Source organism: Alteriqipengyuania sp. (assembly GCF_964222115.1).
In the GTDB taxonomy this organism is placed as follows: Bacteria; Pseudomonadota; Alphaproteobacteria; order Sphingomonadales; family Sphingomonadaceae; genus Alteriqipengyuania.
The window spans coordinates 1-54,425 of the sequence record NZ_CAXQBM010000082.1 but is presented as its reverse complement, the minus strand read 5'-3'; the positions used below and the strand labels follow the sequence as shown (position 1 = coordinate 54,425).

Here is a 54,425-nt window from a genome sequence, read left to right as displayed (position 1 = left end):
GCGCTACCTTGTAGCGACAATCGCTTTTGCCATCGTTTTGCCGCGCGCGACGCGGGGGATCAATGCGACCGAACTGGTCGCCGGTATTATCGTCGCGTCAACGGCGTGCATCGCATATGGCGCGCAGGCCTACGCTCTTCAAACGACGGACACTGCGCGCGTAGCGTTTCTTTCGGCGCTCTACGTGCCCCTTGTTCCGGTGCTCCAGCTATTGATCTTTCGCCAGCGCGCACCAGCCGGCATTTGGATCGGGGTCATTCTCGCCTGTCTTGGCGTGGCAATCATGTCGGGGCTTTCCGTAGCGGATATCACGCTCGGCTACGGGGACACGCTTTCGATCATCGGCGCGGTCGCAATCGCGTTCGAGGTTGTCATACTCGGATATTACGTGCGCCAGGCCGATCCCTTGAGGATCGCGTTCGTGATGATGGTGACCACCACGTTCTTATGCACGGTCTTTGCCGTCGCTACAGGTGAACCTATGCCGATCCCATCATCCACTCTTCTGTGGGTGGTCGTGGGATATGGCATTGCTACTGCCTACATTCAGTTCGCGATGAGCTGGGCCCAGGCCCGGGTCGAATCTTCGCGTGCAGCGATCATCTATGCACTCGAACCAGTCTTTGGTGGACTGTTTGGCTATGTAGCCGGCGAGATCTTCGGTCTCTCCGACGTCGTCGGTGCGATCGTGATTCTTGCCGGGGTGATCATCGCTTCACTGCCGCGACTGGTGGACAGGGTTCTCTTGCGCAGGTCTGCGTCCGCACGCTTCACATAAACGCTCAAGACTTAGCCATCGGCCACTCGATGCGGATCCCAATGGTTCTGTCAAATACGGATGGCTACAAGGAGAAAAACGGTGAAATCCAATCTGCTATTCACGGCAGCTGCGCTCGCCATGAGCTTGAGTGCTTGTGCCACCGTTCCTAACGATACCGGCGCGAGCCAGGTCGCCATGGTAGAAACCATCAGCGGAACCTTGACCTATCGTGAGCGCGTCGCCCTTCCGCCGAGCGCGCAGATGGAAATTGTCGTGTCCGACATCACGCTCGGCCGCAACGAGGAGCTGATCCTATCCCGGAAAGTGATCACGATCGGTCAAGCCTCGCCGCCTATCCCATTTTCGATTGATGTGTCGAAGCTGAATCTGAGCGATGGTCCGCTCTACGGCCTGCGAGCGTTCATCCGCGAGCCCGATGGGACCATCATGTTTCGCACCAGCGAACCCTTCCTGCTCAATCTTCGCAGTAACACCGTCGATATCGGGGACATTAGGTTGTCGATGACCTCACCAGACGATCCGGGCCTCGCCGGTATTCCTGGACTGCAGGACGGCGCATGGCGCGTTACCCAGATCGCCGGCGATGTCGTGCCGCGGGACTCGGCGCCAACGATGACCTTTGCGACCGATGGTCGCTTGTATGGTTCCACCAGCTGCAACCGGTTCAACAGTTCGTATAGCCTCGATGGCACCTCGCTTGAGGTTGGGACTGTCGCTGCGACCAAACGCGCCTGTGAAGCCGGATTGATGCAGCAGGAGCGCCGGTTCCTCGATGCCATTTCCCTGATCGAGAACGCATCGCTCGAAGATGGCGGCTTTCTCGTCCTTTCCGGCAAGGGCCAGCGCATTGTCGCAGTCCGAAACTAAGGAAACCCATGTTTAGAAAACTACTCGCATCCGCAGCGATCGCTTCCACCTTCGTAGCAGCAACCGCACAAGCGGCGGAGATATCGACCCATGTTTTGGACATCTCGCAGCGCGCTGGTTATGTGAGTCTGCTCCAAACCGGCGGGGAATAACGGTCTGACATGCGCGGCATGCGACTACCGCAGATGCTATTTTTGGTTTGGGTTAAATTCATCGACCCATCTCTTGAATTACCCAATCCCTGAGCACATTAGCATCAGATGGCACAAGTCGATCATGGCCTTGCAGTGACGGTCCCGGCCGCGAGCAGCACCGCACGTATGCATCCCTAGAGCGCAACGCGCGCTCTAGGATGTTCGCCCCTTTGCCGGTTGTGGCATCGACTAATTCCATGCCCCGGGCGACGTTGAAGCCGGGGGACACTCGCATTCGCGAGTCCGGAGCCGATCGTGTTTTTCTCTCGTTTTACTGTGCTCGCCCTTTGCTTGGCTGGCCTTCTTTTCACTCTTGCGTGGCCTAGCGAGGCATGGGCCCTGCCAGGGTTGGCGGTCTTTTCGCTCTTGTGCCTCTTGGGGCTCATTGACCTTGCGCAAACCAAACATGCCGTGCGCCGGAACTACCCCATCATCGGGCGCCTTCGATGGGCTTTTGAAAAAATAAGGCCGGAAATTCGTCAGTATCTGATTGAGGGCGACGACGATCAGACGCCCTTTTCGAGAGCGCAACGCTCCCTCGTCTACGCCCGCGCGAAGGACGAAGTAAGCGACCGTCCTTTCGGAACTCTCGCTGATGTCTACAAGAACGGCTACGAGTTCATCTCGCATTCGACCAAGCCAAAGCCCTTAGCCGATCCCGACAGCTTCAGAGTGCCGATCGGGGGAAGCGACGCGCGTGATCCTTACATGGCGTCGATCTTCAATATCTCGGCCATGAGCTTTGGCTCCCTAAGCGCGAACGCAATTCGGGCGCTAAACAAAGGCGCAAAGCTAGGAAATTTCGCTCACGACACTGGCGAAGGCGGGATCAGTCCCTACCACCGCGAAAATGGCGGTGACCTCATTTGGGAAATTGGCAGCGGCTATTTCGGTTGTCGAAACGAACAAGGTCGTTTTGACCCTGCCCGCTTCGCCGATCAGGCTGAGGATCCCCAAGTCAAGATGATCGAGTTGAAGCTGAGCCAAGGCGCCAAGCCCGGGCATGGGGGCATTCTTCCCGGTAAAAAGGTCAGCCCGGAAATCGCCGCCACCCGTGGGATTCCCGTCGGGGTCGATTGCATCTCCCCTGCCGAACATTCGGCATTCTCATCGCCCATCGAAATGATGCATTTTCTTCATCAGCTCCGGACGCTTTCGAAGGGAAAGCCGGTCGGTTTCAAGCTCTGCGTCGGACATCCATGGGAATTCATGGGGATGGTCAAGGCGATGCGCGACACCGAGATCTTTCCTGATTTCATTGTCGTCGACGGCGCTGAAGGCGGAACCGGGGCGGCACCGGTTGAGTTCACTGACAACATCGGCATGCCGATGCGGGAAAGCCTCCTTTTCGTCCACAACACGCTCGTTGGCGCAGGCATACGTGACCAGATCAAGATCGGTGCAGCCGGCAAGATCGTAAGCGCCTTTGACATCGCCGCGGTCCTTGGTTTAGGCGCGGACTGGACCAATGCCGGGCGCGGCTTCATGTTTGCGCTCGGATGCATCCAGTCCCTCTCATGCCATACCAACCGTTGCCCCGTCGGCGTGGCAACACAAGACCCATTGCGACAACGCGCCCTGGTTGTGCCTGATAAGGCCGAGCGGGTTCACCGCTTCCATCGCAACACGTTGCGTGCGCTCGCGGAAATGACCGCCGCCGCAGGTCTCTCGCATCCATCCGAATTGGGACCGCATCATCTCGTCAGACGTGTCTCGCTGACCGAAATCAGGCTTTTCTCGCAGCTCCACATTTTTCTCGAAGAGGGTGAGTTGCTGACAGGATCGCACGACCGGGATTTCTACAGCGCTGCCTGGAAACTCGCGCGGTCCGATCGGTTCGAGCTAGCGGCGTGAAAGAAATGCTGCATGTCCTGACAGCTGTTTTGGCAGTCTTTCTGCTCGCGTGGGGAGGAGCAGCCGATCGCGACGGGACAGCGCCAAGATTGGCCGCGTGGACGAACTCGCAGACTACCGGTTCTTACGACATCGCTCAGAAGCGTGGTGCCGCGCTCTCAGCAGATATCGAGCCCGGCGCGTCGGCCGATGGCCCCGGCGAGCCGGTCGTTTTGCCAGATTTGGCTCGGCGTGATCACGCGATCAATCGGAGAGCTGAGGTCTGGCCAGCAAGCCATAGGGTCTCCGATGGACCTGCGAGATGGTCCCTGCCACCAGCGACTGGCCCTCCTTCCCCCTAACACGTTGGCTCTTTCGCCGGACCGTAGTCCGCAACCCACTGTCAGGAAATTCCATGAATATCGAACTCGAGCGCGGCGCGGTCCGCGACGAAAAGCGTGCGAGCGCCAAGGCGCTATTAGCCCGATACCCCGATCTCCCAAATGATCAACGCGATGATCTACTGCGATAGTTCCGCAAGGATGCGAGCGCCCTCGATGTCGCATTGATCTCGATGGATGACGAGATCTCACATCAATATAAAATATTAAAGCGTAACGAACTCGACCGTTTCACAATGCGCGACTCCATTTTCATGTTGGCGTTCTGGGCAACGATTTTCGCCATCATTGGTGGGATCGCATTTCTGGGCAAGTAAGCTGTCGATGACCCCGGAACGAGACCTTTGACGCTCCGGGGGTCATGGCACATTGCGAAGCCTCACGAAGCTAAAGCACTTGCGCGCACCAGCGAAACATTTCGTTCTATGCTCGGTTAGAATGGGAGAGCCCCTTTATCCCAGAAGTAGGAACGCATCATGGCCAAATATGCTGTCGGAGATCATGTGAGCTGGAATTCTGAAGCAGGCAGAGTCAGCGGGACAATCTCCAAAGTTCATGAGACAGATTTCGACTACAAGGGGCACACCCGCCGTGCTTCCAAAGATGAGCCACAATATGAAATCGAAAGCGACAAGACCGATCACGTAGCAGCCCACAAAGAGAGTGCGCTGACCAAGCTGAAACGCTGATGTCGTCCCTCTTCACAATCGGTCATTCCAATCGGGATGCAGAAACCGTCGTTGCCATGTTGAAAGCAGCCGAGGTGGGCATGCTGACCGACGTGCGAGCTTTTCCCCGCTCGCGGTCCAATCCCGCCTTCAACATCGACAACTTCCCGGCTCTGCTGAACGAGCATGACATTGCTTATCGACACTTCGAGAAGCTCGGCGGCAGACGGAAACGCCAAGAAGGAGTGGAACCAGGCTTGAACGGATACTGGCGCGTTCAGAGCTTTCATAATTACGCCGACTACGCGCTGAGCAATGAATTTAAGTCAGCACTAGCGGATGTCGAAAGCCTCGCGGATAATTATCGCGTTGCACTCATGTGTTCTGAGGCTGTTTGGTGGCGATGTCATCGCCGAATTATTGCAGATCACCTCATGGCGCGTGGTCACGAAGTGATTCACATTATGGCGCCCGAACGCCGGGACGAGGCCGAGCTGACGGAGGGAGCCATCATTCGCCGATCGGATGAAGTTGTTTATCCGAGCTCGGCATACAGCGAGCAGCAGAACGAACCCATCCCATTATGCCGCTACGAAAGGCTCGCGATTCGCGAGAATGAACGTCGCGCGGATCACGTGACCCGCTCGAGTAAGTCACCTGATGATTCGATCTCGTAAAGATCGCTGTCGATCAGACGGACGGGTCGACCATCGTCGGTTCTCCAGCGGATTGCGCCGATTTAGTGACGCTCGCCTCGGCTAGATGCCGACACAGCCATATAACGAAATTCGACGACTTCCACCGGTGTGCCTGCGCTGTCGCGGCAGGGCACCTTGGAAATCACTTCTTCAAAAGTATCAGGCTCAGCAGACAAGGAACCCTTTGGGCACGCATTTGGTGGCCCGGATCGTCCGGTCACTGAAGCGAGGCATCCGGGAGCGCGCCGATGTCGTCCATCGTCATATCGGACGAAAGATCTGTGTCATTGCCCCGGGTCGTCACGGTCAGGCCATCGATCGGTGTCGTGACATAACGATCAGGATTGCTGTTTTCGACTTCGATGAGAAGCTCGGTGGCGTTGCCATCGGCATCCTTCGTTACAGCTTCTACGTCGCCCAGTTCGGTGCCGTCGGAGGCTAAGATGTCAGCATCAAGCAACTGGCGTTCGGTCAGACCGAGTGCCACTGGGGCATCCCCGGACGCTCTCGCGCTCTGCTCGGCCTGTGTTTCGATACGGTCCTCAACCTGGTCATCCTGGTCGTTGCAGGCTGACAGGACGAGAGCCGGTGCGAGAAGGAGCGGGACAAACTTGTTCATGTCGATCTCCAATATTGGCAATCTACCCGACAAACGTATGCGGCTGCTTCTCTGTTCCATCAGGTAGTGGCAATCAGTGCGAGCATTGAGGCTTCATCAGGTCTCGCTGCTATGCGGACATTAATCCGTTCCATTTCCACGAATGGAGCTGCAGCGGCCTCTGAAATACAATACACAACACCGTCAAAGGGATTGGCTGATTGGTCGAGGCAGCGCCTCACAACGCAACCAGCGCGTGGCGAATGGATCAGAATTCCCCCGATTCTGTTCAGAGCGGGAAGAGATGCGAGAATTTGCGCAATCGCGATCTCACGCGTCTCGTAGACGGCTATCCGCATTGCGAGATACCCTCTTCGATGCAGGTTGCCAACCAGATCCCCAGCCGCTCGGCGTGCTGAGAGATGCAGAAGCCGGCTCCCGGGCGGAAGAGACTCTACGATCAGGCGCTCCAAGTCGGAAACATTGCCAGCTGCGGAAACGACCTGCGTAAAGCCTGCTTCGACTGCACTCTGAGCCGTTCTATCACCCACAGCGAACACCGGAATGCCGAGCGATTCTTGACTCAGAAAATGGTGGCGCACTCCGTTCATTGAAGTGAACACGATCGCACCGGGTTGGTCGACCAGAGCCTTTGCAGGCAGGCCCTGGACGTTCAGAACAGGCACCACCACCGCATTGTATCCGGCCATTCGCAAGGCGTTGGCCGTTCCTTCGTTATCCGGCGAAGTGCGTGATACCCAAAGCGACGAACGGATCGCCGAATCCCTTAGGCCTGTCGGAGACTGGTCACTCCCTTCCATATCATCGTTCGATGCCGCTAGCTTTCGAAGGCATGATGGTCCCAGCGAGAGGATTGCTACCCCGACCAGCAAGGAGAATGCCTCCTAAAATCAGCGCCAACCCGATCGCATGGAAGGATTGCAGATGTTCGCCGAGGAAAGCGATCGCAAGACCGGCCCCCATAACTGGCATAACGTTCATATACATCCCTGTTCCTGCCGACCCGATAAGCTCAACACCCCTGTTGAAAAAGAGGTAAGCTAGAACAGAAGGGAAAATCGAAACATAGCCGATAGCCAGTAAGCTTTCCTGCCGCAAAACGACATGTCGCCCCGAATTCATCTCTACCGCGTAGAACGGAGCGATCACGACAATACCAACGATGAGCGTCACTGCGAACAGGCTAAGGGGATGGATCATAGGTCTATGCCGCAGCGTCACAGCGTAGACCGCCCACAGGCACACTGCGAGACCGATGATGAGGTCGCCTTCGTTGAAGCTCAAAGTGCCGAGCATTTTGATATTGCCGCTCGCGATGATCCAAAGCACGCCAGTCAAAGCAATCGCAGCGCCAGCTATCTGGCGCAGGGCCATCCTGTCTCCCATCAAGATCGCACCGAGAAACAGGATAACGGCCGGCTGACCCGATTGCAGCAGCATCGCGTTGAGCGCGGTGGTTTCCTGCAATCCGGTGTAAAGCAGCGTATTAAAGGCGCCGATCCCGAGTATGCCGAGCACCAGCAATATCTTCCAGTTCGCCCGTATGACAGGCACATCGCGCCGCAGGTGGCGCCATGCGAATGGCAGGATAATGGCCAAGGCAATCGTCCATCTCCAGAATGCCAGGGCGACGGGAGGAACCAGCTCGCGAGCGGCGCGCGCAACAATCGCATTGCCGGCCCAGAACAGCGCCGTGAACGTAAGAAGCACGTAAGCGCGCGCCCAAAGGCCTACAAAGAAGCGAAACCTGTCTTGCATTACCGACCCCGTCGGAACGCTGCCGCAGGGAGTCAGGCAGCGTGTTCCTCCATCAGTCGCTCAAGACCACGCGAAACGCAGCCGGAGGGATCATTTGCGATGGTGACCGGAACGCCACATTCTGCGGTAATGGCATCAGCGAGGAAACGCGCACAAATCCCGCCGCCTGTGGCGACGACGCGCTCGCTCAACAGGTCAGCAGCAAGATCTGGAGAAATCTCACCCACCACCAGTCGGGCGGCGTCGGCAAACCGTCCGAAGTGTCGTTTCAACACCGGATAAAATTCCGAAACCGGCAGCGCCAAAATTCCTGGAAGCCCGTTGTGAAGCGATCGCCCCTTAATTTCGACTATCTGATCCTCTGAGCAATCTGCTGTCAGGTGCTTCTTCAAATCCTCGGCTGTAATGCGGCCAATGAGGAAATGGTGCTGCAGATGCAGATGCTCGATGATCGCTTCATCAAGGCTCAGACCACCCAGACGGACGGAACGGGAGCGACATTGACCGTCAATAGAAAAGACGGCGATCTCAGTCGTTCCGGCACCACATTCTACGATCATGGAAGCACGGGCTTCGCGAACGGGCAGTCCTGCTCCGACGGCTGCTGCAAATGGCTCACGAACCAGTTCAATGCGTCCAAAACCCGCGTCGTCGGCGGCGGCAAGCAACGCACTCGCTTCCGCTTTAGTGGCATCCGCCGGAATACCGATCATCGCCTGGGGACGCCTCTTGGGTTTTTTGTCGAAAACCGAAGATAGTCCATGCGCAAGCAACGCGGTGGCTGCCTCCAGATCCTGAAGAACACCACGCGCAAGAGGGCGCCGAACTACATGGGTTCCGGGAGCGCGATCAACCATCGCCAGAACGTCCCGGCCTACTGCGATCAGTTTCATCTGACCGGACACGTTCTCATAATAACAGAGGGATGGCTCGTCGAAAACGACGCCCTCGTCTCGGAGGATGATTCGCATGTTGGCAGTGCCGAGATCGATGGCCAGGTCGGGTCCGCGCCTGGATCCAAAGGAAGGAAAATTTATCATTCCCCTTCGATAAGCCTTCCGGTCCAGAAAGTCTCGGAATAGTCGATGAAGCGATTGATCTGATGCTGTTTGACTAAGCGACAGTTCGGGCCCACATGTGGGCGATGGTCCTCTCGCACCGCAATAACCGACATTTCGCGCACGCAGGCCAGCTGCCCGCACGGGCGCACGCCTCGTCTCGACGGCCGTGATCCGGTCCGGGACGAGGCTCCCGGACGATCTAGAGCCCTGCCGCGATGCCTTTGCGGCTTTCAAGCGAGTTATGAAAAATGACCACCTCCACGCTCGGCGATAAGCCGATCATTCACGTTATCGATACCGAAGCCGACGCACTATATGAGCTGGCAATGTCGATCGAGGAACGCAGTCCCGATGTAGCTGGAAAGCTCTGTGAGGAACTCGACCGGGCCAATGTCATGGGCGCCGACGATTTGCCTTCGGACGTTGTTACCATGCAGTCGGAAGTCGAATTCGTCGACGAGCGATCGGGCGACCGACGCAAGGTTCAGCTGGTTTGGCCGCGCGATGCGAACATGGACCAGAACCGACTCTCGGTATTGACGCTCGTGGGTGCCGGTCTGATCGGGATGCAAGCCGGTTCTGCGATCAACTGGCCCGATCGGTCGGGTAAGGAGCGCTCTCTTCGGATCGTCAAAGTGCGACAGCCGACTCGGACAGACCGGGCAGCCTAGCTTCACGCCTGCTCATTTTGCACTCTCGTAAGGGAGCCGCGAGAACCACCGCGTGCCGATCCTTGTGGTCGTTCATCGAACATGCCTCTGGAGCTCCGGATGACGCGCAGGTATGTCGTGGCGCGATATATCAAGGACGATGTATGGCAGACGAGATTGAGGACGAGGATTACAGAACGCTGGCAGAGTTCCGGTTCGAGCTGCGCCGCTTCCAGAGCTTCTCGGAACAGGCCGCCCGATCCGCCGGGTTGACGCCGCAGCAGCACCAGGCGCTGCTGGCCGTTCGTGCTGCGGGCGACACAGGGATGCTGGTCGGCGATCTTGCCGAACGACTCTTACTTAGACCCCATAGCGCGTCCGAACTCGTCCGGCGTCTGGTTGAGCATGGTCTGGCCACGCGCGAACATATCGATGCCGACCGGCGACAGGTGCGGATCGCACTGACCGAGAACGCACGTAGCGTTCTTGCTTCGCTTTCCTATAGCCACCGCACTGAACTGCGTCGGATGCGTCCGCTTCTCAAACGCATGCTGGAAGCACTGTGACGGTGGGCATGTTTGCCGAGCGCCGCGGCCTCGCGGCGTTTCTCCTGGGTTGTGCAGGGGTAACGGCTGGCGTCGTTCTTCATCTGCCGATGTTTATTGCCAGCGCGCCCATGCAATACCGACTGGCGGGCATGCCAATGGATAACGGAATGGTGTTCGGCATGGCAGCGATCGTAGCCGGCGTCCTGATAGCGGGATACGGATTACTGCCAGCGCGAACAGAAATTGCGCAAGATGCTCATGCGGTCACCGTCGCCGCAGCCGATGATGCCCCGCTCGGTCAGGCACACTGGCGCCTGATGACCGTGCTCGTCATTGCGCTGATCATCGATGTGATGAAGCCTGCCACACTCGGCTTCACGATCGATGGCATGATCGACGAATACAAAGTTACGCCCGCTTACGCTGCACTCGTGCCGTTTTCGGCGATTGCCGGGACTGTGGCGGGGTCTATTCTGTGGGGCGCGATCGCCGATATCTACGGGCGCAAAGCCTCGATCCTGCTCTCCGCGGTGATGTTCGTCGGCACCTCGATCTGCGGCGCGATGCCATCGCTCGAGTGGAACATTTTTATGTGCTTTCTGATGGGCCTGGCGGCAGGAGGAATGCTGCCTGTCACGTATGCTCTGCTCGCTGAAACGATGCCTGTGCGCCATCGCGGGTGGGCCTTAGTGCTAGTCGGTGGACTAGGTGCGGTCGGCGGGTATGTCGCGGCGAGTGGTGCCTCAGCACTGCTGCAGCCGATCTTCGGGTGGCGCATCCTCTGGCTGCTCAATCTGCCGACTGGGTTGCTCCTCGTTTGCCTCTGCGCTTTGTTTCCCGAGTCGCCAGCCTACCTTCTTGCTCGTGGTCGCAGAATCGAAGCACAGCGGATCATGCGCGCCTTTGGTGCGCATGCCGAGCTGAAGTCCGAGGCAATAGAAGAAGCGACGACTGCGGCGACGAATTCCAAACCGATGATCGGAACCGTCGTTGCACTCAGCCTTACGGCGCTCGCGTGGGGGCTGATCAATTTCGGGGTCATACTGTGGCTGCCAACCGATCTGGTCGCGCGTGGTTATAGCGTCCAGATCGCCAGTGCGTTTCTCGCTCAGTCAGCGCTCATTGCACTGCCAACGGTATTCGTCGCGGCCGCGCTCTACAGTCGCTGGAGCACAAAGGGCACGGTGCTGATCATGATAGCTTTGACACTGCTTGGGCTATTGGGTGTTTTGTGGCTGGCATGGGTCGGTGGAAGTCCGGTGCTTCCTGTCGCCCTGCTGATCCTCGGATCGAACGGCGTGATCGCGACGTTGCTCCCCTATGCGGCAGAGAGCTTTCCGGTCCGCGTCCGTGGACGGGCTACCGGCTGGGTGGCGGCATGCAGCAAAGGCGGCGGATTGATCGCGCAATTGCTCGGCGTGCTCGCACTCGAACCGGACCTTGCCGAGGCAGCACTGCTGATGCTCGCACCTACGGGCGCGGCCCTAGGTTTGACGTTCTGGTTCGGTCGCGAAACGCGCGGGCGCGACTTGCGCTGTTTGGAACAGGGAGAACGAGTGCCCTGAATGTGGGCCGCGAAGGCAGGGGACTAGGAGAGAGCGCTCGCAATTGGCTGGCGAAGGGTTGCCGTAACGGCGCAAGACGCTCCCGATCGATAGTATGCCTATCAGCACCCCTGCCAAATTTGCCTCGCTTCCCGGAATTGGGTTCAGCAGATGCGCCAGACAATGACATCGAGACAGGTTACCATGCGGCGCATCTTCGATCCGATTCTCGCCGGAGCTACCTTTCGGGATCGGATGCTGGCGTGCGCCGGTGGCATGACGGGTATTGCTCTTACGAGCCTTATTGCATGGTGGATCCTGCGCGATAGCGCGATGATACCCTTGATCGTGGCGCCCATGGGAGCATCCGCCGTTCTCGTTTTTGCCGTTCCTGCAAGTCCCCTAGCCCAGCCATGGCCGGTTATATGCGGCAATACGATTTCGGCCCTCGCAGGTGTATTCTGTGCGCACCTTATTGGTTCGCCCCACGTGGCTGCCGGTTGCGCGGTAGGGCTTGCTATCCTGGCGATGTCCCTCACCCGCAGTCTGCATCCTCCCGGCGGGGCCGCCGCGCTCACGGCGGTTATCGGCGGAGAAGCCATCGGATCTCTGGGATACAGCTTCGCCTTTCTGCCCGTTGCTTTCAATGCAGTATGCTTAGTGCTCGTCGGTGTCCTGTATCATCGCATTTCCGGACATAGCTATCCCCACCAAGCGCGACCGATCGAAGCGCAGGCTGTGCCTCAGCCTGAGTTTGCTTCGCCGCATCCCGACGATATCGATGCCGCACTGACTGATCTGGGAGAAACTTACGATATCAGTTGGGACGATCTGGACCTGATCATTCGCCGGGTTGACTTTCATGCCGCGCGGCGCCGCAGTGAAACGACCCACCGCGGCTTTTTTTCTTCGCAAAAGGTCCGGTAGCGAGAGCTTTTGCAAGAGGCCGGTAACATCCGCGCCTCTGCTCTGCTGGCGCCTAAACGATTGCTACTCACCGCTTGTTAGCATCTTCGCTCATATCCTATCGATATGCGCTGGACGATTTACCTCGCCATTCTTCTTTCGCCCACAGCTTTGGCTGCACAGACATATACGGGCCCTGTCGATGTTATCGATGGTGATACTTTGGCTATGACAGGCGAGCGGTTTCGACTGCTCAGAATCGACGCTCCGGAGTTGGATCAGACCTGCGCCCTGGGGCAGTGAAATATGGGAATGCGGAAAAGAGGCCGCCGCGCTCTTGGCAGGCTTGACTGCGGGCAAGCAGATTTCATGCGAACAGATAGAGCGGGACAGCTATCGTCGCATAATCGCAATTTGCAGATCCGGAGGGGTAGATCTTTCCGAAATTATGGCGTCGACGGGCATGGCGATCACGCTGCCGCAATTCAGCGACACCTACGTCTCTGCGGAGGCCGACGCGAGGACCCGTCGGGTAGGTATCTGGGGGTCAACGTTTGAGGCACCGGTGATTTATCGCGCAGCACGGCCGGAACAATACGCGCAGCGAGCTCAAGCCGACCAGCCGGAAGCGGTCGGGCAGGCGCCGCCGGCCTCCAACGAAGTGTATTATCGCAACTGCGCAGCGGCCCGAGCCGCTGGGGCCGCACCATTGTATCGCGGACAGCCTGGCTATCGGCCACAGATGGATGGCGACAGCGATGGGATTGCTTGCGAACCTTATCGGCGGCGGTAAGTTTGGCAATGGGCCTGCAATTTGGCTTTGGGATTGGCCTAAGAGGATGGGTCTACGGCCCTCCCGGTCTCGCGCTGAAAATCTAGAAAATCGGACATCGCGCCCACGAGGGTCGCTGGAGCCCCACGTGCTTTCTCGGAACCGCATACCCCCGGGGGGTGTAGGTTCCAATAGAGGAGGCGCAAATGGCCAACGAAAATTCGACCTCAACCGAACAGGCTCACCAGAGCAAATGGCCGACGTTCGCGGCGATGATCGCGACATCGATCATGACGATGTTCGTGCTCAAATACTCGAACGTCTACGAGGCCGGGCACATTTGGTTCAGCCAGACCCGCATGTGGATGGCGCTGATGATGGGCATGGCGATGATCGTCATCATGCTTGGCTTCATGTGGGGCATGTATCGCACGTTCTTGACAAAAATGCTGGTCATGACCGGGGCAGTGATCGGCTTCGCGCTGTTCCTGTTTCTTGCTCGCAGCCAGACGACGGTGGACGACCAAGCCTATATGAAGGCGATGATCCCGCACCACTCGATCGCGGTGCTGACCAGCCGCCGCGCGCAGATCTCGGACCCGCGTGTGCGCGAGCTGGCCGATGCGATCATCGAGGCGCAGGTGAAGGAAATCGCGCAAATGGAGCTGCTGCTCGAAGACATCGAGGCGAACGGCGAGCTGGGCGACGGGACGCCGCTGCCGCCCCGCACCGCCGACCTCACTCCAAAGCTGCAAGCCGAAGCCGAGACCGCGATCGGGCGAGAAGTGACGCCGGAGATGCGCGAGGAGCTGGATTCCGCGCGGTGATCATACCGCGATCCAGCCGAGCGCCTTGGCACCCATCCACAGGCCCATGCCGATCATGAACAGGTTCTCGGTCAGCGAGACGAAGCCGAGCGGCACATTGCTGTTGCCGCCCACGCAGGCGCATTTGAGTTCGCGCTTGTCGATATAGACGGCCTTGAACACGCTGACCGCGCCGATCGTGCCGATGAACAGCGATGCCGGCACCGAGATAATCGGCAGGGCGTGCGCGACCATCAGCATCCCGGCGAGCGCCTCTCCGAAAGGATAGACGAAGCCGTAAGGCACCCAGCGCCGCGCCAGCAGGTCGTAGTTCAGGAACATCGTCGAGAAGCTGCGCACGTCCTGCAACTTCTGGATCGCCAGCAGGGCCATCGACAGGCTCACGAACCATTCGATCGCCTGGACGGTAAAGATGGTGTCGAAGACATACCAGCTTATCGCCAGGCCGAGCAGGAAGGCCACGCCGAAGATCGCGATGACCGGCTGGTAGCTCGTCTCGCCTTCCTTCGGCTGGCTGCGCGACTTGCCGAAATATTCTCGCAGGTCGTCGTAGCCGCCGATCCGCTTGCTATCGATGAAGGTCTGCGGCGTGGTCTCGACCCCGTGCTTTTCCTTGAAAGCGTCGGTCTCCTCGCGCGTGGTCAGGTGATGATCCTCGATCGCGAAGCCTTCGCGCTTCAGCAGGTCCACGGTCTTGAGACCATAGGGACACAGATGGTCGGGCATGACCATCCGGTAGACGGTGGCTTTCTTCGTGCTCATCAGTGCCTCGCCGGGTAGCTGGCCCAGACGCTGCGGCCTTCGGGCCCAAAGGCGATGACCTGGAACGCCTGCCGGTGGTTGCCGTGCTCCATTCCCGGCGACCCCATCGGCATCCCGGCAACCGCAAGGCCCTTTACACCTGTCGGACGTTCGGCGAGCAGCCGCTCGACATCGGCCACAGGCACGTGGCCTTCGATTACGTAGCCTTCGACGATCGCGGTGTGGCACGATTGCAGATCGCCCGGCACACCGTTCTCGGCCTTCACCGACGCCATGTCGGGATGATCGACCGAGGTCACGTCGTGCTCGTCGCTCTCCTCGACATGCTGTGCCCATGCGAGGCAGCAGCCGCAATTCGCGTCGCGATACATGGTGAAGCTGGCCGCCTGCGCAGCGCAGGCCGTCAGCGCGGTGCCCAAAAAGAGCGAGCCGGCCAGGGTGCGACGAGCAATCGCGGAACGGAGCAGGGAAATCATCGCAGTCTCCTCGATGGAATAAGGGTCTTGATCTTGGGTGGGCATCGGCATCGGCATAGGCGATGCGGCTTCTAACGCTTCGCCTTCTCGAACAGGGTCACCAGCTCCTCGAACTTCTCGCGCTGTTCGGCCTCGTCGCCGCTTGCGATCGCCTCCGCCACACAGCACGCGGCGTGATCCTTCAGCACCTGCGTCTCGACCTTGCCGAGTGCGGACCGGATCGCCTGGATCTGGTGGAGGATGTCGATGCAGTAGCGATCGTCCTCGATCATCTGCGCCACACCGCGCACCTGCCCCTCAATCCGGTTGAGCCTATTGATCTTCGCGGTCTTCGCGTCTGCCATGGTCCAAAGTCCGGTTGAAATACCCTGTGGGGGTATATACAGCTTCCTGCAGAACTTCAATCGGAAGCTTGCCCCCATGGCCCCCATCTCTCGTCGCAACCTGATCCGCAGCACTGCCGCACTGGCAGCAGCCAGCGCACTTCCGATGCCCGCCTGGGCAAGGGGACAGTCGCTGACGCATGCGAAGAGCGGCTTCGGCGAGGTATCGGGCGAGGACATCGAGCTTGCGATCGGCAACCATCACTTCACGACCGGCGGTTGCTCGGGGCACGCGGTGGCGGTCAATGGCACCGTGCCGGGTCCGCTCGTCCGCTTGCGCCAGGGCCAGACCGCGCGCCTGCACGTCACCAACAATCTCGACGAGGACAGCTCGATCCACTGGCATGGCCTGCTGGTGCCCTTCCAGTTCGACGGCGTGCCGGGCGTCAGCTTCCCCGGCATCCGCCCCGGCGAGCGTTTCACCTACGAATTCCCGATCCGCCAGAGCGGCACCTACTGGTGGCACTCGCACTCCGGCCTGCAGGAGCAGGCGGGGCACTATGGCCCCATCATCATCGAGAGCGACGAGCCGGACCCGCGCTACGACCGCGACTACGTGGTGCTGCTGAGCGAGTTCAGTCCGATACATCCGCACGAGATCATGCGGAAACTGAAGGTGGGCGAGCACTATTTCCAGCGCCAGATGCTGACCTCGACCGAGGGCGAAATGCCCGGCGAGATGCGGCGCATGTGGGGCAAGATGCGGATGAACCCGCGCGACATCTCCGATGTGACGGGCAGCACCTACACTTTCCTCATCAATGGTCACGGGCCGCAGGACGACCTGCAATTGGCGTTCAAACCGGGCGAGCGCGTGCGGCTGCGTGTCATCAACGGGTCCGCAATGACCTTCTTCAACGTGCGCATACCTGGCGTGCCGATGACCGTCATCGCAGCCGACGGGCAGGATGTGGACGAGGTGAAGGTGGACGAGTTCCAGATCGGCGTCGCCGAGACCTATGACGTGATCGTTACCCCGCCCGATGGCAGCCACTCAATCGTGGCCGAAGCGATGGATCGCAGCGGCATGGGTGTCGCGAGCCTGACGAGCCACAAGGGCCACCGTGCCACTCCACCGCCGCTGCGCGAGATCCCGACGCTGACGATGGCCGATATGGGCATGATGGACCATTCGGGCATGGAGGGGATGGAAGGCATGGGTGGCATGGGCCACTCGATGCGGGACAAGTCGCTCGTGCCGGATGATGTCGAGGTTGGGCCCGGCGTGGACATGATCGCGCCGATGCCGATGGACCGGATGGATTTCCCCGGCCTCGGTCTCGACAGGGTGAGCCACCGGGTGCTGCGCTACACCGATCTCAAGGCCAGACGGATGAACCCGCACCGGACGGTCGAGCGTGAGATGGAAATCCACCTCACCGGGAACATGGAACGCTACATGTGGTCGTTCGACGGCAAGAAGTTCACTGCCGTGACTGATGATCCGATCCGCTTCGGCTTCGAAGAACGCGTGCGCGTCAAGCTGGTCAACCAGACCATGATGGCGCACCCGATCCACCTGCACGGCCATTTCTTCGAACTGGTCAACGGCGCCGACCACATGCACCAGCCCTTGAAGCATACGGTTATCGTGCAACCGGGTGGCACCGCGACTTTCGACCTGACCGCAAATGAGCCGGGCGACTGGGCCTTCCACTGCCACCTGCTCTATCACATGCACGCAGGCATGATGCAGGTTGTGACGGTGCGGCCCTTCCCCGAAGGAGACGGCGCATGATCCGCGCCATGCTGCTCGCCGGCTCGATACTGACGGCCACTCCGCTCGCCGCGCAGGACCATTCGTCACACGGCGATAAGCCTTCCGCGCAGCCCGAGATAGACCACTGCGCCATGGGCCATGTGCCGCCCGAGAAATGTCCGCCAAAGGACGAGCCGCAACCCGCGCCTGAACCGGAAATGGACCATTGTGCGATGGGCCACCTTCCGCCGGAGCAATGCCCCCCGAAGGATCGCCAAGAGGAAGACAAGCCCACGGCCGGCGGCATGGCGGGCATGGATCATGGCTCGCACGGAGGGATTACCGACAAGTCCGTGCCCGGTGCAGCACCCGAAGAGGCCATCCCTGCGCGAGCGTTCGACGGGCCTCGCCACGCAGCCGACGCCATCTGGGGTCGTGAAGCGATGGAGCCGTCGCGCGAACAGCTCGCCCGCGAGAACGGCGGCATGACCACCGGCATGGTCCTGATCGAACGGCTCGAAGCGCGCATCGCGACCGATGGTGGCGAACACGGCTATGTGTGGGACGTGCAGGGCTGGTATGGCGGCGACATCGACCGTTTCGTCCTCAAGACCGAAGGCGAAGGCGGGTTCGGCGGCGAACTGGAAGACGCCGAGATCCAGGCGCTCTACAGCCGCGCGATCGGACCGTTCTTCGATTTGCAGGCGGGGGTGCGGTTCGATCCCGAACCCGATAGCCGAACGCATCTCGTGGTCGGCGTGCAGGGCCTCGCGCCGTATATGTTCCACGTCGATGGCGCGCTGTTCCTGTCCCACCGAGGCAACCTGACCGCGCGGGTCGAGGCCGAATACGATCAGAAGATCACCCAGCGCCTGATCCTCCAGCCCCGCATCGAGGCCGAATTCGCGGCGCAGGACATCCCCGAGCGCGAGATCGGCGCAGGCGTTACCAAGATCGAGCCGGGGCTACGCCTGCGATACGAGATCGCGCCCGAGTTCGCTCCTTATGCAGGCATCGAATACGAAGCGAAGGTGGGCGAGACCGCTGACATCTCCCGCGCGAACGGAGCCGAACCTGATGGGCTGAAGGCCGTTGTTGGTCTGCGCGCCTGGTTCTAGTCCGATTGGCGCGCGACCGCTTTCGAACGACGGAACAGAGGCCGTCAATGTGGCAATGAGGGCGCTTTGCTGACTGGCAGCTCGCGCTGGTAGCGGCTTATGGGCCGAAGGCACACCGACAGCTTTCGTGATGTATCGTGCGGAAGCGGACGGTTCTGCTGCGCCCTCTATGTCGTTTGGCACCCATCATCATGCGATGTCCGTCAGCTCGCGCTGCTCGTCGCTGGTCACGTTTCGACGCAGGCGATCCCACCACTTTTTGCGCCACCTGCGCTCATCGTCCGATCGATTGAGCACGAGCCGCGCAATCGCAGGCAGGACGAAGAGCGTGAGCGCGGTCGCGGTAATCAACCCGCCGATCACGACTGTGGCGAGCGGACGCTGCACTTCCGCGCCAGTGCCGGTCGCAAGGGCCATAGGCACGAAGCCGAGCGAGGCCACCAACGCTGTCATCAGCACCGGTCGCAACCTCGCCAATGCGCCATCGGTGATCGCCTCATCGAGAGGCAGTCCCTTGTCGAGCCGCTGGCGTATCGCGGTCATCATCACGAGCCCGTTCAATACCGCGACACCCGATAGGGCGATGAAGCCCACGGCGGCGGACACCGAGAACGGCATCCCCCGTAAGGCAAGCGCGAAAACCCCGCCTGCCAGTGCCATCGGGATCGCACTGAAGACCGCGAGTGCCGGAACCCACCCGCCGAGCGCCATGTATAGGAGCAGCAACACCAGCGCGAAGCAGACCGGAACAACGAGAGCCAGCCTCGCCTGCGCGGCCTGGAGGTTCTGGTATTGTCCGCCCCATTCGATGAAGGATGCGGCCGGCAGTTCGACGCTTTCGGTGACGCCTGCTCGGGCCTCCTCGACGAACGACCCGAGGTCGCGTTCGCGCACGTTCGCCGACACGATCACCAGTCGGCGACCCTGCTCCCGGCGAACCTCGGCGAGACCATCGACCACCTGGAAATCCGCCAGCGTGCGAAGCGGGACCGTGACCCCGCTTTCGAGGACTATGGGCAGAGCGCCGAGCTGATCGAAATCGTCCCGGGTCGCATCGGCGAGCCGCACGACGACATCGAACCGGCGGTCACCCTCGAACACCAGGCCGGCGGGGCGGCCGCCCAGCGCGATGGCCACGGACTGCGCGACCTCCTCCACGGTCAGACCATAGCGGGCAATCGTCGGTCGATCGAAGGCGATGTCGAGCGTGGGGAAGCCGGTGACCTGCTGGACCTTGACGTCGGCAGCACCCTCGACGCCGCGAAGCACCCCGGCCACTTCTCCGGCTGACCGGGTCAGCGAAGTGAGGTCGTCTCCGTAGAGCTTGACCGCCACGTCGCCGCGGACACCCGCGATCAGCTCGTTGAAGCGCAGTTCGATGGGTTGGCTGAACTCGTAGAGGTTGCCGACCAGACCGTTGAGCGATTCTTCCATCTCGGCGACAAGTTCGTCCTTCGACAGGTCGGGATCGGGCCACTCCTCGCGCGGCTTCAGGATGACGTATGCATCGGACGCGTTCGGCGGCATCGGATCGCTCGCGACCTCGGCCGTGCCGGTGCGCGAGAAAACCAGTTCTACTTGTGGGAAGGTCTCGAGCCTGTCCTCCACCTGTCTCTGCATGGCGAGTGATCGTTCGAGCGAGGTCGACGGTATCCGCAGCGACTGAACCGCGATGTCGCGTTCATCCAGCTGCGGTGTGAACTCGCTGCCGAGGAAGGTGAACACGAAAGCCGCTACGGCGAAGAGCCCGGCGCCCGCACCGATCACCGGCCAGGGACGTGCGATGGCGCGGCGCACCGCCGGGCCATAGCGTTCCTTCGCCATCCGAACGGGCTTGACCTCCTTCTCGGTCAGCTTGCGATTGAGGAGCACCGCGATCATCGCCGGCACGAAGGTCAGGGACAGCACGAAGGCGGAGGCGAGTGCCAGCATGACCGTGATGGCCATGGGCGAGAACGTCTTGCCCTCGACCCCCGTGAAGGTGAGAAGCGGCGCGTAGACCAAGAGGATGATCGCCTGACCGTAGACGGTCGGCTTGATCATCTCCTGTGCAGCCAGCCGTGTCTCCGTCAGCCGTTCGCCGAGGCTGAGCAATCTGCCTTCGCGGTGCTGTCTGGCGGCGAGCCGCGCGACGCTGTTCTCGACGATGATAACGGCGCCATCGACGATAAGCCCGAAGTCCAGTGCCCCGAGGCTCATCAGGTTGCCCGAGACACCAAGCCTGTTCATTCCCACGGCGGCCATCAGCATGGATATCGGAATGACCAATGCTGCGATGATCGCAGCACGGATATTGCCGAGCATCAGGAACAAGACTGCGATCACCAGAAGCGCGCCCTCGACGAGATTCTTCTCGACCGTGGCGATGGTCGCATCGACGAGCGACGAGCGGTTGTAGACGATCTCGGCGACCACTCCGGCAGGGAGCGAGGCGCGGACTTCTTCCAGTCGCTCGGCCGAGGCGGCAGCCACGGTGCGGCTGTTCTCGCCGCTGCGCATGAGGACCGTGCCCACGACCGCTTCTTCTCCATTGAGCGAGGCAGCACCGGTTCTGAGGTCGCCGCCGATGCGAACCGAGGCGACATCCCCGATCCGGATCGGAACGCCCTCGCGGGTCGCGGCCACTGCCTGTTCGATGTCCTGTGTGCCCCCAAGTCGCGCATCGACGCGGACGAGCAGAGCCTCTCCGGCACGATCGACAAAATTGGCGCCTTCGGCGAGGTTCGCCGCTTCCAAGGCCTCGATCAGGGAGTCGAACGACAGGCCGTAGCCGGTGAGACGAGCAGGATCGGGCTGGACGAGGAACTGTTTCTCATAGCCGCCGATCGAGTCCACGCCCGCCACCCCGTCGATGGAGCGCATGAGCGGAGCAACGACCCAGTCCTGCACCGTGCGAAGATAAGCTGCCTTCGCGACCTCGGTGTCGAGGCGATCGCCGCGTTCGGTGATGAAGCTCCCGTCCGGCTGCCACCCTGTTCGACCAACCTTGGGCGCATCGCGACCTCCCGGATACTCGTATTCGATCGTATACATGAGCACTTCGCCCAGGCCGGTCGAGATCGGTCCCATCGTAGGCTCCGCTCCCTCCGGCAGCGACGCACCGATCGGGGCTAGCCGTTCGTTCACCTGTTGGCGCGCGAAGTAGATGTCAGTGCCTTCTTCGAAGATCGCAGTGACCTGGCTGAAGCCGTTACGCGAGATCGAGCGGGTCATCTCCAGCCCCTCGATCCCGGCAAGCCCGGTCTCGATAGGGAAGGTCACCTGCGTCTCCACCTGCGAGGGAGAGAGGGCAGACGCGCTGGTGTTGATCTGCACCTGCGTGTTGGTGATGTCCGGCACCGCATCGATCGGAAGGCGCAAAAGGTTCATGGCACCGTAGATGGCTGCGAAAACGGTGAGGACGATGACCGCCCAGCGGAACCGCACGGCGATGTCGAGGATGGCCCCGATCAAACCGTGGCGATGGCTGGCCGTATCGGTGTGGGTATCCACAGCGGGCTCGTTCTGAGTCTCAGTGACCATGAGTCGCGCCCTCCTTCCCGAGTTCGGCCTTGAGCAGGAAGGCATTGGCGACAGCTATCTGCCATCCCTCCTGAAGGCCCGAAAGGATCGTCACTTGACCAGCGGATCGTGTCCCGAGCTCCACGTCGCGAGCTTGGAAGCCGGTCTTCGTCCGGACGAAGACCACGTCGCGTCCTTCGACCACCTGGATAGCGTCTTCCGGCACCGCGATACGGTCGCGGTCGATTTCGCCCGAAGGCATGATCCGTGCCTGAAGGAAGGCACCCGGCTGAAGCCCCGGAACGCCGCGTGATAACGACAGGACCGCGGTCGCACTGCGGCTCTCCGGATCGAGCGACGGCGTCACCGAACGAACCCGGGCGCCGATTTCCCGACCGTCGCCGACCACCAGCACGGCCTCGTCACCAGGTTGGATACGAGAGGCTTCGGCTGAAGGCAGAGCCACCTCGATCTGGAGGCCATTGGGATCGACCACGCGGTAGAGTTCCTCGCCGGCATCGACGAAGGCCCCGAGCACAATCGGTGCCGCGGTGATCCTGCCAGCCAAGGGAGAGGTGACCGCCAGCGAACGCCCGTCGCCGCTGACGCCAGCTGCCGCCACCGCGGCCTGCGCCCGCTGAAGTTCCGAACGTGCTACGCTGAGATTGGCCCGCGCGGCTTCCAGATCCTGGCGGGCCGTGACGTTTGCTTCGAACAACCGCCGTTCGCGTTCGTAGGCGGCCGACAGCTCGCCCACCCGCGCACGCGCGGCACTGAGCTGCGAGGCGAGAGCCGCAGCGTCCGCGCTCTCAATGCGTGCTACGGTCTCGCCGCGCGCCACATAGTCGCCCAGCGTCTTGCCCACCGAGCGGACCACACCCGAAGCGCGGGCGTCGATGCGGGCGGTGGAAGTGGGGCTCGCCGCCACTGTCGCCGGGAAGACGAGCTCAACGGCGGCTCCAGACCGGACGGCGGCCAGCTGTATCCCGGCCTCTCGGATCTGCTCGTCGGTTAGAGCCACCACACCTTCGGGCATCTCGCCAGCGGCTTCGTCATGCGCATGGTCATCCGCCTCAGCGCCCGGCCAGAAGATCAGCACCAGGGCGGCGACCGCGATCACGATACCGACGATGATCACCAGCTTTCTGCGTGTCATTGATGTATCCTTCATTGTGCGGCCAGCCCCATCAGTTCGGATGCGGCCAGGCCCTTCTGTTCGCGGGCGGCGATGAGCGCCTCGCGGATCGTGTCGCGTGCCTCTGCGGCTGCGAGAACTTCGATCAGGGGAAACCGTCCGTTGCGATATCCGATGCGAACGAGGCGCAGCGCCTCCTCCGCCTGCGGGAGCGATGTCTGCGACAGGGTTTCGACGCGCGCTTCCGCACCAAGATACCTTGCCCGGGCCGTGGCGACCGCCTGCTCGTAATCCGCGAGAGCCACCGCTTCGCGGGCATTCGCTGCCCGCAACCGAGCTTCGGCAGCAGCGATGTTGCCTTGGTTCCGGTCCCGGAAAGGAAGCGGGATCGACACGCCGACGAGAAACGCGTTGTCGCCGCTTTCTCCGAAGCGCCGCACGCCCGCAGAGACCGTCGGATCGGGAATCCGCAGGCTCCGCTGCCGCTCGATCTCCGCCGCCGCAGCAGTGCTCTCGGCTCGCGCGACCCTGTAGGTGAGGCTTTCCTGCGCCTCGGACATCAGCGAAGCGGGCGGAAGGATATCCGGAAATTGCGCCGGAACGAGCGGCGCTTCACCGCCGGCCCATAGAGTTGCGAGCGCTGTTCGAGCCGACAGGCTCTCCGCCTCTGCCTCAACCAGGCTCGCGCGCGCTTCGGCAAGGGCCGCATCCGCCCTCAATGCGCGCAGAGGCGGTTCGCGGCCGACCTCAACAAGGACACCAGCAATGCGAGCCAGTTCCTCGTTTCGCGCCACGACATCTTCGGCAAGGTCGACCCGCGCAGCCGCTGCAGCAGCTGCGAGATATCGCTCGCGCACCAGCTGTCCCAGTTCGACCGTGGTAAGGTCGGCCCTGAGAGATGCCAGTTCGGCCTGGGCTTCGGCCGCACCGATCCGCGCAGATCGCTTGCCGCCGAGTTCGAGACGCTGGCCGACGGAGAGCGTATATTCGGTAGACTGGAGACCCGAGAATGCGCCGCTGCCGGCGACGTTCTCGACGTCGAACGAGATTTCGGGGTTGGGGCTCAGACGAGCCTGATCGACAAGCGCGACCGCCGCGTCTGTTTCAGCGCGGGGCCCCACGAGGCGGGGGTTGGTGATGGCGGTATCGGCCTCAGTGGCGACCCCGCTGAGTTCAAGGGCGTCGTCGAGCGTGACGACACGCGGGTCCTGCGCGCTGGCAGGTTCCGTGGACAGGGCGAGTATCAGCCCCCAGACGGGGGCTGCTCGCCACGACATGGCGAACATGAATGGGTATTCCTCTGCTGACGTTCAGTTAGCGTCGGAAAACAAGTCCGACGCGCGGCCAACGTCAGGCGCGAGGAGGTGGCGTTGCTAGTTCGGTGACATTGGAAGCGAACGAGAGCTGGTCACTGAAGTTTGGGACGCCCATGGCCGACCCCGAAGCAATGACGTCAGACGGCCGCCCAACAGCCTGCGAAGAATGATGGCAATGGCCATGAGCGCACGCACCGTGCTTCTCCGGTCCACTATCATCATTGCCGGGCGAGCCATGCTGCGCGAGCTGGGATGCTACCGGAGGCTCTCCTGCGCATTCGGCCGCTTCCGCCACCGGAGCCCACAGGACACCGAATGCGGTGCACAGCGTGATCAGCTGTAGCAAGAGGGAGCGGGCGAAGAGCCGGGTCACAGCGTGTCCGGTAGCATTGGCGGCTTGGCTGCGAAAGAACTATCTCTCGAAACGGAATGTGATTTCATAACAAAACCATCGATCTACTTCGAGCCACAAACATCTTGAGCTGGCGATTGACCAAGCACACGGATGATCTGCGGCTCTATTTCCATCCGAGCGAATGCGCTTACATTCGAACGACCACTGTTTCCTATTGGAAGTCTCCCGGTGATGTTGCCTATGGGGGCAAGGGAAAGCCTGAATATCTGACCGCGAACCTCGCGCCAATCACGCGTCCTCCATGCAAGCTGAAGCATGCGCCAATGTGAAATGCAGTGCGGCTTCAAACGTTCTTGGGCCACGATGTGGGCCCGCTCGAGATGGTGCCAGGCTTCCTCGAACTTCTTCTCCTCCATGGCCTTGGCCGCGCATCGGTATTCCTCTGCGAGGAATTCATCCCTGCTGGGAATTGCACCCCTATCCATGAGCTAGTTCCTCGCGTGCCTGGCCGAAGACTTCGACGCTGCCCCAGATCGCCAGCCCCGCCATGATCGCCGCCACAAGTAAATCGGGCCATGCCTGTCCTGTGCCGAACACCCCTAACGCCGCGCCCAGGACCGCAATGTTGCCGATCGCGTCATTGCGCGAGCAGATCCAGACGCATCGCATGTTGGAATCGCCCTCGCTGTAACGGAACAGCAACAGCGCGACGAATACGTTGGCCACCAACGCCAGCGTGCCGATCACGCCCATGGTCTGGGGCTCCGGGTTCGATCCAGCGACAAGGCCGTAGATTGCATAGCCGATCACCCATACGCCGAAAGCGAGCATGGTCGCGGCCTTCATCAGCGCGGCCTTGGCACGCCAGGAAAGCGCTAGGCCCGCAACTCCAAGGCTGATCGCATAGTTGGCCGCGTCGCCGAGGAAGTCGAGCGCGTCAGCTTGAAGAGCACGCGAGTCCGCTGCGACCCCAGCAACGATCTCCACTACGAACATCGCTGCGTTCGCGATCAGCGCGATCCAAAGTATCAGGCGCCAGCGTGGATTGTTGTGCGCAATGTCATTGAGTTCGGGTGTCTGGCAGCAGGACTTGCTCATGCCGCTCTCCTTGCAACGTTCGAGTCGCAGGAACATATGCACCTTGTAGCAACTACAAGGTCAAGCGATGCGTATCGGAGAACTGGCAAGGGCAACCGGCACGAAGGCGGCAACGATCCGCTACTACGAGCGCGAGGGTGTCCTGCCAGCGGCAGACCGGACCGAGAGCAATTACCGCGATTATTCCGACGAGCATTTGGCGACGCTCTCCTTCGTGCGTCGGGCGCGCGAGCTCGGGTTCAGCATGGCGCAGGTTCGCGAACTGCTCGCCCTGTCCGATCATGATGAAAAGCCGTGCCAAGACGTCGACCAGCTAGCTCAACAGCAACTGGCCGAAGTCGAGCGCAAGATTGCCGATCTCTCCGCGCTGCGCGACGAGCTGGGACAGATGTTACGGTCCTGTCAGGCGGACAAGATCGGTGAATGCCAAATCATCGGAAGCCTGGGGCGCCATAGCGTAGTGTAAGACTTCGATGGCCATCCGCTTGCTAGGTCACTGACGGCGAAAAGGGTCCGCCATCGCATCCTAGTGCCTCCTCGCCAGTCTGGTTGGTTGTCCTTGTAGAGGAGATATGGATTGCACCGCCCGCCAGATTTGCGGGGGGGGGGAAAACCAGCCGCGGCGACGACGTGGTTTCCGTTCCGCCCGACCGGCGACGCTTCGAGACCCAGCGCGGTTGCGATCATCGTGATGATCCCGAGAAGTGCCCCTGCGTCCCGCCAGAACAGCGATTCCCAATGTTGGTAACACGCTTCGTAGCGTCGACGATCACCGATGAATTGAAGTGTGATCCCGTGCTTCGAACTCAAAATCTCGTCTATCTCGTTCCGATTGAGCGAGATGGCGCTTTCGAAAGAGGAGGAGCTCCGAAGTTCGTGTGCTTCAGGATCGTATAATCCGCACCAAGACGAGCCGTCGACGGGCAGACAGGCGATGCCGAGCGAGTGGAGCCCCCCTGCGGACGGGGCCGCGCGGCTCTCCCACTCGCCGAACCTCGAATTACGGCTCCGTTCTCGAAGAAGCATTGCATGCCATAGAACAGAGGACAGTTCGTGCTCGCTGACAGAACCTCCCAGCGCGGAGCGGCGCCGAGCCAACACCTCGAAGAAACCGTCAGAACCGGTCAGGATCCGCCGGGTCAGGGGGATAGCGTGCTCGAACGCCGGCCAAGATCTCATCGGAGCTGCTACGCCCGCGATCGGTCGAGGCTCGTCAAAGATCCCCATACACGTTCGCGATCACTTCCGCGTTCTTGTAGCAGCCCCTGCAGTCGCCGCAGGCCAGGTCGCCCCTGTGACAGGAATGCGCCCATGCAAGGACGGATCGCGGAACCTTCGACTTTACGATCAGCTCTTCGGTGGACATCCCGATCGCGGGCGCTGTCACGTTAAGTCCTCCTTCTTGCCCGGACATCTACTCCGCCAGGCACACTTGTGCGCACCGCCCTACACGTCGGTCAATTCGTTTGCGGGAATGATCCTATCCCCGAAACCCATCTTTCGAGGCTCCCGCCCTCCGACTTGGCGCAAATCGTTTCATCGGGAATGCGCAACCTCTATCAATGGCAAGATCACTTTCAATCATGGGTAGCCTGTGAAGCCAACAAGCGGCGAGATGATCACAGCCGCTACTCCGCCTTAAATCGCTCCTTGAGATTATTCGCTCGCCAAATCGAAAAAGAACCGGGCGGTAAAAAGCTGATTGCGAACGTCCTACCCGGCTTTGTCCTCGGCGCCTCCAACGCAGCCGAACCCATCGGCGCTCACTACTCAATGGCCGCCGCGAAGAAACGCCTTCACTCCGACTACAACAGGATCAGGATGCTGTGCGACAAAGGTCTTATCAAGAATTCGGCTTTTGAGCGGAGCGATGGCACAGTGTCCCGGATGTTGCTTGATGCCGGGCGCGTAGATCAGATCGCTTACGACTTGGATCGAGCAGTGCATCATTGGGAGTTCTGGAAAGCCTTCCGCTTGCCATCCTATGCAATCGAGCAACTGATCTGTCTCGAAGTAATCGAAGGCATAACCGATCCGGCGATCGTGGCGTTGCGCAATGAAGCGATGATCCCAAGAGGCGAGCTCGATCAATTGACACACTCTATAAAAAGGCGCGCACGAAAAAGCTCACCTCCGTCGTCCGCCCAATCACTAAGAGTTCTCTCCCATGAGTTTGGCGGAAGGTTGAAGCCATGGGGCGTGATCTGGAAAGCTCTTATCAACGGGGACTTGCCATTCTGGACCAGGCGTGAGGGCAGTTCGACACAACACATCCTTGTGCAGCCGGAGGCCTGGGCAAACTTCAGAGCGATGCCGTTCGACAAGCGCTCCTTCCCGGATTTCCCCTTCAAGACCTTCATGAACAACTGTGACTTGAGTGAGATCCTCAATCTCCAGCCCAAGGAAACCATCGCGATAAGGCAGGCTGGCTTGATTGAACCGAGAGTCTACAAACTCACCCTGAGATACGAGGTCGAAGATGTCCTCCATCTAGCGGTTCGCTACGTTTCGACGACCGAACTCATGCGACGCTCCGGGCAGACCAAGAAGATTGTGATCCAAAGGCTCGAAGACGGAGGTGTAGAATCCTCGTCTTGTCTCTGGGAGCGCGCCGCAGCGGAAGCTGCCGTTCTGCCGTCCTGAAAGGCCTAGGATTAGACTGGAAAAATCAGGTTTTTTATCGCCTTATGCAATTTTAAGCCTGTAACAGTGTAGGGCCTGCTTCCACGGTATTAGCTCACGGGGGAGCAACCGGCCGTTTTCGGACCGGTGGTGGCATCCGGGTTGCGCAGCGCCAGCCAATTCGCCGGTCAAGACGCTGGGCAGAATGTCACTCTTTGCATTTGCCCGACTTCTTCTTCTTACCCTTCTTCTTGCCTTTGCCTTTGCCTTCGCACTCGGCCTCATCCTCCTCATCGCCTGAGGAACCGCCCCCTCCACCAGAGGTGCCAACGCGCGAACTGCCACCGCCTGAGGTTGAGGTTGAGCTGAACTGCCACCGTTGCTCCCGCCAGAGCTGGCGTTGTCGCCACCCGAGCTCGCATTGCTCGGCCCCGAGCCGCCCTTGTCATCACCGCTCGATTTCTTGCTGCTCGATTCCTTACTGCTGGAACCGCCACTGCTGGAGCTGCTGCTGGATTTGGAGCTGCTCCCGCCCGAGCTCGAGCCGGTGCTGCTGGAACCGCCGCCGGATGTGCCGCCGGTCGAACCGCCATTGCTGGCGCCACCAGTGCTGGAGGCGCTCGAGGTCTGGGAAAAGCGATCGCTGGTCGATGTGAAACTTGCCGAGGTTTCCGTACCCAGAGAATTCAGAACGACCAGCGAACCGGAAGCCAGCAGCGCTAGGAGGAGCACATACTCGACCACTCCTGCGCCTTTCTCGTCGTGCCACAATTCTCGCAAGGCGTTTGCCATCAATCCCTCCGAATTGAGGGTCCTTCGTGCCATGCAGCAATGAAAGAAATGATAAGCGGCTATCCAAGGCTTTCGCAAATACGGTGATTGTAATCGGTGATTGCGCTATCTGTATTCATTCTATCTGCCAGAATGCACTCATATTATTGCACTCTTTCGGCTTTGCTCGACCTGACACTTGCTCCGGCAATGCGTTGGAAATTTTGGCAACACACGGTGTCGTTGGTCATTCCTACGAAGATATAGGCCAGCGCGGAGCGACGCTGCCGGACGCTTCAGGCACCCGTTTACGAGTACCGACGGGCGGCCCCGCTCATAGAGGCAGGTCGGCAGTCGGCAGACTACCGCACCCCTTCGCCGCGAATCCATGCTTAGCGATCATATGAGGATGAAAGCCACTTGCCCCGGCAGTGCCGGGTGGGCGGCGTCAGGCGAGCGCGAGAGTTGCCGGCTCACCGGATGGATTCCGTCACAGCAGCTCGATTCATGCGGGGAGGTAGCCATGAAACACACGGCGATAGGGTTGGCATTGGCGGCACTGGTGGCCATTCCGGGGGCCGCGTCGGCACAAACGGATACGCAGGCGCAGATTGCGGAAACAACTCTCTCGGACGAGAAGCTCGCCCGCATTCAGCACTTCCTCAATGCGGCGGTAGAGGAAAGCCGAACCGGCGCTGCAATTGCGATGATCGCGCAGGGCGGCGAGATCCGCTGGATCGGTACCGCAGGCGAGTTGCGACCGGGTGAACCGATGCGCGGCGATGCAATCGTCCCGCTTGCCTCTATCGGGAAGATGTTCACCGCGAGCGCGGCGATGATCCTGTACGAACGGGGGCAAATCGACCTCGATGATCCGGTCAGCAAGTATATCCCGGAATTTGCCGACCTGCGTATCGAGGCAAGCGACGCCGCTGGCACAGCAAGCAGCACCCCGATCCAGGGCGAGGTAACCATTCGCCACTTGCTCACGCATACTGGCGGCCTGCATGTGAGCGGCAATGATTACTGGCCGGTCTTCTTCGGCCATGTCGGGCAGACGACCACCACCGACTTCGCGCGCGCGCTGGCGGCGATGCCGATGCAGTCACAGCCCGGGGCGCACTACGATTACGGCAATACCGGCGGCCATTACGAGGTGCTTGGTGCGGTTATCGAACAGGCGAGCGGGCAGACCCTGGAGCAGTTCCTTGATGAAAACCTGTTCGGCCCGCTCGGCATGGAGGATAGCTATTTCTACCTGCCGGACGAGAAGCTGGCACGCAGGCCAGTGCTTTACCCGGTCAGCAATGGCGAAATCGTTGCAGAACAGGCGATGACCCAGCCGTACCCGAGGTCCACTTATTTCTTCGGCGGGGGCGGCGTGGAATCGACCCCTGCCGACCTGAACCGTTTTGCAAGCATGCTGCACGGGCGCGGCGCGCTTGGCGAGACGCGAATCCTGCAGGCAAAAACCGTGCAACTGATGATGCAGGATCACCTTGGCGCACTTTCCACTTTGGGAGATGGCTGGAGCTGGGGCTTTGGCGGGGCCGTTCGTTATACAGATGCGAGCCGCGGTACGGGTGTGCCCGAGCAATATGGGTGGAGCGGCGGCGGCTACGCCCGGCTATGGATCGATCCGCGCCGGGACCTCACAGCCTATGTCGCCTTTCCCCTCGTTGCGCCGGGCAACCCCCAACTACTCGAGGAATTCAGCCAACTGGTCTATTCGCAGGCGCCCTCCGAGTAGGAAGGAAGGGCCGAGCAACGGTGATGGGCGCGGCATCATGCCCGCCCATTTTCCTACTCGTGTGCAAGCTGCAATAGTGCTGCCATGCGCCCTGCCTTTGCCTCCTGTAATGTGCCAGTGTTCGGATCGGTTCGCGGGGAGGCAGGTTTTCCTGCTTTAGACACTGTGTCAGGTGTGTCAGGGGCAGAGCAAACTTGGGAGAAGATGGATGAGCGACAAGCAATTCGACATCGTGATCTACGGCGCGACCGGGTATACCGGCCGCCTCGTCGCTGAGCATTTCCTGCGCGAATATGGCGACAAGCCCGATGCTCCCACCTGGGCGATGGCGGGCCGCAATCCGGACAAGCTGGCCGAGGTGAAGCGCGAAATCGGCGCTCCCGATAGCACCCCCACCATCGTCGCGGACGCGGCGGACAAGGTCAGCCTCGATCGGATGTGCGAGCAGGCGAAAGTCGTCATCACCACGGTCGGCCCGTACCAGCTCTATGGCGAACCGCTGCTCGCCGCCTGCGCGAAGAGCGGAACGCATTATGCCGACCTGTGCGGAGAGCCTGCGTGGATGCGGCAGATGATCGACAAGTATCACGAGGATGCGAAGGCCAGCGGGGCGCGGATCAGCTTCTCCTCGGGCTTCGATTCCATCCCCTTCGATCTCGGCGTGCTGATGCTCCAGAAGGAAGCGCAGGAGCGCTTCGGCGCGCCGTGCAAGACCGTACGTGGGCGTGTGCGAGCGATGAAGGGGACGTTCTCGGGCGGCACCGCAGCGAGCCTGACCGAGAGCATGAAGGCGATGGCGCGCGACCCCTCGCTCATCACGATCATGCGCAGCCCCTTCGGCCTCACGCCCGGCTTCGAGGGGCCGGGCCAGCCCAATGGCATGGTCCCCAAGTACGAGAGCGATCTGGGCAAGTGGGCCGCGCCCTTCGTGATGGCGCCGATCAACACCAAGAACGTGCACCGCACCAACTTCCTGCGCGGGCACCCCTGGGGAGAGGATTTCCGCTATGACGAGATGGTGCTGACCAGCCCGGGCGAGGCGGGCAAGGCGGCGGCCAATGCCGCGGCAGAGATGATGAAGAACCCCTTCGGCGCAAAACCGCCCAAGCCGGGCGAGGGGCCGACGCCCGAAGAACGCGAGAACGGGTATTACGATGTGCTGTTTGTGGGCGAGACGGCGGCAGGCGAGACGCTGCGCTACGCAGTCAAGGGCCGCTACGATCCGGGCTATGGCTCGACCAGCCGGATGATCGGGGAGACGGGCATCGCGCTGCTGGAGAGCGACGCGCCGGGTGGCATTGGCACGCCCGGTTCGATCCTTGGCGAAGCGCTGGTGGCCCGGCTACGCGAACATGCCGAACTGACTTTCGGGGTGGAGGACTGAGCGGACGCCTAGGCCGGGCAGGGAATGCGCGTGGCGACCAGCTTGAAGGTCGGCTGCCATTCGCCAGCCTCGTCCTTCGCATAAGTGATCCGCTGCCAGCTATCGGGGCCGAGCCGTTCGAAGGTGGCGCGGAAGTTCGCCCGCTCGGGATAGACCTGCCGCATGGTCAGCTTGCCATCGACCATCCCGGCGCGCAGGTCCTGTACCTGTCGCCCGCCGGTCGCAATCCACATCATGTCCCACTCGCCGTCTTCGGGATCCCACATGCGGATGTTGACCCCGCGCCCGCCATCGGGATCGAGACCCGGATCGGGATCGTACCACTCGTCCGCGATTGCCATGCCGCCAAGGATATAGCGCCCGTTCCAGCGCGGAGCCGGTCCGGGGCGCGGCGGGGTCCACGCGCCATTGCGCCACGCATGCGCGGTGATCGCATAATCGCCGATCAGGAAATCGAACTGCGCCAGTTCCTCCGGCGCATCGGGATGCGGGCTTCCGTAGTCGCAGCCCGGCGGTGCGATGTCGGCCTCCTGGGCCGCCACCGGCGATGCGATCGCCAGAAGTGCCAGCAGGGTCGTGCGCATGATCGTTCTCCCCATCGTTTCACACAATGTTGCAGGCCCCGCTCCGATGTATAGCAATTCTCGACGAGCGGCCCATGCGCACCCATCAAGCGTGTCGATAGCTATGGTATGGGGAGCAAACCGGCGCGCTGCACATTGGTATGACAGGCGCAGCTATGGGGAGACTGCAGATGGCATTCCTGGCTTCGGTATTGGGGCGAATGCTTATCGCCGCCATTTTCATCGTTTCGGGTATCACCAAGGTGATGCATGTGTCGGCCACGGCCGATTTTATCGAAAGATCGACCGACCTGCCCGCGTCAATCGCCCTGCCTGTCGGGATTTTCGAGGTCGTGTTCGGCGTATTCCTGGCCATCGGCTTCATGACCCGCATCACCAGCATTCTGCTCTTTATCTTCACGCTGGGGACGATTTTCTTCTTCCACCACACGGTAGGCGACGCGCAGGCAGTGCAGATCGCGCTCAGGAATCTCGCGATTGCGGGCGGCTTGCTGATGACTTTCGCCTATGGCCAGGCGAGCGGATCGGTGGACGTATGGCGCGAGCGGGATCGCGCGCGCAGGGCCGAACTGCGCTCCGCCAAGGCACGCGCCCGCGCTGCCGTAACCGCATCCGGCGATTGATCGGAGGAGCGACAGGGTGGGCCGAACGAACGGGCCCACCCTGCGCTGTTACGGCGCCCGCTAGAAGCTGAAGCGTGCGCTCAGGGAGAAATTGCGACCCGGCAGCGGTACGTAATCGCGCGTGAAGCTCGACGCGCGCCGGCCTTCCTGATCGAAAATGTTCTCTACTTTGGCGAGTAGGGTCACATTGGTGTCGCCCTGGAACGGACGCCACGCGACCGACGCGTTGACGAAGGTGAAGGAGTCCGTCGTGCTTTCGAAAGCGGGGACATCGTCCTGCTCGCCAAAATATTCGACCTCGCCGCGAATATCGACCGGCCCGGTCCGCACGGTCAGCGCGCCGGAAAGGCCCAGAGGCGGGATTCGCGGAGCGGGAGAACCGTCCGCCAGCTCGGCATCGATATATTCGGCGCTTGCTTCGCCGATCACCGCGAAATCGCCATTCTCGATAAACGGCATGCTGACCTCGGCCTCGACACCGAAATATGTCGCATCCTGCTGCAGGTAGTTGAACAGCGGGATCGCCTCTTCATCGTCGGCGGGCACAGGGTCGCCTTCTTCGTCGACGAAACTGCCCGTGTTGTTGAGGTAGATGAAATTGTCGAACCACGAATTGAAGACGGTCAGGTTGACTGTCGCCGGGCCGAGATTGCCACGAATGTAGCCTTCCACGCCCCATGCGCGTTCGATCTCCAGGTCGACGTCACCCACTTCGTACTGACCGGTTGCCACGTGCGGCCCATCGGCGAACAGTTCCTCGCCCGCAGGTGCACGCCCGACACGCGACCCGTTCACGCCGACCCGCAGACCGCCGACATCGTAGGACAGGCCGAGCGCGCCGGAAAAGATATCGTAATCGCGTTCCACGCCGATCGAGACCGCGCGCACATCGCTCGTCTCGAAACGCGCCGCAGCTTCCAGCTGGAAATTGCCGAAACGCAGTTCCTGCAAGGTGACCAGGCCGAACTGCTCGGTCTCGTTCGGAGCGACAAAAGCCTCTTCGCCGACCGCGTCGAAATCGCGGAAGTAGAACTGGCCCCCGAAGGATCCACGCAGATTGCCCAAGGGGCTCTGGATGAATTCGGCGCGGCCTTCGAGCCCTTCGGCGTCGAACACGGTGCCGACTTCGCTGCCTTCGAACTCGGTATGCGTGTAATCGCTGTAACCCACACGGGTCTGCAAACGATCGAGGAAGCCAGAGCCGAGATCGATATCGCCGCGGAAATCGGCGCGATACTGCTTCAGGCCGATCGACACGCCCTCTTCGTGTTCTTCCGCACCGCCACCTGCTCCGGGATCTTCTTCATGGTGGTGTCCGCCAGCCGGATTTGCCGGCACTCCATACAGCGATTCGTAATAGCCGCCGCCGAAGCCGAAATTGCTCCCGCCAGAGAAGAATGCGAGGCCGCCGTTGAGCGACTTGGTTTCGATGAAAGTATTGGAAACTGTGCCCGTCAGTTCGGCGAGTTCGCGAAGCTCGTCCGCTTCCTCGAAATTGCCTTCGTCGTCTTCCTCCTCCGCGCGGTCGAGCACGGTGGCCTGTAGATCGGCGGTCAGGACCTGGCCGGGCACATCGACATCGCCCGCGTCCAGATAGCTCCCATCGACGTGGAACACGAAACCGCCGCCCAGCGGGGCATCGATCGAGGCGCCGATGCGGTACTCATCATTGACCGTGTCGTAACTGGCGAGCCCGTCGACATGGATCGGCTCGTCGGGGACGCGGCGCGGGATGCGCTTGTCGATCACGTTGACTGCGCCACCGATGGCCTGGCTACCATAAAGCAGCACGGCAGGCCCGCGCAGCACCTCGATCCGTTCGGCGCTGATTGGATCGATGCTGACCGCATGATCGTCGGATGTATTGGACACGTCGATCGTGCCGACACCATCGGTCAGCACGCGGATACGCTCTCCGCCGAAACCGCGCAGGACCGGGCGCGATACGCCCGGTGCAAAGCCCGTTGCCGAAACACCGGGCAGATCGTCGAGCACTTCGCCCACCTGCCCGTCCATATTGCGCTGAAGCTCGACCCCTTCGACCACGGAGGTGCCGGCCAGGACGTCCAGATCCTCGACCCCAGGCGCGCTGACGATGATCGTGTTACTGTTCACGCCACTATTATGGAAATCGTCGTCGGCTTCACTCGCGCTGGTCGACGGCTGGGTCTGCTGTGCCTGGGCAGCCTGCGGAACGAGTGAAATGGCGAGCGCGAGCAGCGGCAAGCTGCCGAGGGTAGGCGTGTTCATACTTAGCGATACCATGGGTATTGGTGACAGTATATCATCCGCCCCTAACAAGGATGATATTTTATCACAACCCCTGCCCGAATCTCGCACGCGGCTGGGCGTGCGCCCCGATCTGGCGTGCGATCGAATCGCGCGATTCAACGGATTGTTCGAAAAACTGGAGCGGGCGAGGCGATTCGAACGCCCGACCCCAACCTTGGCAAGAATGAGCTTCAATCGGCGCTTAGGCGCGTTTTTCCTTGGGTTGCGGCAATACCTCTAACCCCGCCTGTACTCGTCCTGTACGCGAAGCGGCCAGGATCTTCGCCTCTGCGTCCTCGGCGTGGGTGTACGTCTCGTCGAAGACGCGGCTTGATCTCGACCACCCGCCGTAGGCCTTCGCAGCCTCGCTATCGACGCCCTGGCGGACCTTCATTTCCTGTCCGTAGCCATGTCGGCCGGCCTCGTGGAATGACAGCGGCTCGATCCCGGCTTCCTTGATCGCCTTGTTCCATTCCTTGCGTGGGCCGCCGCGGTCGGCGTAGCCGAAGACGCGCAGGTTGGCCGGCCGGCGATCCCAACCGCGGGGGACGCGCGGTGCGAGAGCCTCCAGCTTCGCCACCAGGTAGTCCGGGATCGTGATCCAGCGATCGTCGAGCCCCTTTGCGCCGGGGATGCAGACGCGGGCATTCGCAAGATCCAGATGCTTGTGCGGGTGCATGGCGATCGCCTGCCCCACGCGCGCGCCGGTGACGAACATCAGCAGCGCCAGCGCCTCAACACGCGGCGTGGCGTGGGCGCAGAACTTCGTCAGCCACGGCCAGCTGCCCGGCCGGCGTTCGCGCCGGCTGCGCTTGCCCCGCCGCTTGTCTTGGTCGAGCCTTTCCTTCTGGGTGTAGGCCCGGATCCGGATGGGATTGCAGCGCTTGCGATCGCGATGGTGCAAGTGGTTGATCACCGCGCGGACGGGCGTGATCACCTGCCGGTGCCAGAGATCGGTGCCAGTGTGCGGGTAGATGACAACGCCGAGATCGCGCACCTGTTCGGGCGTGATGTCGTTGACGGGCATATCCCCAATCTGTTCGACGATGGGGATCAGGAACTTGGCGGTCAGCGGGTCGGCATCGTATGTGATCACCGCGTCGGCAAAGGTCAGCGGCCGTTCTGCCGCCTCTTCGCCGATAAGGAATGCACGGATGCGCCGTTCTTCCTCTTCCCGGCACCAGTCCCTTGCACCCGCTTCCGAAGTTGCTCCAGTGCTACAGCGGACGTACCGCCCGATCTTGCGGCCGTTGTATTCGATGCGACCGCGCGCCCACCATGTGGAGCCGCGGGCGTAGGGTTCGAGGGGCATTTTTCACCTGCTTTTAGAATCACGTCCATCTGCGCAGGGGTGATAATCATCGCCCTGCCTAGCCTGTGGCAAGCCCCCAGCTCATTGGCACGCTGGCGAAGGACACGTTCGGACACCTCGATCCCGCGCTCAGCGAGGAGTTCGACCCACTTTGCCGGCGGATTGCCGGCGTCGAGGGTGGCGCAGCCGGTGATTTCGGTGTGGGCGCTCATTCGAACAGCCTCCCCAGCGCGACAATGCCCTTGGCGGTGACGGTCTTGCCGGAGCCTGTGCCGCCGAGCACAAGGAGGTGGCCGGTGGGGAGCGCGGTCATGCGGGCACCTCGGCTTGCTCGGCGGCCCAATGCTCATTGAGGATCGCGGCAACCTTAGCGGCCATTTCCTCGCGATTTTCAACGTATCCAGGCACGACGAGGATCGGGAAGCACAGCCCGAAGGTAGTGCCGCGCTCGGTGCGCTGAGGCGGCTTTTGATAGTGGACCGCGATCGCATCGTTCATTTCCTCGCGCGAGAGGGTGCGCAGGAATGCGGTCGGCTTCACGGTAAAGCATTGGTGTTCGCTCATGCTGGCACCTCGACTTCTAGCGCGTCGATCACGCGCGAAAGGCATTCACCAGCATCGATACCGTCAGGCTCCAAATGTGCCCGCACAGCAGCGTAGATGGTCTTGAGCGTGTCGTTCCGAAGCTCTTCCTGCTTCATCGCGTTCCGCGCCTTGATCGCGGCATTCACTTCCGACAGGCGCGAGCACAGGGTCTGGATACGGTAGCCCGCACCCCGCACGGCATGGGTGTGCCCGGCATTCTTCTGCGCCTTCACCTCGATTTCGAGCTGGGTCTTCTGCTGGATCAGCAGTGCGCGTTCGGCGTGCAGTTCCTCCAGCGACATTGCGGCTGTTTCGGGCAAAGCGTCGCTAGGCTGGCTTTCCGCGATCAGGCCGCTCACGCCATGCGCGCGCTGGAGGCTTTGGGAGGCACCCTTAAACATTCTCCACCTCGTCGATGTTCTTGTGCACCACCTCGAACGTGACTGCGTATATCCACGGATTGTCCGCCCATGTGGTTCCTGGCTTGTCGTGGAGCGAGTTCCAGAGAGCCTCGAACGCAGCACGAGCTTGGGGCCAAACGACCGAGGGGGAGTCGTGCCAGTTCCAGCGGGTGCCTTCACCACCGATATCCCAGCGGGAAAGCCCTTCCGTTCGTGCATCTTCCTCGCTGATCGCCTGCAGGCGCTGCACACGCACGTCGCTGACAATCAGCGTAAGGCGCGAAGCCCATCGTGGCATGTGGATGGAGGGCCGCCAGCGCACCTCGTTCTCCGGCGGCGGATCGTCGAACCCGTGACGCTCGCACTCGGCTTCATATCCATTTGATCGGTAGAGAACCCAGCCCGGATCGACATTCCCGACAATCGCGCAGGTCTCCCGCACGTACAGCCGGTCCCCGATGGCATGAGGCAACCTGCATGGAAGGGACGGGGTGCCGCCCTCAGCTACGAAGCGGTAGCCGCTGGGCGTCTCTGCAGGATCGCAATGCCAGCCTTCGCCTTCGGGCGCGTTTGTCAGAAGGCGTCGGGTCTGCGTCTTTCGCCCGTCGAGCAGTGCGCGCACCATCGGCGCGCTGAAAATGATCCCTCGGTCAGCCATCAGTTCCAGTCCTCCCATTCGCGGAGTGTGTCGGCGGGTTTGTGGTGGGCGAGCAGCCTGCGTACGAGGCGGGCCAGCATGGCGCTGATCAGGCGCATTTAGCGGCTTCCCTCGTCGGGTGGATGCCCAGATAGACGGGATCGGAGTGCGCGCACTCGGTCTGGCGGCAGGCCGAACAGACGCCATCCGGCTGTTGCGCGGCGCGGTAGGAGCCGGGCGGGATCTCGATATCGATCTCGACCGTCTTCACGCCAGCCACTCCAGCGCGGCTGCGATTACAAAGGCAAGGAACAGCGCCAGAGCGGCAGCACCCGCTGCGACCACCAGGCGGCGACGCGTCTCGGCGCGGCGGCGGGCATCCCACAGGGGATCGGGAGAATCATAGATCATGACAGGGCTCCGTTGATGAAAAGGCCGAAGATCACGCGGTCGAGCATGTGGAGTACCAGCCAGATGCCGACACAGGCGGCGCAAAAGGCGATAGTGTCCTCGAAGAGGGCGAGCAGGCGCGCGGTCATTCCGAATTCCCCGAAGGAGCGGGAAGCTGCGCCTGTGCGCCTCCCGGCAGATGCTCGCCATGTCCAAGGGCGCGCAGGGCCTTGGCATATTCCCCTGCCTTGGCCTCGTATGCGTCATGTTCGACAGCGGCCTGATCCCGCGCTTCACCTGCAGCCTTGGCTGCGAGCATTGCGCGTCGCCAGCGATCGAACAGAACGTGTTCGGCCGTGCCGCGATCGAATGGGTTGATACGCTTCTTGCTCATGCGGCGATCCTTTCGGGTGCAGCGCTGGTCGGCATCGGGACGACACCGGCGGCGATGGCGATGATCAGCAGCACGGCGACCCGGCGGCAGTTGGCCGCGCTGGCATCATCGCGCGCCTTTCCGCGGGCGGTGGCGAGCGCACGGCGCAGTTCGCCCTGCCAAGCGCTGCGGTGGATGAAATCCTCGGGCGCGTAGTGAAGCACCGCAGGCTCTCCCGCACGTTCGGGCGGAAAGGCCAGCTTCGTGTGGCAGACCAGCTGGGGCAGCTCGCGGTGCGCACCGCAGGCGGCAGCGATAGCGAGCCAGCAGCGGCGCAGGGTGTGCGCCTGTGCAGGCTCGAGGCGGGCGGACTGCTGCGCCTCTTCGACCAGCGCGAGGCGACGGGTGCATTCCTGCGCGGCGATGGCGGGGGCGTGCGGGATCATCTATCCGCACTCCGCATCGTGGGCTTCACGGTCGAATTTGTTTTCGAGCGCGCGCGCCTTGGGTTCGAAGAGTCGCCCCTCCGGGCCACAGCGACGATGGCCGAAAAGATGTTCGAACCAACTGCCTCCCTGGCGTTCAATGCGAGCGTCCACGGACCCAGTCACCGCCTTGCTGCCGTCGGTCGGGTCAACATGGAGAACGCTATTGCGGTGGCAGCGCGGCCTCCCGATAGGCTTCTCGAAATGCCGACAATCCTTGCAAAACGGAGCGGTCATTTGCTCACCCTCCCCGTTCGAGCCTTCTTGCGGCGGGGCTTTGGCTTTGCCTTCATGCTGGCGTCGAAGGCTTCGCTTTCGGTTTCGAAGATATCGGCCATCGGCATGGTGGCGTTGCCGCTGGCGTCGCGGTTGCGGATTTCATGCGGCCGCGGATCGCGGCGGACCAGCGCGGTGCCATCATCGTTCTTGCGGATGATGGTGACCGGATCGCAGGTGCCGAGAACGAAGCCCTTGCTGCCGGGGAACGGGAATGGGGATGCGGTTGCAAGCATGATGTCTCCCTTTCGATGGCGATGGGAGATACAGGGGGAAATATCCCACCGTCAAGGGGATTTATCCTATTCTTGGAGATGCGATGGATTTCGACGATGTTCGAGTGGGGAGATTGCAGCATGTCATTTGCGCAAAGGGAGCTCGAAAAGGTTCGCGCATGGCCGATGTGGCTGAAGGTCGTCACTGCGACGCTATGTTTCGTTGTGGGGTTCAATACGATCGGCACCGCGGTCGGGACGGATATAAAGGGCACCCAAGAACTGGCAGATAGCGATCAGGGTGAGACCCGATCCCCTTCCGAAATGGAGCGGGATGCGGTGAACACCTGGTCTATGCAGGTGGCTGGGCGTGTGGCCGAATGCCAGAGGAGAATCCGGGGCTTTGCCCCTGCTTTCGAAGACGTGATCGCAAATGCTCAACGCGGCTTCGAGGAGGCTACCAGAGCTGCGCTGGTGTGCCGAGCGGTCACCGCAGGCATGGCCAGCGCCGACAAGCCCGACATGGTAGGTCGCGATGTCATCAGGCATATGCTGCTTGTCGAGGACGACTGCAGGCGAGTTACACGGCTGTCGCAAGACGGTGCGGAGGCGGCGGCGCGTCTTTTCGACGGGAGCTATCGCCCTTCGACAATTTCCGAAATTCGGAAGAACATCGACCAGGCCAATAATCAGTCGGATAAGTGCCTGTCGGGCTTGAACGATGTACGCCAACGCGTTGGAATGAAACGACTAGACTAGCTCGATCTAGCCGAACAGTAGCTCGGTCTGCGGCATGATGCGGTGGACGCGCTGAACCTGTGCGATCGGCAAAGTGAAGGTCAGCGCCGGGTTGTATTGTTCCAGTACGAGCTCCTTCGCGGTGCGCCGAACCAGCTTCTTGACGAGTACGCTGACCACTTCATCACTATCGCCGGTATTGAGCTGTACTAGGGCATATTCGCCGGGGCCGGGTGGGCGGTTCGGATCGACAAGCCCGACCTCGCCCGCGTAGAATCGCGGCTCCATCGAGGATCCATGGAAATAGATGGCGTAGACACCTCGGCGGCCGGCAAGCAGCGGCGGCCGCCGGATGTAGCGAACATGGAAATCGGGATCGAAGCTGGAGCGTTCGATCTCGACATGCTGCCCATCCTGGCCGATCACGCCGAGATCGGCGCAATCGCCAGTGCCCATCAGGGGAATCGGTTCTGCAGAGGTTTCCGCCCCGTCGAAATCGATCGCGTCATTGCCAATGCCGACTTCGCTGCGCACGGGATCGGGATTGCCCGTCTTGCCGAGCAGGTATTCGGTACTTGTCTGTAGAGCGTCCGCTATCCGGTTGAGCCGATCCGCTGCGGGCATCGACCCCCGCCGATCAATATCGCGAATTGTGGTTGTGGTCTTGCCTTCGGTGATTTCTTTCGAGAGCCAATAGCGGGTCTTCCCCATTTTCTGGAGACGCTCGTCGATACGTTCGATCAGGATTTCGGCGGGTTTTGGCACGGGGGGATTATCCCCCCGGAGAAAAGAAGTGACAGTGGGATTATTTCCCCTTGACGCTAGGGGGCTATTTCCCCCTATAAGCGCGGCACTCATTCTGGGAGTTCCGCGTGATCGATCTCAAGACCCGTCTTTCTCTGTGTGCCGAGGCATGGGCCACAGCGCATACTGACGATGGTGGCGAACGCGCCCCGCTGTCGCGTCTCTCCAAGCGCGTAATGGACGATGGAAAGTTCTTCGACAATCTCGGCGCGATGCGGCGTGGCCCCAGTACAGATACTCTCGAAAAGTTCGCGCGCTACCTCATCGACCCGGCGAACTGGCCCGAAGGCAGGGTGGCAAGCGAGGCGGTCGAGCTGGCTCATGTGGTAGGGGTTACCCTGCCGGCATCTGACGTGTCTGCTGGATTGAGCGGCGATTTGTCCGGCGCTTCCGCAAGCCCAAGCGAGGTTGCTCCCGAATGCGCAGGGCACGACGCCCAGGAGCGTGCAGCGTGAGCGGCGCGATGGTACCGATGGCGAGCATCGACGATATGCAGGAGTGGGCCTGTGCGCTTATGGCGTCCCGCGCTCCGGATTTCGTCATCGGGAACGATTACCTTCGCCGCTGGTGGGTGATACCCCGTAATCCATTTGCGAATGTATACCTTCACCAAATTCGCAAGAGTGACGATGACCGCGCGCTGCACGATCATCCGTGGCCAAATACCAGCTTCCTGATTTCCGGCGTCTATGTCGAGCATACGCCCGAGGGGCGCTTCGTGCGGCAGGCTGGCGATGTCGTGTCGCGCCCTGCCGAGGCTCTGCACCGGTTGGAGGTGGCGCCGGGAAGTTGCGCAGTCAGTTTGTTCATCACGGGTCCGAAGGTTCGTGAATGGGGCTTCGAGTGCCCACATGGATGGGTTCATTGGAAGGATTTCACCCATCCGGATGATAGCTCGAAAGTGGGGCGAGGGTGCGGGGAGCATAATGCACCCTCACCAGTGACCGCGCATGGGCAGGAGCGCGTGGCATGAGCGCGGGCGGACGCCTCAAACGCGCAACCCGTGCGAGTATTGCCTTGTGTGGTGGGATTGATGGCGCCCGCGCCACTGTCGATCGCGTCGGCCGCACGCAGGTGGGCAATTGGAACAACCTGAACCATCCCGACCTGCCGATGCTGCACGATGCGCTGGCGCTGGACGAGATCGCCATCGCCGAGGGTCGAGTGCCGCCGATTCTGGCGGGTTATGCGAGCGAGTTGGGGCATGTGGCGATCCGCCTTCCCGATCCGGACATGGGCACAGACGCCGTAACCGGGGCGATGATCGCCGCGACCGCCGAGTTCGGCGAGGTCGCGGTGCGGCTGCGCGATGCAGTGGCCGATAGCGACTTCAAGCCGATGGAGCGCGATGAGGTCGCGCGCGAGATCGATGAGGCGCAGGCCGCGCTGGCACGGCTGAAGGCGCTGGTGCTGGCGCAGGACGATGCCTGTTCACAGCGGCCCCGGTCGGGGGACGATTGAGATGGGTGCGGTCCAGTCCCGAAGCGACGCCGCCAGCTGGCAAATCGGCCCGCTGACTACCTACGCGGATCCGCAGGCGATGGCCGGATGGCTGGAGCATGCCGAGCCCGGGCAACAGATCGTCTACGCAACCGGCCCGCTGCTGGGGGATCACCCGGCGGTGAAGCTGGCGCGTAACTGGCAGGCAAAAGGCGCCGTGCACCTGTTCCAGCGCAAGGCAGGCCGCGCCAACTGTACCGACTACTGCGCGGAGAAACGACCGAAGGCGGGCACGGACATGCCCCGGGCGGCGCGCGGGAAGGATGTGCGGCGCGAACTTTCGGCGCTGGCGCGGCACCTGCGCAGCCTGGCGGCGGCGGGCAAGCCCTGCCCCAGCTTTGCCGCGATCGCGGCGGCGCTGGAACTGCCGCGGGGCAATCGCGGCCGGCGGCGCGCGCAATACCTGCTCGGTCTGCTGGAAAGCGAAGGGCGTGTGCGGATCGACCGCAGCGATGCCCGCAATCCGAAGATCGAGATCCCGCGAACGCGGAACAGGAGCGGAGGATGAACGCGCTGGTGCCCAATGCGCCGCCCTGCTTGATCGGGTTCGAAGCGGGCGAGGATGTGGGCGAGCGCGCCGGCGCGCGTGCCGAGCGGGCCGATGTGCTGGCCTATATGCGCCGCAAGCGCGACAATGCGCAGCGCGTGGTCGATCGCGGGTTCGACCAAAACGATTTCGCGGCGCACACGGTGCGCGCGATCTCGATCCTGATCGATGACCTGACGACCGGGTTGCACGAGGGTGAGGGCCTGCTGTCGCCGACAGGTACCGCGACCAGCGAGGCCTACCCGTTCCACAATCACCGGACGATGGCGGACGTGACAGCCGCAGAGGCCGCGCCAGCAGATATCGCCCGTCGCGCATCGCCGCAGGCGGCACTTACCCAGACAGGAGAGAATTGATGGCCATCATGGAGGTCGCACAACTTGCGCGCGTGCTGAAGAATGCCGCCACAGTCGTCGAGACACGGAACACCATTCCGGTGCTGTCCAATGTCAGGCTGATCGAGGTGGATGACGGGCTGCAGGCGACCACCAGCGATCTCGATTGCGAATATCGCGAGACGATCCCGCTGGCACAGGCAACCGAAGACGCGCCGCTGGCGGTGACGGTGGACGCCAAGCGGCTTGCCAGCATTGCTGCCGCGCTTCCGCAGGGCTCGCAGGTGAAGATGTCGATGGACAGCACACGACTGGCGGTGAGCGCTGGCCGGAGCCGGTACCAGCTGCCGGTGATCGATGCGAGTGACTTCCCTAGCATGGTGGGCGGCGAAATGGTTGCGATGCTCGGCTTCGAGTGTTCCGCACTCGCCAAGCTGTTTGGCCAGATGATACACGCAGTCTCGACCGAAGAGACGCGCTATTACCTCAACGGGATATTCCTGCACGAGATCGACAAGCGGGCGTGCCTGGCCGCGACAGACGGCCGGCGGGGCATGGCGATGCCGCTCGACAAGGGTTGGCAGGGCGGCGCACCCGACGTGATCCTGCCGCGCAAGGCGGTGACCATCCTCCAGCGCCTCCTCTCCGATATGCCCGGGCGGGCGCAGTTGCGCTGGAGCACATCGAAATTCTGCGTTGAGGCAGGCGATTTCCTGTTCACCGGCAAGGTGATCGACGGGACTTTCCCGGATTACCAGCGCGTTTTCCCGCAGCCCGAATGCGAACCGATCAGGTTCGAAGCGGCGGCGATGCGCGAGGCGTTGCGCCGGGTGAAGCTGGTGATCGAAAAGAACCGCGCCATGCGGATCACGGTACGTGAGGGTGCGATCAGTTTACAGATTACCGCCGACGCAACCGGCACTGCAGTGGAGGAGCTGCCATGCGATGCGACCGGGGGCGTGAACGAGGAAATGACGGTCAATCCCGATTTCCTCGGCGATGCAGTCAACGCGCTGGAGGGTGTCGACGCGGTGTGCATGCACCTGTTGCCCGCGGCCAATCAGATGCTGCTGCACATGGGTGACCTGGCAGGTGCGCGCGAAGTCATCATGGGCATGAGGGGTTAACGCGATGAGCCGTTTTTCCGAAGATTTCGAACGACTGGCCGAAGCTGTGTTCCGCGAGGATAGCGGCACTGCTGTCGCTATCCTCGCAAGATATGCGGCGCGAGGGTACCATGGCAGATGCCATCATGCGCGCTTCTCGACGTGCCAGCGGGCCCATATTCCCCGGCTCTACACCGAAGGACCCGAACCCGCTGACGTTGCCCGTGCCCGGTGCGCGGCCCGGGGATATGCTCTCCAGTCGCGTTGTCGAGAAGGCTGGAGCCTGATGGCCCGGGCCGCCACTTCGCGCCTGAAGGTGAATCCGCCGCTCGGCCGGATGCCGGTGCTGCAGTTCATGCCGCCTGCCGAACTCGCCATCGACGGCAGCTACCAGCGCAGTATCGAGGCGCGCGAATCGCAGGCACTGATCCGCCGGATAGCGCAGCACTGGAACTGGGACTTGTGCCAGCCCCTGGTGGTCAGCCGCCGTGCTGGTGAGAATGGTGGTGGGCTGTTCGTAATCGACGGGCAGCACCGGCTCGCTGCTGCGCGGCTTCGCGGCGACATTGCACAGCTTCCGTGCGTGGTGATCGATTACGCCAGTGCTGGGGACGAGGCGGCAAGCTTCGTCCACCTGAACCAGCAGCGGCGCCCGCTGGGTGCGCTCGACCTGTTCAAGGCCGCGCTGGCGAGCGAAGACGAGGAAGCCCGGGCGATCATGGCGGCGCTGGGCGAAGCAGGACTTTCGCTGGCCGCGCATGGCAATCACATCGCTTGGAAACCGGGTCAGCTGGCGATTATCGGCGGGATCCAGCGCAGCTGGCGACGCGAAGGCGCGCGCGTGACGAGCGAGGCCCTTCAGGTTCTGGGCGCAGCTTTTGCCGGGACGATCCTGCAATATGCGGGCACGGTATGGCCCGGGATCGTCGCAGTGTGTGCCGAGCAGATGGCCGAGGATCGCGATTTCCCTGCCGGAGATTTCGCCAAGTTCACCGCCGAGCTGGGTGCTATCGGCCAGCAGGAGCTGCGCAAGCGGGTGCTCGAGCGGAGCGGTGCCCGGCCCGAACTCGGCCGTGCGGGTGCTGCGCTGCAAGTGATACGCGAAATTCGCTGGCCGGGACGCGCACACGTTGCTGCAGCCAAGGTGGGTGAAACGCGACCCGTACTGGATTTCAAGCCCGACATGGATGGCATGGCCTGGTGCGACCAGTGCGATATGCGGGTGCGCCGCGACCAGGCGGAGGGGTGCAAGAGCCGCTTCTGCAGCCTGCGGAGGGTGGCTGCGTGAGTGATCTTTCCGCCCTGCCCACGCAGCACTTTGGGTGCATTCTGGCCGATCCGCCGTGGGCGTTTCGTACTTTCTCCGGTGAGAACATGACGCCTCATCGCTGTGCCGAAGATCACTATCGAACGATGACCTTCGATCAGATGGCTGAGCAGCCGGTTGCAGCGCGTGCAGCAAAGGACTGTGCGCTGTTTATGTGGGTGGTCGGCAGCCATCTTACGGAGAGTATCGCGTTGGCGGAAGCCTGGGGCTTTTCTTACAAGACCGACGCTTTTTATTGGCTGAAGCAGCGGCTCGTCGATGCGCAGCAGGTGGATATGTTCACCGGCGACATTCCCGAGCCTCGCATGGGGTTCGGATACTGGACTCGCAAGCAGGTAGAGCCCTGCCTGCTGTTCACGAAGGGATCTCCGAAACGGCTGACCGCGAGCGTGCGACAGACGATCATCGAGCCCCGTCGCGAGCACAGCCGCAAGCCCGATTGCCAATATGACCGGATAGAGGCGCTCGTTCAGGGGCCCTATCTGGAGTTGTTCGCGCGCACGCAGAGGCCGGGTTGGACCAGCTGGGGCAACCAGACCGACAAGTTCGAGATGGTCGGCGAGGCTGCGGCGTGAGCGGTAGTGGAAACCGACCAAAGCGTCCCCGGTGGGTCGAACAGGGCAACTGGCAGCCTTCGCGGCGGCACCTGCTCGCCGTCGGCTGTGTGGCGGAGCTCTATGCGATCGAGATGAACCAGATCCGAAGCCGCCTGAGGCCATGGCGGTTCAGCCGCCCCCGGCAGGTTGCCTTCTGGATGTTGCGGCGCGTATTCCCTGCTTTGAGCTATCCCATGATCGGGCAGGTTCTCGGCAAATTCGACCATTCGACGGTCATTCACGGCGAACGTGCGGTGGAAAAGCGCCGCGCGGGTTGCGCGGAATATACCGAGCAGACCGACATAGTGCTGGAAACGGTGAGGCAGAGGCTGACCCTGGACCAGTTGGAAAGTTTCGCGCCGGAAAGCCTTGCGCAGCTGGCACGGGAAGCGGCGGACGGCAGCGATACACCAAGCGTTGCTCCACCGCCCGTGCCTGCCGACTGGGTGCCGCCCCCGCCTTTCGTACGCGCCACACCGTTCAGGGACCCACCTCCGCGCTCCAAAGCGGAGAGCGACCCGCTGCTCACTGCGATCCAGGCCGATATCGACGCGCGCGAAGATCAATTGATGTTGCGCGACGCACAGGAGCGGCGTCCGTTCCGTCATCTGGAGCACCTTGGCAACAGGGAGGGCCTCGGGGCCGAGGAAATCGCTGCCCGCCGCCGCCAGCGCGAAGAAGCGCGCAGGGCGCATGAAATCCACTGGCTGGAGCGTGAAGCGCAGGCCTGCGGCCGCCGCCGCCGCGGGCTTGCCCTGTCGGAGATGCCGGCATGAGTGCTTCACCCGGAATCGACCCGTTGCTGGTGCTGGCGGACAGCGTGCTGACCCGCTGGATCGAGACGTTCCATGTCCCGCGCAGCGCGGTGGAGAAGACTTTCGACGCGCTGCCCTTTCCGCCATTTGCCGCGATCCGGCGATTGATCGATGCAGGCGTGCCGGGCCCGGTTGTCGCCGCGCTGCATGGTGCAGGATTGCTGAAGGTGGCGCGGGTGAATGCCGCCGGGCGGAAATGGGAGCCCGATGGGCCCGATCCACGCCTTCTGATCGCTGTCCGCGACGACTCCGGCGCGATGATCGATGCGGTCGCGATCGCCAGCCATGCGCCGGGCGAATGGTCTGCGCTGACCGGCGCAGCGGCGATGCTGGGCGGAGATGCGATGGAGCGCGCCAGCGAAGAGAGATTTATGCGCGGAGGGGCCCGGTTGCGCCTGTACGACGATCCGTGGGCCTGGCTGCTGGCGGGGTGCGAAGGGATTTGCGTACTCGACTGGAATGCCGCTGCGCCTGCCCTGCGGATGCTGGGCGAAAGCGTGGCGATCGTCGCCGATAGTGGGGCCGGGCGCGGCGTGCTGGCGCGGCTGACGCATGGAGGCCTGCCTCGCGTGGTCGAGGTACAGGTGGACGATTCATCCCTGTCGCTTGCCGAAAGGATCGGGAGGCGCGCGGCATGACCGGGATCGACGAGGGCGACGAACGGCTGCGTTTACTGGTGGATCGGGTGTTGCGGCTCGAGGACGAACGCGACGGAATTACGCAGGATATTCGCGATGTGCATGCCGAGGCCAAGGCTGTCGGCTATGACAGCAAGACCTTCCGCAAGGTATGCGCGCGTGCGCGGATCCCGCTGGCCGATCGCGAGGAGGCGGATATCCTGCTGCGGACTTACGAGGCAGCGCTGGGGGGCGAGGCAGTCGAGGTACCCGATGCCCGCCCCGATGCGCGGGCACTGGCGATGGCGATGCTGGCCGAACAGGTGGCCGGGCTGGAGGATAGTGCGCAGGTGCAGGCTCTGGTTGAGCATGCGACCGCATTAATGGATATTCGCGCAGATATCGCCCAGCTGCGTAAGGAAGAGGCCGCGCGAAAGGCGCTGGCCCAGCGCGAAGGGTTCCTGGTCAAACCGCTGATGGCGGCGATCCGCTGGATCGAGAACTGCGCCATGCACGGGCGCGATGCGATGCGCGCGGGCGAGGCAACCTACCAGATGTATCGTGGCAGTATCGAGGCCGGTGGATCGGTTGTGCGCGGGGTTTCGGGCGAGACCGAGGACCCGGCATTGCGCGCGGCATTCGGTGGGCCGCAGGCACCGGCCCGTGCCGCGAGTGCGCTGGCCTGGCACGACATCGGAGATCGGTGATGTCTTCCGCCAATGAAGATGCGACCCCCGGCCCCGCGGGGGAAGGTTCCGGCTCGGCTCCGCATGGAGCGGCAGCGCCTGAAAGCGATGACGGGGATGCAGGGAGCCGCAAGATCGTGGCGCTTCGGCCGCTGGCGGACGATGCGCTGGACCGGGCCTGCGCGCGCTTTCCCATGACCGATCTCGGCAATGCGGAACGGTTCGTGCATCGGCACGGACAGGACTTCCGCTTCTGCGCCGAGCTTGGCTGGTTTCGCTGGGACGGCCGGCGATGGCTGCTGCTGGGCGAGGAGCCCAAGCAGCTGCCGCCCGAGGTTATGCAGGCGATCTTTTCGACCATGCGCGCGATCAAGAACGAAGCGCAACTGGTGCGTGCGAGCGGGGAGCGGTCCGATCCTCCTCCGGGGCTGGCAGGCGATGCGCTGGCAGCGTTCGAGCGCGAGCAGGCATCGAAGATGGATTTCGTCGTCGATTTCAAGCGCAACCAGGCCGTGATGTATTCGGACAAGCTGGCCGAGTGGGCTCGGTCGAGCGAGGCCGCGGGCAAGATTGCCGCGGCAGGCGCGCTGGCGAAGAGCATGTCCGCACTGGTCGCGCAGGTGCAGGATTTCGACCGCGAACGGATGGCGATTAATGTGCTGAACGGTACGCTCCGCATGGAGCGCGGGCGGCGGAAACGACCGGCAGCGGAAGTCGCTGCGGGGAAAAGCGAATGGCACACGCCGTGGGTGATGAAGCTGCACCCGCACGCGCGCGAGGACTTCATCACGAAGCTGGCCGACGTAGAGTATCGCGAGGGCGCGAAATCGCAGATATATGAAGACTTCCTCGCCGTAGTGCAGCCCAAGCCGGAGATGCGCCGGTTCCTCGCCCAGTGGGGCGGCCTTTCGATGACCGGGTTCACCGGGGAGCAGAAGCTCGCGTTCTTCTATGGCGGCGGCAGTAACGGCAAGGGCACGTGGGTGGAGACCATCGCGCGCATCGCGGGCGATTATGCCGGCACGGTGAAGATTCAGAGCCTGCTCGATCAAGGCAAGAAGAGTGGCGACCAGGCGACGCCTGCGATCGCGAAGCTGCCGGGCGTGCGTTTCTTACGCGTATCCGAACCCAGCAAGGGTGCCGTGTTGGACGAAGGGCTGGTCAAGGAGTTAACCGGCGAAGACCCTGTGGATGCCCGGCACCTGAACAAGGGTTTTTTCACGTTCTTTCCCGATTTCAAGATCACGATTAGCGGCAATAACAAGCCGGTGATCAAAGACACCAGCGACGGCATCTGGCGACGGATGCAACTGGTGCCGTGGGAGGCGAATATTCCTCCGCACCTGCGTGACAAGGCGCTGAAGGACAAGCTGCTGGCCGAGCGCGACGGCATCTTTGCCTGGCTGATGCGCGGGCTGCTCGACTGGAAGAAACATGGCCTGATCGAGCCGGAGGACGTGCGGCTCGCCACGAGCGAATATCGCGACGATTCGGACACGATCGGGCGGTTCCTGCGGCAGACCTGCGAGATAGGCGAGGACACGCGCCAGCGACCCATGCGGGTGCGCAAGGGCGAGCTGTTCGAGCTCTACACCGCGTGGTGCCACCAGACGGGCGCCTACGAGATGGCTGAGCGCGCCTTCTCGAAAGAGATCGCGGCGAAGCGCTTCAAGGAAAAACACAGCAACGGCGCTTGGTGGATCGGCGTGCAGCCGACCGTGGCGCTGGAAGCGGTGAAGGAGGGCTATTGGACCGCTGCCGACGAAGCCGAAGCTGCCGCCGCCGTGGATGGAGCAGGCACGCCTTACGACGACTACCCGGAGGGCTTCGACTGATGAAATGGAGCGGTTTGCCTCCATCGGGGCGAGTATTGGAGCATTCGAAACGGGAAATGGAGCCGGTTTCCGGCGAATTCCTGCGCGTGTGGAGGAATGGAGCCAAACTGCGTGCCGCTTCGTGTGTGCGGGCGCGGGCGCGTGGGGGTGGTGCGATATTACGCTCCATTCCTCCATTTCTTCCATTCGAAGAAGGAAGTGGAAGGGCAAGCAATTGAATTACCTTCGGTTTTGGCCTGTTTTTGGAATGGAGCGGTTTGCTCCAGATGGCGGAGTTTTGGAGCGATGAGCGATGTTCGACAGTTAGAAGGCGCGCAGGTGGCCACTTTGGCCGATGTAGAGGCGGCGCTGATCGATTGTCAGGTACTTTGGTGGCGCAGTCCGGGGGGATCTCACTGGCCGTTCGCAGGCGATGCGCCCTGGCATCTGATGCAGCGTTCGGCGGCGGCGGGCGATTATGGCGGGGAAGGTGCAGACGGTGTCGCGTCTGACCGTGCGCCTCGCACCGCTCTTGACGCGGCCGAGGTAAGTGAGCGGGACCGGGTGACCGCGTGGCTCGATCTCCTCGACGACCCTCTCGATCGGCAGGTGGTGTGGATGGCGACCGCGCGGTTGCAGAAGGGCGAGGCTTGCGTGCCATGGGCGAAGATCAGGCGGTGGGCGCGCACGGATCGCTCGCCATCGGCGCTGGCGCAGCGATATGTGCGCGGGCTGGCCATCATCCTGTGTCGGCTGAACGGGTGGCCAGTGCGCCGGGCGCGGGCGATTGCCGCACAGGGCATCGTGCGGAGTGTGGATTGATGGGTGCGCCCGCCGCCCGGTGGAGAGCGGGCGCACCTGCCTTCAGTCGTTCGGAAGTGCGAGAAGGTTGTTGGGCGGGAAGCCATCCGCCTCGGTCGTGAGATACCAGCGCAGGGTGCGAGGATGCTGTTTCAACACGACGTTCACGATGCGCCCGGCAGCCTCCACCGTGAAGCGATAGCCATCCCTGATGAAGCCGATCATCTGGCCGATCGTGTACCAGGTGCCGTTCACCTTGAAGGCATCGATCCGGTAATCGGGATCGGGGCCGTCTTTGCGTGTTGCTGTGATGCGATAGTCCATTGAAGTTTGGTCCTTCGTTAAAAGGAGCCTTGCCGCCGTGTCGGCACTCCGCTTAGAAGAGCGGAGCTGCAAGCCGCAGCTGACACGTCTCGTGAGGCAGGCTCGTTCTTCCTCGCGAAACCGGAGAGCCGGGCCCCTGATCCGGGCTCGGCCTCTAGTCGACCTGGCGATCATGAATTGGCATGGTGTACCGGGCAAGCCGTCTAGCGCGGGTAAATGGTTTGGCGCCTGTGAATAAGGTGGAGAACTCCGCTAAACGTCACCAAGTCGACCATTTCTCGCGACTCTTCCACAGGTTCTTCCCCTGCTTTCCACCACCCCGAGTGTGGTTGTTGCCAGCGCGTCGCGTTTTTTTGATCGATACCGACCGCGTGTTATTGTGCAGTTTGGGACCGCAGCCGGGCTCGCGTTCGCGAAAGTCAAGTGCACAATATTTGTGTGCAGTAAATATCGCATGCGGTTTGTGCAGCCTGAATAGGCTATCCACCGGATATGCTTGGCGCTGGCGTACGGGCCGGATGTCCTCTCCCCCTATTCCTGTCTTGGTTCGATGGAACGCCAGACCATAGGCGCGGTGGCCCTTCACGGGTTGCCGCGCCTTCATCTTGCAACCGGAGTGACCGCGTGACGCGCCTGAAGATGTTGATGCCGCGGCTGTCCCCGATCAAGCCGAAGCTCAAAGCGCTGCCGAAACGGGCGGAAAGGTTCTACCAGTCGCCCGAATGGCGCGGACTGGTGAAGCAGCTGAAGGCAGAGCGCGGGGCGTTTTGCGAGCGCTGTGGCGCCGGAGGCAGGATCATCGGCGATCACATCGTCGAACGTAAAGATGGTGGCGCGGAACTCGATCCGAGCAACATCAGGCTGATGTGCTGGCCGTGCCATAATGCGAAGACCGCTCGAGAGCGGGCAAGGCGTGCTGTTTCGAAGCCATAGGGGGGTGGTCGAAAGTTCAAAAGGATCGCGGCCCGAACACCGCCGTTCCCCACATTCGGAGATTTTTTTTGGTTGCAGCGAAGAATTCGGGGGCGGTCGACCTGTTCGGCGACCCCGTGATCGTACGCGATGCAAAGCGTGGCCGGCCCGAGCACGTCCGCACCGATGAAAAAGCCAAGCGTGTCAGTATGTTGTTTGCGGTTGGCCGCAGCGTGAAGGAAGTCGCCGCGGCGATGGGCATCACGCAGCCGACCTTGCGCAAGCATTATTTTTCAGAGGTGCAGCAGCGCGAGGCGATGCTCGACAAAGTCGAGGCCGCGCAGCTCGCGAAATTGTGGGAGCAATCGGAGGGCGGCTCGACCAGCGCGACGAAGGCGCTGCTCGACCGCTGCGACGATGCCCGCAATGCGCGACGGGCGGCGGAGGTTATCAAGGATCGCCGAGAACCGAAAACCAAGGTGCCGCCGAAGGGCGTGAAGGCACAACGTTTCGAGCAGGCGGCGAAGGTCGAGGGAATGTTCGCGCCTCGCCCCGCCCCGTCCGAGATCAACTGAGCGCCGAGCCATGAAGTGGTCGACCGCTTGCCCGGACTGGCGCGAGCGGATCTTGGCCGGCGACAGCCTGGTGCCGATCGAACCGCTGTTCCCAGCCAAGGCTGCCGACGCGATGGGGGTCTTCTGCAGCCTGCAGGTCACCGACCTGCCACGGAAGGAAGACGGCAGCTGGCCGACACTGGGCGAGGTGGTCGACCAGGACGTGCTCAACCTGGTCGCCGCTCTGTTCGATGCAGAGGATCCGGCGAGCGGCCGGCGGCTGATCAGGCGGTTCATAGA

General features: G+C 62.0%; 61 protein-coding genes, 1 tRNA gene and 1 pseudogene (1 of these 63 running past the window's edge). 36 read left to right on the top strand and 27 right to left on the bottom strand.

Annotated elements, in window-relative coordinates; genetic code table 11:
* The 5 genes from ACEQXE_RS13285 to ACEQXE_RS13265 form a co-directional block, all read left to right on the top strand.
* A protein-coding gene (locus tag ACEQXE_RS13285) for a DMT family transporter (RefSeq protein ID WP_370180005.1) crosses the window boundary here: on the top strand, positions 1-778 show its 3' portion. It extends 134 nt beyond the left edge of the window; 778 of the gene's 912 nt are visible here — the last part of the coding sequence; the start codon falls outside the window, past its left edge; it ends in the stop codon at positions 776-778.
* Between the two features lie 81 nt (positions 779-859).
* Entirely contained in the window at positions 860-1,648 is a 789-nt protein-coding gene (locus ACEQXE_RS13280; protein WP_370180004.1) for an META domain-containing protein, read from the top strand.
* Between the two features lie 449 nt (positions 1,649-2,097).
* Positions 2,098-3,696, top strand: coding sequence for an FMN-binding glutamate synthase family protein (locus ACEQXE_RS13275; RefSeq protein WP_370180003.1), 1,599 nt, complete (start codon positions 2,098-2,100; stop codon positions 3,694-3,696).
* Between the two features lie 856 nt (positions 3,697-4,552).
* Positions 4,553-4,765, top strand: a complete 213-nt coding sequence (locus ACEQXE_RS13270) for a DUF2945 domain-containing protein (RefSeq protein WP_370180001.1) — start codon at positions 4,553-4,555, stop codon at positions 4,763-4,765.
* Entirely contained in the window at positions 4,765-5,421 is a 657-nt protein-coding gene (locus ACEQXE_RS13265) for a DUF488 family protein (RefSeq protein WP_370179999.1), read from the top strand. Before ACEQXE_RS13270 ends, ACEQXE_RS13265 begins: the two co-directional genes overlap by 1 nt.
* Before the next feature lie 238 nt (positions 5,422-5,659).
* On the opposite strand, the gene ACEQXE_RS13260 is transcribed toward ACEQXE_RS13265, so the two are convergent.
* From ACEQXE_RS13260 to ACEQXE_RS13245, 4 genes are read right to left on the bottom strand one after another with little or no spacing between them, the layout of a single operon-like run.
* The gene (locus ACEQXE_RS13260; protein WP_370179997.1) at positions 5,660-6,061 is read right to left on the bottom strand and encodes a PRC-barrel domain containing protein; all 402 of its coding nucleotides are present in this window, start codon (positions 6,059-6,061) and stop codon (positions 5,660-5,662) included.
* Positions 6,062-6,120: 59 nt separating this feature from the next.
* Positions 6,121-6,861 carry a uroporphyrinogen-III synthase gene (locus ACEQXE_RS13255; protein WP_370179996.1) on the bottom strand — a complete coding sequence of 247 codons (741 nt, stop codon included), beginning with the start codon at positions 6,859-6,861 and terminating at the stop codon, positions 6,121-6,123.
* Position 6,862: 1 nt separating this feature from the next.
* Entirely contained in the window at positions 6,863-7,819 is a 957-nt protein-coding gene (locus tag ACEQXE_RS13250) for a DMT family transporter (protein ID WP_370179994.1), read from the bottom strand.
* 32 nt (positions 7,820-7,851) lie between these two features.
* The gene (locus ACEQXE_RS13245; protein WP_370179992.1) at positions 7,852-8,859 is read right to left on the bottom strand and encodes a rod shape-determining protein; all 1,008 of its coding nucleotides are present in this window, start codon (positions 8,857-8,859) and stop codon (positions 7,852-7,854) included.
* A 269-nt stretch (positions 8,860-9,128) separates the two neighbouring features.
* On the opposite strand from ACEQXE_RS13245, the gene rnk reads away from it, so the two are divergent.
* The 6 genes from rnk to ACEQXE_RS13215 all read left to right on the top strand — a co-directional run bounded on the left by rnk (position 9,129) and on the right by ACEQXE_RS13215 (position 14,127).
* A complete protein-coding gene (gene rnk, locus ACEQXE_RS13240) occupies positions 9,129-9,551 on the top strand; it encodes a nucleoside diphosphate kinase regulator (RefSeq protein WP_370179990.1) in 423 nt (140 codons plus the stop codon).
* Positions 9,552-9,694: 143 nt separating this feature from the next.
* Positions 9,695-10,096, top strand: coding sequence for a MarR family winged helix-turn-helix transcriptional regulator (locus ACEQXE_RS13235; RefSeq protein WP_370179989.1), 402 nt, complete (start codon positions 9,695-9,697; stop codon positions 10,094-10,096).
* An 8-nt stretch (positions 10,097-10,104) separates the two neighbouring features.
* Positions 10,105-11,643, top strand: a complete 1,539-nt coding sequence (locus tag ACEQXE_RS13230; RefSeq protein ID WP_372524243.1) for an MFS transporter — start codon at positions 10,105-10,107, stop codon at positions 11,641-11,643.
* Positions 11,644-11,826: 183 nt separating this feature from the next.
* The gene (locus ACEQXE_RS13225) at positions 11,827-12,549 is read left to right on the top strand and encodes an HPP family protein (RefSeq protein WP_370179986.1); all 723 of its coding nucleotides are present in this window, start codon (positions 11,827-11,829) and stop codon (positions 12,547-12,549) included.
* Between the two features lie 316 nt (positions 12,550-12,865).
* Complete coding sequence (locus ACEQXE_RS13220; RefSeq protein WP_370179984.1) at positions 12,866-13,321, top strand: excalibur calcium-binding domain-containing protein; 456 nt, start codon at positions 12,866-12,868, stop codon at positions 13,319-13,321.
* A gap of 185 nt (positions 13,322-13,506) precedes the next feature.
* A complete protein-coding gene (locus ACEQXE_RS13215; RefSeq protein WP_370179983.1) occupies positions 13,507-14,127 on the top strand; it encodes a DUF305 domain-containing protein in 621 nt (206 codons plus the stop codon).
* Here the strand turns inward: ACEQXE_RS13215 and ACEQXE_RS13210 are convergent, their stop codons facing one another.
* The 3 genes from ACEQXE_RS13210 to ACEQXE_RS13200 all read right to left on the bottom strand — a co-directional run bounded on the left by ACEQXE_RS13210 (position 14,128) and on the right by ACEQXE_RS13200 (position 15,709).
* Positions 14,128-14,889 (bottom strand): glutaredoxin family protein, encoded by a 762-nt coding sequence (locus tag ACEQXE_RS13210; protein ID WP_370179981.1) that lies wholly within the window; start codon positions 14,887-14,889, stop codon positions 14,128-14,130. It lies immediately after the preceding gene.
* The gene (locus ACEQXE_RS13205; RefSeq protein WP_370179979.1) at positions 14,889-15,365 is read right to left on the bottom strand and encodes a DUF411 domain-containing protein; all 477 of its coding nucleotides are present in this window, start codon (positions 15,363-15,365) and stop codon (positions 14,889-14,891) included. Before ACEQXE_RS13205 ends, ACEQXE_RS13210 begins: the two co-directional genes overlap by 1 nt.
* Positions 15,366-15,436: 71 nt before the next feature.
* Entirely contained in the window at positions 15,437-15,709 is a 273-nt protein-coding gene (locus tag ACEQXE_RS13200; RefSeq protein ID WP_221430363.1) for a metal-sensitive transcriptional regulator, read from the bottom strand.
* A 76-nt stretch (positions 15,710-15,785) separates the two neighbouring features.
* On the opposite strand from ACEQXE_RS13200, the gene ACEQXE_RS13195 reads away from it, so the two are divergent.
* Positions 15,786-17,486, top strand: a complete 1,701-nt coding sequence (locus ACEQXE_RS13195) for a copper resistance system multicopper oxidase (protein WP_370179978.1) — start codon at positions 15,786-15,788, stop codon at positions 17,484-17,486.
* Complete coding sequence (locus ACEQXE_RS13190) at positions 17,483-18,565, top strand: copper resistance protein B (RefSeq protein WP_370179976.1); 1,083 nt, start codon at positions 17,483-17,485, stop codon at positions 18,563-18,565. The genes ACEQXE_RS13195 and ACEQXE_RS13190 overlap by 4 nt, the downstream gene beginning before the upstream one ends.
* Before the next feature lie 189 nt (positions 18,566-18,754).
* Here the strand turns inward: ACEQXE_RS13190 and ACEQXE_RS13185 are convergent, their stop codons facing one another.
* The 5 genes from ACEQXE_RS13185 to ACEQXE_RS13165 all read right to left on the bottom strand — a co-directional run bounded on the left by ACEQXE_RS13185 (position 18,755) and on the right by ACEQXE_RS13165 (position 25,970).
* Positions 18,755-22,018, bottom strand: a complete 3,264-nt coding sequence (locus ACEQXE_RS13185; RefSeq protein WP_370180112.1) for an efflux RND transporter permease subunit — start codon at positions 22,016-22,018, stop codon at positions 18,755-18,757.
* 58 nt (positions 22,019-22,076) lie between these two features.
* Positions 22,077-23,222, bottom strand: coding sequence for an efflux RND transporter periplasmic adaptor subunit (locus ACEQXE_RS13180; protein WP_370179974.1), 1,146 nt, complete (start codon positions 23,220-23,222; stop codon positions 22,077-22,079).
* 11 nt (positions 23,223-23,233) lie between these two features.
* Positions 23,234-24,487, bottom strand: coding sequence for a TolC family protein (locus ACEQXE_RS13175; RefSeq protein WP_370179973.1), 1,254 nt, complete (start codon positions 24,485-24,487; stop codon positions 23,234-23,236).
* A 486-nt stretch (positions 24,488-24,973) separates the two neighbouring features.
* Positions 24,974-25,357 carry a DUF3703 domain-containing protein gene (locus ACEQXE_RS13170; protein ID WP_370179971.1) on the bottom strand — a complete coding sequence of 128 codons (384 nt, stop codon included), beginning with the start codon at positions 25,355-25,357 and terminating at the stop codon, positions 24,974-24,976.
* The gene (locus ACEQXE_RS13165; RefSeq protein WP_370179969.1) at positions 25,350-25,970 is read right to left on the bottom strand and encodes a cation transporter; all 621 of its coding nucleotides are present in this window, start codon (positions 25,968-25,970) and stop codon (positions 25,350-25,352) included. The genes ACEQXE_RS13170 and ACEQXE_RS13165 overlap by 8 nt, the downstream gene beginning before the upstream one ends.
* Positions 25,971-26,037: 67 nt before the next feature.
* Here ACEQXE_RS13165 and ACEQXE_RS13160 point away from each other — a divergent pair, with 67 nt between their 5' ends.
* From ACEQXE_RS13160 to ACEQXE_RS13140, 5 genes are all read left to right on the top strand, one after another.
* Positions 26,038-26,436: a helix-turn-helix domain-containing protein gene (locus ACEQXE_RS13160; RefSeq protein WP_370179967.1), complete on the top strand. Its 399-nt coding sequence runs from the start codon at positions 26,038-26,040 to the stop codon at positions 26,434-26,436.
* 1,079 nt (positions 26,437-27,515) lie between these two features.
* Positions 27,516-28,613, top strand: a complete 1,098-nt coding sequence (locus ACEQXE_RS13155; RefSeq protein WP_370179966.1) for a hypothetical protein — start codon at positions 27,516-27,518, stop codon at positions 28,611-28,613.
* A 379-nt stretch (positions 28,614-28,992) separates the two neighbouring features.
* Positions 28,993-29,427 carry a hypothetical protein gene (locus ACEQXE_RS13150; protein WP_370179964.1) on the top strand — a complete coding sequence of 145 codons (435 nt, stop codon included), beginning with the start codon at positions 28,993-28,995 and terminating at the stop codon, positions 29,425-29,427.
* A gap of 459 nt (positions 29,428-29,886) precedes the next feature.
* Positions 29,887-31,113, top strand: coding sequence for a serine hydrolase domain-containing protein (locus tag ACEQXE_RS13145; RefSeq protein WP_370179963.1), 1,227 nt, complete (start codon positions 29,887-29,889; stop codon positions 31,111-31,113).
* Positions 31,114-31,321: 208 nt separating this feature from the next.
* Positions 31,322-32,497, top strand: coding sequence for a trans-acting enoyl reductase family protein (locus ACEQXE_RS13140; RefSeq protein WP_370179962.1), 1,176 nt, complete (start codon positions 31,322-31,324; stop codon positions 32,495-32,497).
* A gap of 8 nt (positions 32,498-32,505) precedes the next feature.
* On the opposite strand, the gene ACEQXE_RS13135 is transcribed toward ACEQXE_RS13140, so the two are convergent.
* Complete coding sequence (locus tag ACEQXE_RS13135) at positions 32,506-33,081, bottom strand: hypothetical protein (protein WP_370179960.1); 576 nt, start codon at positions 33,079-33,081, stop codon at positions 32,506-32,508.
* Between the two features lie 170 nt (positions 33,082-33,251).
* Between ACEQXE_RS13135 and ACEQXE_RS13130 the strand changes: the two genes are divergently transcribed.
* Positions 33,252-33,704: a DoxX family protein gene (locus ACEQXE_RS13130; RefSeq protein ID WP_370179959.1), complete on the top strand. Its 453-nt coding sequence runs from the start codon at positions 33,252-33,254 to the stop codon at positions 33,702-33,704.
* Between the two features lie 60 nt (positions 33,705-33,764).
* On the opposite strand, the gene ACEQXE_RS13125 is transcribed toward ACEQXE_RS13130, so the two are convergent.
* The 12 genes from ACEQXE_RS13125 to ACEQXE_RS13070 all read right to left on the bottom strand — a co-directional run bounded on the left by ACEQXE_RS13125 (position 33,765) and on the right by ACEQXE_RS13070 (position 40,670).
* Positions 33,765-35,954, bottom strand: a complete 2,190-nt coding sequence (locus ACEQXE_RS13125; RefSeq protein ID WP_370179957.1) for a TonB-dependent receptor — start codon at positions 35,952-35,954, stop codon at positions 33,765-33,767.
* A gap of 158 nt (positions 35,955-36,112) precedes the next feature.
* Positions 36,113-36,222: transfer RNA gene (locus tag ACEQXE_RS13120), tRNA-OTHER, on the bottom strand.
* On the bottom strand, positions 36,178-37,287 hold the full coding sequence (locus tag ACEQXE_RS13115) for a tyrosine-type recombinase/integrase (protein ID WP_370179956.1): 1,110 nt from the start codon (positions 37,285-37,287) through the stop codon (positions 36,178-36,180). Before ACEQXE_RS13115 ends, ACEQXE_RS13120 begins: the two co-directional genes overlap by 45 nt.
* Positions 37,288-37,596: 309 nt before the next feature.
* Positions 37,597-37,851: a hypothetical protein gene (locus ACEQXE_RS13110; RefSeq protein WP_370179955.1), complete on the bottom strand. Its 255-nt coding sequence runs from the start codon at positions 37,849-37,851 to the stop codon at positions 37,597-37,599.
* Entirely contained in the window at positions 37,848-38,273 is a 426-nt protein-coding gene (locus ACEQXE_RS13105) for a hypothetical protein (protein ID WP_370179954.1), read from the bottom strand. The genes ACEQXE_RS13110 and ACEQXE_RS13105 overlap by 4 nt, the downstream gene beginning before the upstream one ends.
* On the bottom strand, positions 38,266-38,931 hold the full coding sequence (locus ACEQXE_RS13100; RefSeq protein WP_370179953.1) for a hypothetical protein: 666 nt from the start codon (positions 38,929-38,931) through the stop codon (positions 38,266-38,268). The genes ACEQXE_RS13105 and ACEQXE_RS13100 overlap by 8 nt, the downstream gene beginning before the upstream one ends.
* 88 nt (positions 38,932-39,019) lie before the next feature.
* Positions 39,020-39,181 carry a hypothetical protein gene (locus ACEQXE_RS13095; RefSeq protein ID WP_370179952.1) on the bottom strand — a complete coding sequence of 54 codons (162 nt, stop codon included), beginning with the start codon at positions 39,179-39,181 and terminating at the stop codon, positions 39,020-39,022.
* Complete coding sequence (locus tag ACEQXE_RS13090) at positions 39,178-39,321, bottom strand: hypothetical protein (RefSeq protein ID WP_370179951.1); 144 nt, start codon at positions 39,319-39,321, stop codon at positions 39,178-39,180. Before ACEQXE_RS13090 ends, ACEQXE_RS13095 begins: the two co-directional genes overlap by 4 nt.
* Positions 39,318-39,449 (bottom strand): hypothetical protein, encoded by a 132-nt coding sequence (locus tag ACEQXE_RS13085; RefSeq protein WP_370179948.1) that lies wholly within the window; start codon positions 39,447-39,449, stop codon positions 39,318-39,320. The genes ACEQXE_RS13090 and ACEQXE_RS13085 overlap by 4 nt, the downstream gene beginning before the upstream one ends.
* Positions 39,446-39,694, bottom strand: coding sequence for a hypothetical protein (locus tag ACEQXE_RS13080; protein ID WP_370179946.1), 249 nt, complete (start codon positions 39,692-39,694; stop codon positions 39,446-39,448). The genes ACEQXE_RS13085 and ACEQXE_RS13080 overlap by 4 nt, the downstream gene beginning before the upstream one ends.
* A complete protein-coding gene (locus tag ACEQXE_RS13075; RefSeq protein ID WP_370179944.1) occupies positions 39,691-40,119 on the bottom strand; it encodes a hypothetical protein in 429 nt (142 codons plus the stop codon). Before ACEQXE_RS13075 ends, ACEQXE_RS13080 begins: the two co-directional genes overlap by 4 nt.
* A gap of 272 nt (positions 40,120-40,391) precedes the next feature.
* Positions 40,392-40,670, bottom strand: a complete 279-nt coding sequence (locus tag ACEQXE_RS13070) for a hypothetical protein (protein ID WP_370179942.1) — start codon at positions 40,668-40,670, stop codon at positions 40,392-40,394.
* Between the two features lie 165 nt (positions 40,671-40,835).
* On the opposite strand from ACEQXE_RS13070, the gene ACEQXE_RS13065 reads away from it, so the two are divergent.
* Positions 40,836-41,408: a hypothetical protein gene (locus ACEQXE_RS13065; RefSeq protein ID WP_370179940.1), complete on the top strand. Its 573-nt coding sequence runs from the start codon at positions 40,836-40,838 to the stop codon at positions 41,406-41,408.
* A 6-nt stretch (positions 41,409-41,414) separates the two neighbouring features.
* On the opposite strand, the gene ACEQXE_RS13060 is transcribed toward ACEQXE_RS13065, so the two are convergent.
* Positions 41,415-42,152, bottom strand: coding sequence for a S24 family peptidase (locus tag ACEQXE_RS13060; RefSeq protein ID WP_370179938.1), 738 nt, complete (start codon positions 42,150-42,152; stop codon positions 41,415-41,417).
* A gap of 107 nt (positions 42,153-42,259) precedes the next feature.
* Between ACEQXE_RS13060 and ACEQXE_RS13055 the strand changes: the two genes are divergently transcribed.
* From ACEQXE_RS13055 to ACEQXE_RS12995, 13 genes are all read left to right on the top strand, one after another.
* Entirely contained in the window at positions 42,260-42,646 is a 387-nt protein-coding gene (locus ACEQXE_RS13055; RefSeq protein ID WP_370179937.1) for a hypothetical protein, read from the top strand.
* Positions 42,643-43,164, top strand: a complete 522-nt coding sequence (locus ACEQXE_RS13050) for a cupin domain-containing protein (protein WP_370179936.1) — start codon at positions 42,643-42,645, stop codon at positions 43,162-43,164. The genes ACEQXE_RS13055 and ACEQXE_RS13050 overlap by 4 nt, the downstream gene beginning before the upstream one ends.
* Positions 43,161-43,652: a phage regulatory CII family protein gene (locus ACEQXE_RS13045; RefSeq protein ID WP_370179935.1), complete on the top strand. Its 492-nt coding sequence runs from the start codon at positions 43,161-43,163 to the stop codon at positions 43,650-43,652. Before ACEQXE_RS13050 ends, ACEQXE_RS13045 begins: the two co-directional genes overlap by 4 nt.
* Positions 43,615-44,199: a hypothetical protein gene (locus tag ACEQXE_RS13040; protein WP_372524242.1), complete on the top strand. Its 585-nt coding sequence runs from the start codon at positions 43,615-43,617 to the stop codon at positions 44,197-44,199. Before ACEQXE_RS13045 ends, ACEQXE_RS13040 begins: the two co-directional genes overlap by 38 nt.
* Complete coding sequence (locus ACEQXE_RS13035) at positions 44,196-44,594, top strand: hypothetical protein (protein ID WP_370179932.1); 399 nt, start codon at positions 44,196-44,198, stop codon at positions 44,592-44,594. The genes ACEQXE_RS13040 and ACEQXE_RS13035 overlap by 4 nt, the downstream gene beginning before the upstream one ends.
* Positions 44,594-45,700: a DNA polymerase III subunit beta gene (dnaN, locus tag ACEQXE_RS13030; RefSeq protein ID WP_370179930.1), complete on the top strand. Its 1,107-nt coding sequence runs from the start codon at positions 44,594-44,596 to the stop codon at positions 45,698-45,700. The genes ACEQXE_RS13035 and dnaN overlap by 1 nt, the downstream gene beginning before the upstream one ends.
* Before the next feature lie 265 nt (positions 45,701-45,965).
* Positions 45,966-46,967 carry a DUF6551 family protein gene (locus ACEQXE_RS13025; protein ID WP_370179928.1) on the top strand — a complete coding sequence of 334 codons (1,002 nt, stop codon included), beginning with the start codon at positions 45,966-45,968 and terminating at the stop codon, positions 46,965-46,967.
* On the top strand, positions 46,964-47,581 hold the full coding sequence (locus ACEQXE_RS13020) for an MT-A70 family methyltransferase (RefSeq protein WP_370179926.1): 618 nt from the start codon (positions 46,964-46,966) through the stop codon (positions 47,579-47,581). Before ACEQXE_RS13025 ends, ACEQXE_RS13020 begins: the two co-directional genes overlap by 4 nt.
* The gene (locus ACEQXE_RS13015; RefSeq protein ID WP_370179925.1) at positions 47,578-48,378 is read left to right on the top strand and encodes a helix-turn-helix domain-containing protein; all 801 of its coding nucleotides are present in this window, start codon (positions 47,578-47,580) and stop codon (positions 48,376-48,378) included. The genes ACEQXE_RS13020 and ACEQXE_RS13015 overlap by 4 nt, the downstream gene beginning before the upstream one ends.
* Positions 48,375-49,055 carry a hypothetical protein gene (locus ACEQXE_RS13010; RefSeq protein WP_370179924.1) on the top strand — a complete coding sequence of 227 codons (681 nt, stop codon included), beginning with the start codon at positions 48,375-48,377 and terminating at the stop codon, positions 49,053-49,055. The genes ACEQXE_RS13015 and ACEQXE_RS13010 overlap by 4 nt, the downstream gene beginning before the upstream one ends.
* Complete coding sequence (locus ACEQXE_RS13005) at positions 49,052-49,741, top strand: DUF2312 domain-containing protein (protein WP_370179922.1); 690 nt, start codon at positions 49,052-49,054, stop codon at positions 49,739-49,741. Before ACEQXE_RS13010 ends, ACEQXE_RS13005 begins: the two co-directional genes overlap by 4 nt.
* Positions 49,741-51,555, top strand: coding sequence for a phage/plasmid primase, P4 family (locus ACEQXE_RS13000; RefSeq protein WP_370179921.1), 1,815 nt, complete (start codon positions 49,741-49,743; stop codon positions 51,553-51,555). Before ACEQXE_RS13005 ends, ACEQXE_RS13000 begins: the two co-directional genes overlap by 1 nt.
* Positions 51,556-51,840: 285 nt before the next feature.
* Entirely contained in the window at positions 51,841-52,356 is a 516-nt protein-coding gene (locus tag ACEQXE_RS12995; RefSeq protein ID WP_370179919.1) for a hypothetical protein, read from the top strand.
* A gap of 42 nt (positions 52,357-52,398) precedes the next feature.
* Here ACEQXE_RS12995 and ACEQXE_RS12990 read toward each other — a convergent pair whose 3' ends face one another.
* Positions 52,399-52,659: a DUF3892 domain-containing protein gene (locus ACEQXE_RS12990; RefSeq protein ID WP_370179918.1), complete on the bottom strand. Its 261-nt coding sequence runs from the start codon at positions 52,657-52,659 to the stop codon at positions 52,399-52,401.
* A gap of 624 nt (positions 52,660-53,283) precedes the next feature.
* Here ACEQXE_RS12990 and ACEQXE_RS12985 point away from each other — a divergent pair.
* The 3 genes and pseudogenes from ACEQXE_RS12985 to ACEQXE_RS12975 all read left to right on the top strand — a co-directional run.
* Complete coding sequence (locus ACEQXE_RS12985; RefSeq protein WP_370179917.1) at positions 53,284-53,592, top strand: HNH endonuclease signature motif containing protein; 309 nt, start codon at positions 53,284-53,286, stop codon at positions 53,590-53,592.
* 68 nt (positions 53,593-53,660) lie between these two features.
* Positions 53,661-54,146 (top strand): hypothetical protein, encoded by a 486-nt coding sequence (locus ACEQXE_RS12980; RefSeq protein ID WP_370179916.1) that lies wholly within the window; start codon positions 53,661-53,663, stop codon positions 54,144-54,146.
* Positions 54,147-54,156: 10 nt separating this feature from the next.
* A pseudogene (locus ACEQXE_RS12975) lies at positions 54,157-54,425 on the top strand (terminase large subunit); the annotation flags it as partial.

Excerpts from the sequence above, each read along its gene's own strand:
- ACEQXE_RS13210 (WP_370179981.1), bottom strand. The coding sequence starts at position 14,889 with ATGAGCACGAAGAAAGCCACCGTCTACCGGATGGTCATGCCCGACCAT.
- ACEQXE_RS13005 (WP_370179922.1), top strand. The coding sequence starts at position 49,052 with ATGACCGGGATCGACGAGGGCGACGAACGGCTGCGTTTACTGGTGGAT.
- ACEQXE_RS13230 (WP_372524243.1), top strand. The coding sequence starts at position 10,105 with ATGTTTGCCGAGCGCCGCGGCCTCGCGGCGTTTCTCCTGGGTTGTGCA.
- ACEQXE_RS13040 (WP_372524242.1), top strand. The coding sequence starts at position 43,615 with ATGCCTGTTCACAGCGGCCCCGGTCGGGGGACGATTGAGATGGGTGCG.
- ACEQXE_RS13035 (WP_370179932.1), top strand. The coding sequence starts at position 44,196 with ATGAACGCGCTGGTGCCCAATGCGCCGCCCTGCTTGATCGGGTTCGAA.
- ACEQXE_RS13145 (WP_370179963.1), top strand. The coding sequence starts at position 29,887 with ATGAAACACACGGCGATAGGGTTGGCATTGGCGGCACTGGTGGCCATT.
- ACEQXE_RS13190 (WP_370179976.1), top strand. The coding sequence starts at position 17,483 with ATGATCCGCGCCATGCTGCTCGCCGGCTCGATACTGACGGCCACTCCG.
- ACEQXE_RS13025 (WP_370179928.1), top strand. The coding sequence starts at position 45,966 with ATGGCCCGGGCCGCCACTTCGCGCCTGAAGGTGAATCCGCCGCTCGGC.
- ACEQXE_RS13085 (WP_370179948.1), bottom strand. The coding sequence starts at position 39,449 with ATGACCGCGCGCCTGCTCGCCCTCTTCGAGGACACTATCGCCTTTTGC.
- ACEQXE_RS13200 (WP_221430363.1), bottom strand. The coding sequence starts at position 15,709 with ATGGCAGACGCGAAGACCGCGAAGATCAATAGGCTCAACCGGATTGAG.
- rnk (WP_370179990.1), top strand. The coding sequence starts at position 9,129 with ATGACCACCTCCACGCTCGGCGATAAGCCGATCATTCACGTTATCGAT.
- ACEQXE_RS13255 (WP_370179996.1), bottom strand. The coding sequence starts at position 6,861 with ATGGAAGGGAGTGACCAGTCTCCGACAGGCCTAAGGGATTCGGCGATC.
- ACEQXE_RS13140 (WP_370179962.1), top strand. The coding sequence starts at position 31,322 with ATGAGCGACAAGCAATTCGACATCGTGATCTACGGCGCGACCGGGTAT.
- ACEQXE_RS13045 (WP_370179935.1), top strand. The coding sequence starts at position 43,161 with ATGAGCGCGGGCGGACGCCTCAAACGCGCAACCCGTGCGAGTATTGCC.
- ACEQXE_RS13215 (WP_370179983.1), top strand. The coding sequence starts at position 13,507 with ATGGCCAACGAAAATTCGACCTCAACCGAACAGGCTCACCAGAGCAAA.
- ACEQXE_RS13170 (WP_370179971.1), bottom strand. The coding sequence starts at position 25,357 with ATGGATAGGGGTGCAATTCCCAGCAGGGATGAATTCCTCGCAGAGGAA.
- ACEQXE_RS13075 (WP_370179944.1), bottom strand. The coding sequence starts at position 40,119 with ATGATCCCGCACGCCCCCGCCATCGCCGCGCAGGAATGCACCCGTCGC.
- ACEQXE_RS13245 (WP_370179992.1), bottom strand. The coding sequence starts at position 8,859 with ATGATAAATTTTCCTTCCTTTGGATCCAGGCGCGGACCCGACCTGGCC.
- ACEQXE_RS13010 (WP_370179924.1), top strand. The coding sequence starts at position 48,375 with ATGAGTGCTTCACCCGGAATCGACCCGTTGCTGGTGCTGGCGGACAGC.
- ACEQXE_RS13260 (WP_370179997.1), bottom strand. The coding sequence starts at position 6,061 with ATGAACAAGTTTGTCCCGCTCCTTCTCGCACCGGCTCTCGTCCTGTCA.
- ACEQXE_RS13235 (WP_370179989.1), top strand. The coding sequence starts at position 9,695 with ATGGCAGACGAGATTGAGGACGAGGATTACAGAACGCTGGCAGAGTTC.
- ACEQXE_RS13080 (WP_370179946.1), bottom strand. The coding sequence starts at position 39,694 with ATGAGCAAGAAGCGTATCAACCCATTCGATCGCGGCACGGCCGAACAC.
- ACEQXE_RS13100 (WP_370179953.1), bottom strand. The coding sequence starts at position 38,931 with ATGGCTGACCGAGGGATCATTTTCAGCGCGCCGATGGTGCGCGCACTG.
- ACEQXE_RS13110 (WP_370179955.1), bottom strand. The coding sequence starts at position 37,851 with ATGAGCGAACACCAATGCTTTACCGTGAAGCCGACCGCATTCCTGCGC.
- ACEQXE_RS13175 (WP_370179973.1), bottom strand. The coding sequence starts at position 24,487 with ATGTTCGCCATGTCGTGGCGAGCAGCCCCCGTCTGGGGGCTGATACTC.
- ACEQXE_RS13160 (WP_370179967.1), top strand. The coding sequence starts at position 26,038 with ATGCGTATCGGAGAACTGGCAAGGGCAACCGGCACGAAGGCGGCAACG.
- ACEQXE_RS13225 (WP_370179986.1), top strand. The coding sequence starts at position 11,827 with ATGCGGCGCATCTTCGATCCGATTCTCGCCGGAGCTACCTTTCGGGAT.
- ACEQXE_RS13205 (WP_370179979.1), bottom strand. The coding sequence starts at position 15,365 with ATGATTTCCCTGCTCCGTTCCGCGATTGCTCGTCGCACCCTGGCCGGC.
- ACEQXE_RS13195 (WP_370179978.1), top strand. The coding sequence starts at position 15,786 with ATGGCCCCCATCTCTCGTCGCAACCTGATCCGCAGCACTGCCGCACTG.
- ACEQXE_RS13125 (WP_370179957.1), bottom strand. The coding sequence starts at position 35,954 with ATGAACACGCCTACCCTCGGCAGCTTGCCGCTGCTCGCGCTCGCCATT.
- ACEQXE_RS12995 (WP_370179919.1), top strand. The coding sequence starts at position 51,841 with ATGAGCGATGTTCGACAGTTAGAAGGCGCGCAGGTGGCCACTTTGGCC.
- ACEQXE_RS13265 (WP_370179999.1), top strand. The coding sequence starts at position 4,765 with ATGTCGTCCCTCTTCACAATCGGTCATTCCAATCGGGATGCAGAAACC.
- ACEQXE_RS13180 (WP_370179974.1), bottom strand. The coding sequence starts at position 23,222 with ATGACACGCAGAAAGCTGGTGATCATCGTCGGTATCGTGATCGCGGTC.
- ACEQXE_RS13115 (WP_370179956.1), bottom strand. The coding sequence starts at position 37,287 with ATGCCCCTCGAACCCTACGCCCGCGGCTCCACATGGTGGGCGCGCGGT.
- ACEQXE_RS13250 (WP_370179994.1), bottom strand. The coding sequence starts at position 7,819 with ATGCAAGACAGGTTTCGCTTCTTTGTAGGCCTTTGGGCGCGCGCTTAC.
- ACEQXE_RS13000 (WP_370179921.1), top strand. The coding sequence starts at position 49,741 with ATGTCTTCCGCCAATGAAGATGCGACCCCCGGCCCCGCGGGGGAAGGT.
- ACEQXE_RS13165 (WP_370179969.1), bottom strand. The coding sequence starts at position 25,970 with ATGAGCAAGTCCTGCTGCCAGACACCCGAACTCAATGACATTGCGCAC.
- ACEQXE_RS13155 (WP_370179966.1), top strand. The coding sequence starts at position 27,516 with ATGCGCAACCTCTATCAATGGCAAGATCACTTTCAATCATGGGTAGCC.
- ACEQXE_RS13105 (WP_370179954.1), bottom strand. The coding sequence starts at position 38,273 with ATGTTTAAGGGTGCCTCCCAAAGCCTCCAGCGCGCGCATGGCGTGAGC.
- ACEQXE_RS13090 (WP_370179951.1), bottom strand. The coding sequence starts at position 39,321 with ATGATCTATGATTCTCCCGATCCCCTGTGGGATGCCCGCCGCCGCGCC.
- dnaN (WP_370179930.1), top strand. The coding sequence starts at position 44,594 with ATGGCCATCATGGAGGTCGCACAACTTGCGCGCGTGCTGAAGAATGCC.
- ACEQXE_RS12990 (WP_370179918.1), bottom strand. The coding sequence starts at position 52,659 with ATGGACTATCGCATCACAGCAACACGCAAAGACGGCCCCGATCCCGAT.
- ACEQXE_RS13070 (WP_370179942.1), bottom strand. The coding sequence starts at position 40,670 with ATGCTTGCAACCGCATCCCCATTCCCGTTCCCCGGCAGCAAGGGCTTC.
- ACEQXE_RS13135 (WP_370179960.1), bottom strand. The coding sequence starts at position 33,081 with ATGCGCACGACCCTGCTGGCACTTCTGGCGATCGCATCGCCGGTGGCG.
- ACEQXE_RS13130 (WP_370179959.1), top strand. The coding sequence starts at position 33,252 with ATGGCATTCCTGGCTTCGGTATTGGGGCGAATGCTTATCGCCGCCATT.
- ACEQXE_RS13065 (WP_370179940.1), top strand. The coding sequence starts at position 40,836 with ATGTGGCTGAAGGTCGTCACTGCGACGCTATGTTTCGTTGTGGGGTTC.
- ACEQXE_RS13270 (WP_370180001.1), top strand. The coding sequence starts at position 4,553 with ATGGCCAAATATGCTGTCGGAGATCATGTGAGCTGGAATTCTGAAGCA.